Source organism: Paenibacillus ferrarius (genome assembly GCF_002027705.1).
In the GTDB taxonomy this organism is placed as follows: domain Bacteria; phylum Bacillota; class Bacilli; order Paenibacillales; family NBRC-103111; genus Paenibacillus_E; species Paenibacillus_E ferrarius.
The window spans coordinates 173,014-230,684 of sequence record NZ_MBTG01000073.1 but is presented as its reverse complement, the minus strand read 5'-3'; the positions used below and the strand labels follow the sequence as shown (position 1 = coordinate 230,684).

The 57,671-nt window shown below is 46.1% G+C and carries 43 protein-coding genes and 1 pseudogene (2 of these 44 only partly in view); 5 read left to right on the top strand and 39 right to left on the bottom strand.

From position 1 onward, the window contains the following. The 10 genes from BC351_RS41060 to BC351_RS41015 all read right to left on the bottom strand — a co-directional run. Positions 1–2,198: the 5' portion of an acetate and sugar kinases/Hsc70/actin family protein gene (locus BC351_RS41060; protein ID WP_079421460.1), read on the bottom strand. It extends 457 nt beyond the left edge of the window; only the first 2,198 of its 2,655 coding nucleotides appear in the window; the start codon lies at positions 2,196–2,198; its stop codon lies off the left edge, out of view. Between the two features lie 28 nt (positions 2,199–2,226). Beyond that, positions 2,227–2,922 (bottom strand): iron-dependent peroxidase, encoded by a 696-nt coding sequence (locus BC351_RS41055; protein ID WP_079421459.1) that lies wholly within the window; start codon positions 2,920–2,922, stop codon positions 2,227–2,229. Next, entirely contained in the window at positions 2,913–4,190 is a 1,278-nt protein-coding gene (locus tag BC351_RS41050) for a normocyte-binding protein (RefSeq protein ID WP_079421458.1), read from the bottom strand. Before BC351_RS41050 ends, BC351_RS41055 begins: the two co-directional genes overlap by 10 nt. Before the next feature lie 5 nt (positions 4,191–4,195). Then, positions 4,196–5,863, bottom strand: coding sequence for a PP2C family protein-serine/threonine phosphatase (locus BC351_RS41045; protein WP_144028708.1), 1,668 nt, complete (start codon positions 5,861–5,863; stop codon positions 4,196–4,198). 16 nt (positions 5,864–5,879) lie between these two features. Further along, positions 5,880–6,734: a PP2C family protein-serine/threonine phosphatase gene (locus tag BC351_RS41040; RefSeq protein WP_079421457.1), complete on the bottom strand. Its 855-nt coding sequence runs from the start codon at positions 6,732–6,734 to the stop codon at positions 5,880–5,882. Next, the gene (locus tag BC351_RS41035; protein WP_079421456.1) at positions 6,731–7,261 is read right to left on the bottom strand and encodes an FHA domain-containing protein; all 531 of its coding nucleotides are present in this window, start codon (positions 7,259–7,261) and stop codon (positions 6,731–6,733) included. The genes BC351_RS41040 and BC351_RS41035 overlap by 4 nt, the downstream gene beginning before the upstream one ends. 41 nt (positions 7,262–7,302) lie before the next feature. Next, the gene (locus tag BC351_RS41030; protein ID WP_244209357.1) at positions 7,303–7,893 is read right to left on the bottom strand and encodes an FHA domain-containing protein; all 591 of its coding nucleotides are present in this window, start codon (positions 7,891–7,893) and stop codon (positions 7,303–7,305) included. Between the two features lie 32 nt (positions 7,894–7,925). Continuing rightward, on the bottom strand, positions 7,926–8,267 hold the full coding sequence (locus BC351_RS41025; protein ID WP_079421455.1) for a J domain-containing protein: 342 nt from the start codon (positions 8,265–8,267) through the stop codon (positions 7,926–7,928). Positions 8,268–8,366: 99 nt separating this feature from the next. Continuing rightward, entirely contained in the window at positions 8,367–8,792 is a 426-nt protein-coding gene (locus BC351_RS41020) for a membrane-associated protease 1 (protein ID WP_079421454.1), read from the bottom strand. A gap of 96 nt (positions 8,793–8,888) precedes the next feature. Beyond that, positions 8,889–11,057 carry a transcriptional regulator gene (locus BC351_RS41015; RefSeq protein WP_079421453.1) on the bottom strand — a complete coding sequence of 723 codons (2,169 nt, stop codon included), beginning with the start codon at positions 11,055–11,057 and terminating at the stop codon, positions 8,889–8,891. Between the two features lie 378 nt (positions 11,058–11,435). Here BC351_RS41015 and BC351_RS41010 point away from each other — a divergent pair, with 378 nt between their 5' ends. After that, entirely contained in the window at positions 11,436–13,466 is a 2,031-nt protein-coding gene (locus tag BC351_RS41010) for a vWA domain-containing protein (RefSeq protein ID WP_244209356.1), read from the top strand. On the opposite strand, the gene BC351_RS41005 is transcribed toward BC351_RS41010, so the two are convergent. The 9 genes from BC351_RS41005 to BC351_RS40965 form a co-directional block, all read right to left on the bottom strand. Continuing rightward, complete coding sequence (locus BC351_RS41005; protein ID WP_079421451.1) at positions 13,461–14,411, bottom strand: serine/threonine protein kinase; 951 nt, start codon at positions 14,409–14,411, stop codon at positions 13,461–13,463. The genes BC351_RS41010 and BC351_RS41005 overlap by 6 nt on opposite strands. A gap of 212 nt (positions 14,412–14,623) precedes the next feature. Continuing rightward, a complete protein-coding gene (locus BC351_RS41000) occupies positions 14,624–19,885 on the bottom strand; it encodes a DUF2341 domain-containing protein (RefSeq protein ID WP_244209364.1) in 5,262 nt (1,753 codons plus the stop codon). Between the two features lie 53 nt (positions 19,886–19,938). Further along, entirely contained in the window at positions 19,939–25,068 is a 5,130-nt protein-coding gene (locus BC351_RS40995) for a LamG-like jellyroll fold domain-containing protein (protein ID WP_079421449.1), read from the bottom strand. A gap of 34 nt (positions 25,069–25,102) precedes the next feature. Continuing rightward, positions 25,103–26,809 (bottom strand): putative 2-aminoethylphosphonate ABC transporter permease subunit, encoded by a 1,707-nt coding sequence (locus BC351_RS40990; protein WP_144028707.1) that lies wholly within the window; start codon positions 26,807–26,809, stop codon positions 25,103–25,105. Between the two features lie 14 nt (positions 26,810–26,823). Continuing rightward, positions 26,824–27,870, bottom strand: coding sequence for an ABC transporter ATP-binding protein (locus BC351_RS40985; protein WP_079421447.1), 1,047 nt, complete (start codon positions 27,868–27,870; stop codon positions 26,824–26,826). A gap of 31 nt (positions 27,871–27,901) precedes the next feature. Next, the gene (locus BC351_RS40980) at positions 27,902–28,987 is read right to left on the bottom strand and encodes a putative 2-aminoethylphosphonate ABC transporter substrate-binding protein (protein ID WP_079421446.1); all 1,086 of its coding nucleotides are present in this window, start codon (positions 28,985–28,987) and stop codon (positions 27,902–27,904) included. Positions 28,988–29,357: 370 nt separating this feature from the next. Further along, positions 29,358–30,275 (bottom strand): aldo/keto reductase, encoded by a 918-nt coding sequence (locus tag BC351_RS40975; protein WP_079421445.1) that lies wholly within the window; start codon positions 30,273–30,275, stop codon positions 29,358–29,360. Positions 30,276–30,305: 30 nt separating this feature from the next. Then, positions 30,306–31,943, bottom strand: a complete 1,638-nt coding sequence (locus BC351_RS40970) for an AraC family transcriptional regulator (RefSeq protein ID WP_079421444.1) — start codon at positions 31,941–31,943, stop codon at positions 30,306–30,308. Further along, complete coding sequence (locus tag BC351_RS40965; RefSeq protein WP_079421443.1) at positions 31,915–33,702, bottom strand: sensor histidine kinase; 1,788 nt, start codon at positions 33,700–33,702, stop codon at positions 31,915–31,917. Before BC351_RS40965 ends, BC351_RS40970 begins: the two co-directional genes overlap by 29 nt. 205 nt (positions 33,703–33,907) lie before the next feature. Between BC351_RS40965 and BC351_RS40960 the strand changes: the two genes are divergently transcribed. From BC351_RS40960 to BC351_RS40945, 4 genes are all read left to right on the top strand, one after another. Beyond that, on the top strand, positions 33,908–35,335 hold the full coding sequence (locus tag BC351_RS40960; protein ID WP_079421442.1) for an ABC transporter substrate-binding protein: 1,428 nt from the start codon (positions 33,908–33,910) through the stop codon (positions 35,333–35,335). Positions 35,336–35,406: 71 nt separating this feature from the next. Beyond that, the gene (locus BC351_RS40955) at positions 35,407–36,348 is read left to right on the top strand and encodes a carbohydrate ABC transporter permease (protein ID WP_079421441.1); all 942 of its coding nucleotides are present in this window, start codon (positions 35,407–35,409) and stop codon (positions 36,346–36,348) included. Between the two features lie 14 nt (positions 36,349–36,362). Next, positions 36,363–37,205, top strand: a complete 843-nt coding sequence (locus BC351_RS40950; RefSeq protein ID WP_079421440.1) for a carbohydrate ABC transporter permease — start codon at positions 36,363–36,365, stop codon at positions 37,203–37,205. 58 nt (positions 37,206–37,263) lie between these two features. Then, positions 37,264–38,193 carry a dihydrodipicolinate synthase family protein gene (locus tag BC351_RS40945; RefSeq protein WP_079421439.1) on the top strand — a complete coding sequence of 310 codons (930 nt, stop codon included), beginning with the start codon at positions 37,264–37,266 and terminating at the stop codon, positions 38,191–38,193. Between the two features lie 80 nt (positions 38,194–38,273). Here the strand turns inward: BC351_RS40945 and BC351_RS40940 are convergent, their stop codons facing one another. From BC351_RS40940 to BC351_RS40845, 20 genes and pseudogenes are all read right to left on the bottom strand, one after another. After that, positions 38,274–38,870: a manganese efflux pump gene (locus tag BC351_RS40940; RefSeq protein ID WP_079421438.1), complete on the bottom strand. Its 597-nt coding sequence runs from the start codon at positions 38,868–38,870 to the stop codon at positions 38,274–38,276. Between the two features lie 27 nt (positions 38,871–38,897). Continuing rightward, on the bottom strand, positions 38,898–39,560 hold the full coding sequence (locus BC351_RS40935; RefSeq protein WP_079421437.1) for a bifunctional 2-keto-4-hydroxyglutarate aldolase/2-keto-3-deoxy-6-phosphogluconate aldolase: 663 nt from the start codon (positions 39,558–39,560) through the stop codon (positions 38,898–38,900). Positions 39,561–39,573: 13 nt separating this feature from the next. Continuing rightward, positions 39,574–40,548: a phosphotriesterase family protein gene (locus tag BC351_RS40930; protein ID WP_079421436.1), complete on the bottom strand. Its 975-nt coding sequence runs from the start codon at positions 40,546–40,548 to the stop codon at positions 39,574–39,576. Positions 40,549–40,671: 123 nt separating this feature from the next. After that, the gene (locus BC351_RS40925) at positions 40,672–41,517 is read right to left on the bottom strand and encodes a carbohydrate ABC transporter permease (protein ID WP_079421435.1); all 846 of its coding nucleotides are present in this window, start codon (positions 41,515–41,517) and stop codon (positions 40,672–40,674) included. Continuing rightward, the gene (locus BC351_RS40920) at positions 41,517–42,398 is read right to left on the bottom strand and encodes a carbohydrate ABC transporter permease (RefSeq protein ID WP_079421434.1); all 882 of its coding nucleotides are present in this window, start codon (positions 42,396–42,398) and stop codon (positions 41,517–41,519) included. The genes BC351_RS40925 and BC351_RS40920 overlap by 1 nt, the downstream gene beginning before the upstream one ends. 87 nt (positions 42,399–42,485) lie before the next feature. Beyond that, positions 42,486–43,868: an ABC transporter substrate-binding protein gene (locus tag BC351_RS40915; protein ID WP_079421433.1), complete on the bottom strand. Its 1,383-nt coding sequence runs from the start codon at positions 43,866–43,868 to the stop codon at positions 42,486–42,488. A gap of 106 nt (positions 43,869–43,974) precedes the next feature. Continuing rightward, positions 43,975–45,603: a response regulator gene (locus BC351_RS40910; protein WP_158082402.1), complete on the bottom strand. Its 1,629-nt coding sequence runs from the start codon at positions 45,601–45,603 to the stop codon at positions 43,975–43,977. 5 nt (positions 45,604–45,608) lie between these two features. Further along, positions 45,609–47,399 (bottom strand): sensor histidine kinase, encoded by a 1,791-nt coding sequence (locus tag BC351_RS40905; RefSeq protein ID WP_158082401.1) that lies wholly within the window; start codon positions 47,397–47,399, stop codon positions 45,609–45,611. A gap of 153 nt (positions 47,400–47,552) precedes the next feature. Continuing rightward, complete coding sequence (locus BC351_RS40900) at positions 47,553–48,533, bottom strand: aldo/keto reductase (protein WP_079421430.1); 981 nt, start codon at positions 48,531–48,533, stop codon at positions 47,553–47,555. A gap of 3 nt (positions 48,534–48,536) precedes the next feature. Continuing rightward, entirely contained in the window at positions 48,537–49,130 is a 594-nt protein-coding gene (locus BC351_RS40895; RefSeq protein ID WP_079421429.1) for a glucose-6-phosphate isomerase, read from the bottom strand. Positions 49,131–49,172: 42 nt separating this feature from the next. After that, positions 49,173–50,111 carry a shikimate dehydrogenase family protein gene (locus BC351_RS40890; protein ID WP_079421428.1) on the bottom strand — a complete coding sequence of 313 codons (939 nt, stop codon included), beginning with the start codon at positions 50,109–50,111 and terminating at the stop codon, positions 49,173–49,175. Beyond that, a complete protein-coding gene (locus tag BC351_RS40885; RefSeq protein ID WP_079421427.1) occupies positions 50,105–51,067 on the bottom strand; it encodes a phosphoglycerate dehydrogenase in 963 nt (320 codons plus the stop codon). The genes BC351_RS40890 and BC351_RS40885 overlap by 7 nt, the downstream gene beginning before the upstream one ends. A gap of 11 nt (positions 51,068–51,078) precedes the next feature. Further along, positions 51,079–52,065 (bottom strand): SMP-30/gluconolactonase/LRE family protein, encoded by a 987-nt coding sequence (locus BC351_RS40880; protein ID WP_079421426.1) that lies wholly within the window; start codon positions 52,063–52,065, stop codon positions 51,079–51,081. A gap of 40 nt (positions 52,066–52,105) precedes the next feature. Beyond that, a complete protein-coding gene (locus BC351_RS40875; protein WP_079421425.1) occupies positions 52,106–53,149 on the bottom strand; it encodes a zinc-dependent alcohol dehydrogenase in 1,044 nt (347 codons plus the stop codon). A 29-nt stretch (positions 53,150–53,178) separates the two neighbouring features. Continuing rightward, positions 53,179–54,138 (bottom strand): PfkB family carbohydrate kinase, encoded by a 960-nt coding sequence (locus BC351_RS40870; RefSeq protein ID WP_079421424.1) that lies wholly within the window; start codon positions 54,136–54,138, stop codon positions 53,179–53,181. Beyond that, on the bottom strand, positions 54,135–55,178 hold the full coding sequence (locus tag BC351_RS40865; RefSeq protein WP_208629928.1) for a glycoside hydrolase family 88 protein: 1,044 nt from the start codon (positions 55,176–55,178) through the stop codon (positions 54,135–54,137). Before BC351_RS40865 ends, BC351_RS40870 begins: the two co-directional genes overlap by 4 nt. Beyond that, the gene (locus BC351_RS40860) at positions 55,175–55,855 is read right to left on the bottom strand and encodes a ThuA domain-containing protein (protein WP_079421423.1); all 681 of its coding nucleotides are present in this window, start codon (positions 55,853–55,855) and stop codon (positions 55,175–55,177) included. Before BC351_RS40860 ends, BC351_RS40865 begins: the two co-directional genes overlap by 4 nt. Before the next feature lie 214 nt (positions 55,856–56,069). After that, positions 56,070–56,576: pseudogene (locus BC351_RS41955) on the bottom strand (glycoside hydrolase family 95-like protein); the annotation flags it as partial. Beyond that, positions 56,476–56,883, bottom strand: coding sequence for a glycoside hydrolase family 95 protein (locus tag BC351_RS40850; protein ID WP_158082400.1), 408 nt, complete (start codon positions 56,881–56,883; stop codon positions 56,476–56,478). The pseudogene BC351_RS41955 and the gene BC351_RS40850, both read right to left, overlap by 101 nt. Positions 56,884–56,897: 14 nt before the next feature. Next, positions 56,898–57,671, bottom strand: partial view of a right-handed parallel beta-helix repeat-containing protein gene (locus tag BC351_RS40845; RefSeq protein ID WP_079421420.1) — the 3' portion only. 1,011 nt of this gene lie beyond the right edge of the window; the window shows 774 of its 1,785 coding nt (coding positions 1,012–1,785); its start codon lies beyond the right edge, outside the window; its stop codon occupies positions 56,898–56,900.

Here is a 57,671-nt window from a genome sequence, read left to right as displayed (position 1 = left end):
TCAATGACGCCTGCCTTGCGGTCGTGCAAATAACGGATGGCGCCTCGCAGGCAAGCGAGCTTTAAGTCAGGGACTTGTCCCGCATGCTCCGTCTTTTGGCGGAATTCAATACTGCGTCCGGCTACGAACTCCTTTAGAGCCTCCCGAAAAACATCGATGGTACAGGATTGCCCCGTCAGCTTAATAATGTCATAATCCTGGAGCTTCCCTTCCTGGTAATAATCTTCCAAAAACTTACGCACGATGTCATAAATATCCGCTTTAATCAGTTGATTGATTTCTTTGATGTTGAACACGACATTCGGAAAATCATATACATCCTTCATGACATCATGATCCGTAAGCGACAAGCACCAGCGATCTACAGCCGTAATTTTCAGATCATTTTCCTGCAGACCACCGCTGGCTGAATCAAACCGATTACGGACAATGCCCGTTTTACGGAAAAATTCCTTTTTCATATTGTCCGCGATTTCCCAGAGGAAATAGAAATTGCTGCGCACGCGCAAATACTCTTCGCGTGTCCGATTTTCATACGCTTTGAACCGGGTCGGGATCAGCTTTTCGGCCTCTCGATAAGCGGCTTCGAAGCCCTCGTACACCGAGCTTACGCCGTATTCATCCACATGCCGATACAAATCCGTTCCTGGAATATCAATCAATTGATCAATATCCGTCATGCGCCTGCGAGTGCTGTAATAATCAGCGAACACTATTTTCATAAATTGCATAATGCGGTAAGTAATATTATTGCCGCCATAATTGGTATCGCCGTTCTCATAGGCAGTATGAATCGTGAGCTTATACGAAAGGTGTCCGTCTTCGATCCGAAATCTGCAAGAGGATAGGTCCGTTGTACCCCCGCCGCAATCGATGACAAGCGCCTGATACAGCTCTCCATCCATAAAGCTGCGTTTTTCAATCTGATCAGCAATCGTGTTGTAAAGCACAGCCATGCCTTCATCTAATCCATGTTCCGTCCCCAGCCCATATTCCGGCAAAATGTCGGCAAACATGTCACTGAACTGCATTTTCAGCTTCACCGGACTGGAGATATGTAAATTTTTGAAACGACATTTGAACTGATGCTCCGCCATCTCCACCACATGAGTCAGATAAGCCCGCAGAATATCGCTTCTTTGGACAGTTGCCACATTGCCTTGCGGGTCCATCAGCTCTTCGGTCTGCTTATAGTTGTTGACCCAGCGCTTAATGCTGTGAAACACAGTGGCATGGCCTGTATAGCCATTCTTCTTCATCGCGTTCAACGCTTCATAGCCGTAATGGTACCGAATCCTGGAAGCATTCGAACAATCCGCCACGCTGATCACCGTCGGCAGCGCCTCAATCCATTCCTCTGCCTGACGAGTCGCGCGGGGAAAGGACACATAATTAATGCGTCCCAACTGGGTTATGCCGTTTAACTGATCTTGAGCAGAGGGCGCAGAAATATACGAACGATCCAGAAAAGCACCCGCTGTCGTATTCGAAGTACCAAAATCGATGGCCAGCACAACTTCCGTTTCTTCTAAGTCCCTAATCTCCAGATCGGCTATTGGCATGCGGCAGTAGTGAAGATTAACCGGAGGGAGCGGCTTGTCCTGCTGATATGACTTGTATATATATTCAGAATCCTGCTTGCGCAAAAAGAGGAAGCTATAATTTTGATTGGCCGTTTTACGGAAAGGAATCTCTTTGGACGCACCCAGGAAGTAAACACCAGGCTCCGCTCCATCCTTAATGAGATAGACAATTCCGCACAACTCTTGATGATCATTCACGATCAGGACATTCGACTCGGTGAATGTGCTGGGAACTTCAATCCGGTACCTGTCCCTGCTGTCTACCTGAAGTCCCGCATAAAGCGCTAGCTTCGCAGGCACCTTGAGGCTGCCATCGTCCCTCAGCGGCGTATTCAGGTAGCGCTTTAACACAGCTTCCACCCGCTCATGTCCGCCGCTTTTAAAGCTTTGGATCAGCAAGCTTTGCTCCGCGTTGCGATATTTCAGTACCGTTCGTATGAGCGCTTCTCTGTCCAGCGAGCCCGATAGCCCTTCCACGAGCTTCTCCTTATGACAAATACTTCGCAATTGCAAAGTCGTCATCTCTGATAACTCTTCTCGTTTGTAGGTGGTCTGGCTGCGCTCTTCCCGTTCCATGGGCCGTGACGAATTCAGCTTATAGGTATACCCCTTCATGTCACTTTCATCCTCTCTTGCTCCCCGTTCAATGTATGGCAATACGGTCAACCCGCATCGTTTCTTCGACATCGATAATGCCAAAATGATGTTCCCAATAGGTTAGTGTGTGGAAACGAACGGGCAGGAAAATTGTTTTAATCAACTCCAGCTTAGCGAGTGACGTGGCCGTCTTCTCCTGACCAACATAGAACAAGAGCTCGTCCCTTTCTTCGCAATTTGCGTAAATCGTGGAATGCTTGAACAGCTTCCGCATCGTATCTTTCAACAGATAGACGGCTTCACCTGTCTCATACAGACTGAGGATATTGCCCGCCACGACCTCCTGCTCTTCTTGGCTCAGCAGCTTCATCTTCTCCCAGACGCTGCTTCCGAATATCCCTGACTCCAAATCCCGCAGCACGAATTTAATATAAAACTCGCGTTTATTCATGCCCATCTGTAAATCCATATCAGCCAAAAAATGAATGAAAATATCGAACAACGTTTGCCGAAGCTCCGTTTCTTCCTTATTGTTAATGTCAAATAAATCCCGAAAAATATCATAGAAACGATAGTATGGATTGACTTCCACCTTAGCATCTACCGTTGTGGCGTTCAGGGTTTCATGGCTGAGCTCCATGTAGGGCGAGTAAACCTGGGCTGGAGAAAAATACAGATCACTCTTGGCCAGATTATTTTGTCTAGCCTTAATAACCAGATCCCAAATATAATTCACGCCCATTCTCCTTCGCATTTATATTCGGGGAAATAGATTTGAACCTCAGACACAAGAAAACTCATCAAATCATCGATAATAAAGCTATCACTCCCGCGATTGCGAAATCGTAACCGCATGATCTTCTTATCGCTCTCTACACGAACGTGATCGCTGATGAATGAATTCATTTCATAAGTCGCTTGTTTTCCATCTGCTTTGTCTAGAATGTCCACCTGCTCCAAATCCAGCAGCTCACAAGCCTCAAAGGAATTAACGATTCGGTTAATCTCCCCTGTAGCCCGCACGGTTAGTGCTTGTTTGCGGGCAAATCCGCCCGTAAAGCTATCTTTTCGCTTATTGGAAACGAGTCCATAAGGCAGTCTGCCGATCTTAGTTGCGATCGGCCTTGTAATTTTGAACACCTGCCATATCCCGGACTTCTCCTGCGGAGAGACCACAGTCAGTTCCTCTGGCATGCGCTTGATATATCGGATCAGCTCCGCATCCCCGTCAACGAGATAGCCGTGCTCCGCTCCCGTTTTCCGTAAAGACAACACATGTTCAAAATTCACCCGATCTGTCGCAGGAATGGGAAAGCCGACATTTTTGAGCGCCAGCCTTTCTATGTTCCATAGAGGCACCATATCCAACTTCTTAAAAGCGTCAAACTCCTCCAAATGAACACGGATTTCGAGAAGATCCTCATCTGCGCCAATCGTCCCTGAATCCCCTGTCCACACCAGATCAAAAAACTTATTAGCATAAGGGTGATTCATCGTTTTCCACGGTATATTATTTTTTTGGAATACATGATAAAGCTTTTCCAGTTCACCCATATAGGTCAAATTCTGCTGTAAGCGAACTTGTATCGCATGCTTCCCGCGAGAAGTAACAAGCTCTCCGCGAAACACTCGGCTTCCTCGCAGCAGCTCCTGAATTTTGCGGTATTCGCATTGAAAAAACGCCGTCATCAGCAGCGCCTCTCCTTCCGAGCTCTTCTGAGCCAGCACATGCTTCATATCAAAGACAGGCTTCTCGTGATCTCCCTCTACCATCGGATACAGAAACTCATGGATAGGATCAATCTCTTCCCTTGGGCAGATGGTGACATATATGTCCTGTCCTTCTTCACTCGCTTCCACTTCCTTGAACACCCGCTCTTCCAGCTTGCGGTTTACTTCTTCCTGATAGTCCACCAAGTTTAAAAATACGCCCGTCATGATGTTCTTTAGAAGCTTGCGCTGCTCCAGATCATCCATTCGGCTTAATCGATCCAGAATAATATCTTTCATGAGAATTACTTCCTCCCTGCCTCCTGGTTGTTGCCCTTGTCAGGCGAAGCATCTTGACTCGCCGCTGCGTTAGGTAATTTGGGCGCTGCTGCTGTCCCCTCGGCGGCGGCACTCGAAGCAGGGAGCGCAGGTGTCGGCGGGTTTAATTTCTCTTGAGCTTTCGTTATTTTCCGTTCGACGCCGAGCACTTTTTCCAACATGCCGATTTCCTGGTACACCTCTTGGGCCATGGCATAGGCATCAACAGATTGCTGAAAGTCTTGGGCGGCATAGCTCTGGTCGCCTTTCTTCTCCAGCTTGTCAGCGTCCAGCTGCCTCTTTTCCTTTTGTACGCCAGCCATCTTGGCATCTACGTTATCGATCTTCCCTGCAAGTTCTTTTTCCCCATTGCTAAAAGCGGCCTCTGCGGCTTTCTTTTTCGCCTTCACATACAATTCTTTTGCTCCTTCGTAATCTTGACCTTGAAACTTCTGGTCACCTTGCTTGATTAAATTCGCAACTTCCAGAAATGATGTCGTTTTGCTAATCTGCGCTTCCAAATCTTTTACATTGTAATCTCCCTGTGAACGCGCTTCCTTCTGAGCCTTCTCATAACTGGCAAGAGCCTTCGTATAATCGCCCTCTTTGAAAGCGGCATCTCCGTCCACGACAAGCTGCGCCGTTCTTTGCTTTTTCGTCAGCAATTGCATGTGCAGCTTATCATTCACTTTAATGGAAGCATTCCGCGCTTCACTGTACTCCTTAATCGCATTCGGATAGTTGCCATCCTGCACAGCGACGTCCCCATCCTTCTCATGTTCAAAGATAGCAGCCACCGCCTCCGCCTTAGCCTTAACCGCGCGCGCTTTATAATAGAGGGCTCCCCCCCCAAGCAATATCAAGGGAATGAGCACCATTGCAATCGTTTTTACAAGCTTCCATCTGTTCTTCGGAGGCTCTTGATAGACTTTATCCGCATAAATTGCCGCAACCGTATAATTCGGAATCACCTTCGTCTGCTTGCTCAGCAAAACATCCTCAATCGTATCGACGAGATCGGACGGATCCTTGGCTTCTTCCAGCGCATCCAGCATCTCTGCTCCGTCCACGCGCTCCCATATTCCTCGGGTACAGAGCAGAAGCACATCTCCATCGGATAACTTCACCTTCCGGGATATACTGGGATTAAATTCCCCACGTTTGCCCAAGTACCATAGCAAATTCGTTCTTTCCTCGTGCCGGTCCAGCGCATCCTGCGGAAGCTTCTCTGCATTAATCATCGTTTGCGTTAAGCTCTGGTCCTTGCTTTTTTCCAACAATCTTCCATTTCGAAAATGATACAGTCGCGTATTTCCAGCAACTGCCCCAATCATCGTTGTATAATTCGTCACGATCATGGTCAGGCTTGCCTTGCGCCGAACTCTCCTGCTTTCCACTTGCAATAAATCGTGGGCCTCCCGCAAATAGCTTTTCATCGCCCTTGAAGAAAGTTTTGGTTTTTGTATAAATTTACCAATTACAGCTTTAACAGCCATTTCGGCGCTTTCCATCTCTGTATCGGAGTCCAGCCCTTGAGCGATAACCCAACAAGCCAAATCGTCATGCTCTGTGAAAGCAAAATACTCCTTGTTTCGAACAAATGTCCCTTCTTCCGATATAAAGCTGGTCTTGAATTTGCTGTTATCCTTTCTCATCGCTGCCTCCCTGCTTTTACCAGCCTTTTTCCAGGATAATAATAGTCGCATTGTCTTGATGCTTGATCTCTTTTTGTTCAATTGCTTCTATGATGGCCTGGGCAGCATCGTAAGCGTTAAGTGGGAGTGACAGCAGCTGCTCCAACTCCACTTCTGTGAGCGTATTCGTTACACCATCACTGCACAGCAGCACGCGATCCAGCTTCTGTAAGTGGATGGGTTTCTGGCAAATTTCTATATTTTTGAAAGCTTCATAGCCCAAATAATTAACGAGCTGGTTCTTCATTGGACTGTCCAAAGCCTCATCCTTCGTAATTTCTCTCGACACATAGCGCTCCTCTAGCACGGCTTCCAAGATGTGCTTATGGTTGACGTCGATAAACTCTCCGTTTCGGAAAATCTTGATTAGACTATCCCCCACAGCACCCCAGTACAGCAGCCCTTCGCTAATAATGACAGCAACCAATGTCGTACCGCCTTGAACCCCTTTGAGGCTTCGTATAATTTCCGTATTACTAACACGTGCCGCTTTGGTAAAATAGCCTGAGATATCTGTCAAATTCTCCAGCTTTAGAAACTCTTTGACAAACGTGGTTACGGCTTGCGTGCTCGCGACTCGACCACCGGACAATCCGCTGATGCCATCGGCAAGTACAGAAATTGTGCCATGCGAATTCATGATGGTCGCAAAGTAATCATCTTGTTCCACACGTTGACCAATCGTTTGCCCATTGCCAATTTCCATACTAGGTTTCATCTTTGACTGAGTGCCCTTCAGACAAGCCCGTATAATCAATAAAACGAAGATAAGAAACGTAAGACCCAATACAATTTTGTAAGGCGTCAGCCCTTGCTGCGTCAAAATGCTCATGCTTTTTCACTCGCTTCGTTATCCCACTCAAAGTGAACGCCACACAGCGGAATAAATAAAAACTTGCTCTTGCCGAGCTGAATCACGTCATAGGCTGTCATCTCTACAGGCGTATATACCGCTTCATTGTTGTGATAAGCGAGTCCGGAAGCATCGCCAGGGAGAAGATAAAAGTTTCTTTTCTTCGGATCATAAACAATCACAGCATGATTACGGCGGGAAATGGTATTATCCCCAATGATTCGAATATGCATGTCCTCTGAACGGCCGATAAAGTTTTTCTCCGCCATAATGCGGTAATCTTGCCCGAGCTGCGCGCCTTCGATGCAAACCAACCAACCGGTAACCGCCTCGACCCCTTGAGATTCTCCTAAATACGGCATCGTTTTATCATTCTCAAGAGCTCTTGCTGCTTTGGAGTTGTCTGATTGAGACGCCTGCTCCACCACCAAGCTGCAGTAGGGACATACGCTGCCATGCTTTCTCATACTGAACATGTGTCCGTTGGCACACCGTGTCAAACTCATTGTCGTCATTCCCCCGTATTGGTCTTCGCCAATTCACTTGATTACTGTACGAGTAATCTCGTATTCGCAATATAAATCATGTCTCCGCTATCAATCTTGTAGGGTGCTTCGTTCTCCAGCACCTGCTTAGTGCTTGCACCTTTCCGCTTAATCCCAACGCCGTTGCGGGAATCGAGATCTTCCAGGTACCAGATACCCGAGGCATAATTCAGCACAGCATGCTGCTTGCTGATTAATGACGCATACTCCGCATCCGCCAAATCCACTTCCACCTCGTTGTCCGTCGAGCTTTTCCCAATTAACAAAGCGGTTTCCCCCTGAATGTACCATTCCTTCATTTTCTCCCCGTCCTCACTGAGCATAGCCAGCTTCGAAATACTGGAAGACGATGCTTGCACGCTTAGAACCTGCGCCTGCGGACCATTCTGAGGCGTCTCGCTCTTTTTCAATGCGTACATATAGAAGCAGAACAAAGCAGTGATCCCTACAATACATTTCAACAGGTAAAAGGGATTCCATATAAACGTGTACATCAGGACTGAAACTGTCAAAATAACGATCGCAACGTCAATGCCTCTTATCCAAGCATTTTTCTTGTCTTTCGCGATCAAGGATTCGGCTGCGTCCTGCATATCCAATTCCCCCGTTTCCTCAAATTACGTCCTCACTTTCTCTTTATGCCAAAATAAGCTTCAAAAACCTTCGCCGCATCTCTGTTCGTTTGTGGCTGCCTCGACATGACGCCGCCCATCGGAGAAACAGAAGCTGGTTGGGATCGAACTTGCTCTTCTCGTTTAGCCTTCAGCCCCGCATCATAAGAAGCTCTCGCCGCAGCATTGGAGAGCGTCTGGTAAGCTTCATTCACCAGCTTGAACATCATCTCTGATTGCTTGCTGCCTGCATTCGCATCTGGGTGATGCCGCTTCGCCAATCGTTTGTAGGCCAGCTTAATTTCATCCACAGTCGCTTGCGGCTTAATCTCCAACAATTCATAATACGTTTTCATGCCAACCTCCCTTACTAAGCATAATTACAAAAAATAGGTAAGGGGCTAATGCCCCTTAACCTACTTTTCCCTTTTTCATTCTAGGCTGCAAGGCACATCCTAAACAGCGTAACCGCCTTCGATTGTTGTGAATTCGGTTTTGTCTTTCTTTTGCTTAATGAAAAGCGTGAAAGAACCAACACCTTCTGTATCTCCGAAACGCTCGCCATAATCAACAACAAATGCGTTAGGGAAATGGATTTTTCTAATCACTTGATCAGCAGCGATAACTTCCAAGGTTACTTTTCTGTAGCAATCCGCTTTCTCAGCCGGTACCAAGGACCATAAAGCCAGCTTCATCGTATCGTCGGCACTCTCGCCATCTGTAGCTGTGATGATCTTCCCAGTAATTTTCATGAAAGCTCCTACATCAGTCGATCTTGCGTTGGAATCGTCGGGCGTATCTGTTTCATAAACTACGGTTTGAATGTTGTCCATGCCCAGTTCAATTGTTTCTGCGCCTTCTACTTTAAGTCTGAATCCCATTGTTAAATCCTCCTAAGTAAATTAAATAAATTTTATGTGAAAGGATGAGGCTTAGAAGCCCACCATTGACACCTGAATGGGTGTAGCTATGGATTATTATGCTTTGACAGGGGTTGTTCCTTTGGTGATCATGACTTCTAGATTTTTCACATTGCCATTGAACACCAAGTCGATTTGACACAAATTGCTCTTATCATCAATCATGAAGCTCATATCATCCCCATCTTGAATGATGGAGTTCGTAAATCCACGTGTGCTTAGCCACTTGCTCTTCTGACTATTCGGATTATTACTGAAAAACTTCACAATGTTATCATGCTTGAAATCTCCCGTTTGGAAGCGCAAAATACGTTCGATGTAGGTGCTGACCAATGTTTTATACAGGGGATCAAAACCTTCGTCTGCCGAAGCCAAGCTTCTTGCTTTGTACACCGTAATTCGCTTAATATCTTTGCCCTGCAGTTGAGCATTCTCCGAAGAGAACACGAAACCGAAGTTTTTACGATTAATCGCATCTTTAATATTGTTCGTGAATCCGGAGATTTCCTTCGCCATCGTTGTAACCATGCGAAGCCCGTTATCGCCGGCTTCGATATCGAAGCGAACGCCCGGAAACTCTCTGCTTACACTCTTGAACGATTCTTTTAAATATTCGCTGCATTGGTAGGCAGCAACGATACCTGCTGCCACATAAGCAGCGCCAATGTAAACACCCTCAATCCACAGCTTGAGAATATCTTCCTTCTCTTTGGAAAGCGTAACCCCGTCTTCGGTTTGCAGCATTTTGGTATCAATAACCACACCGGACTTATCCTTCGGAATGACCGTAAAATTAGGAATGCAGGGCACTGCATATTCACTGTACTCTTTTCTGACCAATACACCGCATTTGTCCATATATTTATCGATCCCAGAGGTCGCCATGCTGTTGAAAGTAGTTTCCTCTCCTGTTTCAAAACTAAAGAAAATTTGCAGTTTATAATCCTTAACGACTTGCAGCAGCATGGATAGCGATTCCATCGTGTTGCCGTCCTGCTTGGCTACCTTCTCATTTCCTCTGAAGCGTTCACGGCTAACCGTAGACGAACCGGAAGATTCCAGCTGTACGGAAGGCACGATCCCGAACCAAATCGTATCTGAGAAATCATTTTTGGCATTAACCGTGTTCAAGAAAGTTTCCAATCTTGGAATATTGCTGCTTTTCACCATCATATCCAGCTTGGCATTCGTAACGATAAGCGACGGCTGCATACCTTTGTTTTTCGTGGCATATTGGTCAAAATACATTTTCACGCCTAATATTTTTTCCACCAAGGGCTTAACTGTTTTAACAAATTCATCCTTGGCGTTTTTGTAAAATTCAAGATATGTGTTGTAATTTTGAACCTCTATTTCAGTATTAATATTGCTTTGCAGCGCAGGCAGTGGGCAGAACGTCCGAACAACTAGATCTTTTACGTAGGATGAAGGCGTATCGGATACGGAGTCGTAATCGTCCTCAAATACACTGATCAACCCGTTTCCGACGCTATCTTCCATGACTAGAAGCTGTGTGCTGTCGCTTTTGGGAGCTTCGATAATTTTCAGCTCACCTGTTTCACCAATGGTCAACTGACCGATTTGAATGGCCTCGGAGTGACTTTCTTCTTGCGAGCTCCCCAGGAGAAGTCTGGTTTTGATATCCTCAATGGCCAACGGCAGCATCGCCATCACATTGTTGTAGTTTTTACTAGCGTCCTCGAACATGAAGTTCAGCTTATCGCCGAGATCCAGCTTCTTCGGATCGCCATCGTCCAGTTTGTCGTGTTGAGCATACAGATAATGTATCTCTTTGCGCACTTGACGAATATCATCCATAACTTTCTTCGGTGATATCATATCAAGCAAATTTTCAAACTTAAAATCCACATTGGTAATGCCCTGGCTGCGTTTTGTGTCAATCAGTGTAAACAGCATCTTCAAAAAGTCGTTACTCTGGTCAATCTTAATTTCAGATACGCTGTCATCAGATATTCCCTCTGGCTTTTTGAGTGTATACATGACCTTTTGATTGGCCGCATTAAAAAATGAGTATACGCTTGGGGAAAATTTATCTAAAAACTCATCAAAACTTTTTACAAGCAAATGCTGATTGATTTCCTTGATCTTGTCATCGCTTAGACTGTCAATACCTCTGACGTCGCCAACGATTGTCATAATATCCAGCTTTTCTGGATTCATTTCCTCAAAGAGAATCGTTCGATTAGTCTGATTTATAATGTCCATAGTTTCACCTATCAGCTAGTAAGACTAGATTATCTTATGAGTCCTACAGCTACTCCCTTCCAAAATGTGTGTAGATGTAAAGTAAGTTTGATAAATCATAGTATATATTGGTTTGTTTTAGCAAATATAAAATATTATAACTAAAAAGGTACTTTATACCTATTTTCACTTTGTATTTTTATGTTATATTTTGTAAAAACATGGTATGAAGCAACCTGCACACGGGCCAATCCTCCCTTCATTTTCTCAAGAAAAAGAAAGATTTGTATGAAATTGTATTATTTTGTATGTTTGATCATAATAGAGTATTTCTATAATTATTTCTGTGTGTTTTCACACACTTTAACAAAATTTGAGAATAAAAGGAGAATATTTACTTTGAAATACAACAAAAACCATTCCATACAGATAGCACCTATTTTCGCATCTTTCGTCATCTTCTTCGTCATTTTCTTTTACTTACTGGCAGAGATCACTCCCGCCAAAGAGGAAGCAGAGTCAGGCATCGATGCCGTTTTCGTGATAGATAACAGCTATTCAATGAACGCTACCGACCCGAATCGAGTAGCTGCAGAAGTCATTAAAATGTTTATGGATATGAGTCAAGCGGCTCACACCCGAATTGGCTTTGTTGCCTATAACCATAAAATTGTTGAATCGCAAGAATTAACTTCGCTAGCTGCAGAAGAACAAAAGAACAAGCTGAAGGCAAAAATTGAGAATTTGAAATTTTCCGGGTATACGGATCTTGGTTTGGGGTTAAGCAAGGGAGCTGATCTCATTCACAGCGGGAAAAATAGCACCTCCCGCCCGATGATGATTCTATTGTCTGATGGAGGAACCGATTTTGGACCTATTTCCACAGGCAGAGAAGTCGAGGATTCTAACAAGGATGTCGAACGTATAATCAGCGAAGCACAAAAAGAGGGTTACCCGATTTTTACGGTCGGATTGAATCATGATGGCTCCGTCAACGCCGCCCAGCTCGAAAAAATTGCCGCTCAAACCGGAGGCGTTTCATTCATCACGGAAAGCGCTGCGGATTTACCCGACATTTTCAATCGCATATTTGCTAAACAAATCCGTTCCGTGCTCGTGCCAGTAGCCACGATTACGGCAACTGGAGACTTGCAAGAAGTAACCGTTACAATACCTAATGAGAACATCGATGAAGCCAACATTATTTTATTGTCTCCGCATCCAATAACAGAGACACATCTGTACAGCAACGCCAATCATGTACAATTTTATAAATCCCAAAAGTACTCCCTGATGAAGATGCCGCAACCGCAAAAAGGAAGCTATCTACTGAAATTCAAGGGAAGCCCCGGCGATCTTGTGAAAATTAATGCCTTGCACAACTATAATATACGCGCAGGTTTTGAAATGCCTCAGGTTGTTAAAGGCGTTCCGGCCACCATATCTGCCTTTCTCCTTAACGAAACCGACGGAAAAAAGCTGACAAATCCTGATATTTACCAAACCTTAAAAGCTGAGCTCACCATCACAGATGTAAGCACGAAGCAAGAGCAGAAGCTGCCGATGACCCTTGCCGGCAATGGCATGTCGGTCGAAACAACCTTTGCGCATTCCGGCAAATATCAGACCAGCCTCTTGCTCCAAGGGCCCGACTTCTATCGGGAAGCAACCGGTCAGGGGCTGGAGATAACCAATGCCTCACCGGAGGCTATCAGCGATGGGAACATCTTGTTAAGCAAGGAGGATGGGCCAGCTTCTATCGATCTTTCGACACATTTTCGCGATGTGAATCATGACAAGCTTAGCTATACCATTGATACCATCAGCAATGACAAATTGGCGGACTATTCCCTCGAGAACAACGGGATTATGCTCATCTCTCCGCATCGCACCGGAGAGTCCGTAATCAAACTAACCGTGAAGGATTCTGAGGGAGGCTCCGTAACTTCAAACCTCAACCTTACCGTTCGTTCCATTTGGACTCGGTACATCATGATCGGAAGCTTTGTGCTAGGCCTATTCCTTGTGACGCTGATTATCTGGTTCGTGCTTCGCCCTAAGCCCAAATTTGTCGGACGGCTTGAAGGCTACTTCTTGAATACAGCTAGCGGGAACGATATTCCCGTTAAATATTGGCCTCTCCCTTCCTTTGGCAAGCAGCAGACAATCCGGCTAAGCGATTTATTTGCCAGTCTAGCTATTAATGAACCGCTGCCGGAGACAGAACGCATAACGTTCCAAGCAGGTAAACAGGGAACTCTCTTAATCAAGCACAACACCAAATGCTCCATTGAAAAAGGAAAAACCCCCATTCCTAAGAACAAAAAAGAAATGATTCATTACAACGATAAAATCTACATTACCTTTGAGGACCACATCACAGAAATTGAACTACGCTATAAAGAAATAAAACCCAGCACCCTGTCATAGACGGGGTGTGGGTTTTTCTGTTTTTTTGAGCTTGCCAATCGATAAGTCCAGGCCTTTCAAACGGTAGTATTCCATATGAAGCGCAGCCTTCATAACCCGAAGGGAAGGACATCTTTTGGCGAATTTCACAGCCATTCCCCACATAATGATGAACGACAATAAAGCGCCAACTCTGTTATTAAGTTTCCTAGCCGATGGGAGGTTATCTTGAATCAACCTTTGAGATATATCCATAGGCACTTGACCCGTCAGAACATAATAAATGATTGCGGCCAAGCTAAACATGTCCGAATATGTTCCTTGCGTCGATTTATCTGAATATAATTCCAGCGGTGAAAATCCCTCTGATGTCATAATCGGATAGCTGGAAGCCGTATCCAAGTGAATAGCGGAACCGAAATCAATGACTTGCGGACTGCCGTCTTCACCTATCATGACATTCCCCGGCTTGAGGTCACGATGGATAATTCCTTGGTCATGCATGTATTGAATCCCTTCGAGTAAAGGGATTAGCGTCTTTCTTACCCAGTCAGCCCTTGTCATCGGATGATTTTGGTGAATACAGCTCTCTAACGTTTGCCCCTTGCAATAGGCCGTGACCAGGTAGCTGGTTCCATTTTGCTCAAAATCGTTCATAAATTCCACGATATTCTTATGCCGAAGCCGCTTCAGAATCGCAGCCTCCCGGCGGAAAGCTTCTCGCAGCATATCAATATGGGGTTGTGCCGATGGCTTGCGAGCAATAACGGTCGTGTTGTCCAGATCCCTCATTACAAGGGATTTGGGATAGTACTCCTTGATGACAACGCTCTCTGAGCTCTCAACGTGATAACCGAGATAAACGATGGACAGCTCGCTTGACGCTATGTAGCCGGTCAACTTATAGGTCTCGTTCAGCAAACTACCCAGCTGTAAATAGCAGCCATGCTCGTTTTTTTGATTCATGAAGATGACTCCCGTCCATATGGTTATTACTACCAATATAACGCGTTACCCCATACTTTGTAAAAGATGAATGCTGTCATGAAGCTCGTCGGGAGAGTTTGGAAATTGAAAACCGTCAGGGAAAACACACAAAAGCGCGCCCTCTAAAGCGACGCGCTTTCTCTCAATGTATTTATGATTCAGCTACAGCCAGCCAATGTCCGGGCTGCACTTCAACGAAACAAAACACGATGAATCACTTGTGCCGCTTCTGCCCTTGTTGTCGTTCCTTCAGGTACAAAAATGCCATCCGCCCGTCCGTTCAGTAAATGCAGACCCGCTGCAGACAATACAGCTTGTTTGGCCCATTCACTAATCTGCCCTTGATCGGAGAACGTAACATCATTTGAGGATACCTCTTTGTTTCCGAATTTCACATGCCAAGCCCGCATCAGCATCGTGGCCATTTGTTCGCGTGTGATAGCCGAATCCGGAATAAACTCATGATCGCTGACTCCTTCAACGATTCCCGCATTTGCAGCAGCATTGACTTCGTTCGTATACCAAGCCGTATTCGGAATGTCTACATATTGGCTCGCACCGTTCAAAGGAAGCTCTAACATGCGTGCAAGAAGTGCAGCAAACTCTGCTCTTGTAATTTGTTTATCCGGATAGAAGCCTTGTGAACCTACAGAAGAAGCCATCATCGGCTCGACCACCATGGATTGAAACATTTCTCTCGCCGCGAGGTCGCCGATAACTTGAGCCGCCCAATGCTCCTTCACATCAAAATAATTCACGTTGTATTCAAGAATGACGAAGTCTCCGCCACCCGACATGGTAAACACAGCTTCGGTGGAATCCGAAGAACGATTTGGCGAGTGAAATCTCAATTGTCCGTCTTCATTTACATGGTACAATCCGAGACGCTTGCCATTAGCCTTTGGCGGCAATGGCAAATGAACTTCAGCCCTTTGGCCGCTCGTACCGATACCCACAGCGGAAGTATTCGAGTTCCAATCCATATGAATCATCTTTGCTGCAGGAGTAATTTGGACAGACTGGCGGTTCTGCAGCTCCGTCAGCACGTCCAGCAGCTCGTCATCCCAGATTCGATAAGATAAAGAAAGTGAAGCTTGGCGTATCTGCTCGTCCGTCATAGCCGAAGCCGTTGCACGGAGAGACTCATACGGAACCACAATAGCGCCCCAGTCGAATTCGAGTGAAATTCTCGGCACGGTCATCGATTTAACCGCAGAGTAAGGGACATCTACTTGAGCCTTCCCTTCCTCCACTTTAATAATAGCTGACTCTTGACCGTTTGTTGGCATCAATTGCTCAGGACTCACTTTCAAGATAAACGCTTGATCGGCTCCTCCAGGTACAGTTGGAGGTACATAGCCTCCTCCGCCATTGCTGCTTCCAGCATTTCCGTTGTCGCCATTATTGCCACCATTATTCCCGCCAGTGTTTCCGTTACCGCCATCATTGCCGGTATGGCCATCTGCAATAACAACAAGCTCCGTACTAGCTTCCAGCCCATTATAGGTTGCGGTGATTGCAGCATGACCAGGGCTCAGTGCTGTCACTATGCCATCGTTATTAATTGTTGCTACCTGCTCATAGCTGCTATAGAATTTTAGACCGTCTTGTATTGGAACTAATTTGTTATCAGGGCTATACAACCCGAACACATTGGCCTGACCTTTCTCACCGACGGTTAACTGATGCAGCCCATCTATGGTGAGAGACTTAAGCTTAGGAGTAACATCGACTTCCTCTTGCTTGGCTTGAACCAATAGCGTATAGCTGCTGTGAAGAGCTTGATAGGTGGCAGAAATAACCGTTTCGCCCGCTTTAAGTGCCTTCACTTTTCCAGTAGCTACATCCAACGACGCCACTTCCGGATTAGAATTGGAAAGTTGGAGTCCTTGAGCTGCTATTTTTCCACCGTCTAAAAGTAGGATAGAACTGCTATCACTATATGTAGCTCTTACAACCGTCTGCCGTTCATCATCCACAATGGAAGGTTTCAAACCCTCCAACTGAATAGACTGAAGGACTGGGGACGTCACCGGAACCGTTTGAACCAATAACTTGTAGGACGTAATCAGAGAACCAAGAGACGCTGTAATAATCGTTTCGCCTTCTCCATGCGCTGTAATATTCCCATTTGCGTCTACGGAGGCAACTTCAGGCTTGCTGCTGCTTACTAGGAATCCGTTCACGATTTCCTTTCTGCCATCCGTATAAGTCGCTTCTACGACTGAATTCCGTCGTTCTCCCACCTTCATTGGCGCTAGTCCCTGCAAGCGGATCGATTCAATAACAGGTTTCGCGATAGAGAACGTACGTTCCTCTGACTTTGTTTGATTGCCGTAGGAATCCTTGGCCACTGCATACCAAGTGTAAGGCTGGTTATAAGCCCGCTGATTCCATGTGTGTTCAGCCACTCCCGTATCCGAGGCAGCCTGTTTAGTCTGGATAAGGTTAGGCGAGCTTCCTATTATTCCGATATAGCCTGTAGCTAGTTCGATAGGCTCGTTGTTGACATTTAACGGCATGGTGTAAAATTCGTGCTTCTCCTGGAAAAACCCGTAGTTATCCTTCGTAATAGGAGAATAAGGCACCATAGAGATCATCTGCTTTTTCAGATCGAAATACATCATACGAATGTACCCCGCTCCACCCAATGCAGCATCTTGATAGTCGTGCAGCAGCTCATATACGACTTTACCGCCAATTCGTTTTACATTGTAATAGGCCGATTGGTTGTGGCCGCACAATACCATAAAAATGTTACTGTTAGGCTGTACGATCTGCTCCATAATTTTTTTGCCGCCGTAATCATCTGTGCCATATGTTCCGGAATACAATAAGTATTCGTGCACGGCTAAAATGGCTTTGCGATCCTTGTATTGCTGCAAGACTTGGTTGGCCCAATTAATCGAAGATTGATTAAAGCCCCCCCACCCTATATACATGATGATGAAATCGACGCCGCCAGCGGAAATGAGGTCATAATGGTTCTGATTCCAGCTGTTATATTCGTTATAGTAAGGCTTCCCTTGAAACAGCTTTCCAGCAAATCGGAACGCACCAAAATATTTCCCGTACAAGGCGTTGTTCATATCGTGATTTCCTTGAATCACACCATAAGGGATACCCGCATTGTCCAAAATTTTCATGCTGTGATCAGCATTTTGCCATTGAGATTCCTGGTTTGCACTGTTCACAATATCCCCGGTATGAATCACATACTGGATTTTTTGTGCATCCTTATTGTCGGCAATCCACTGCGTACTGGCATCGTATGCGCCTGGGAATGATTCGGCCTCAAGCTGGGTATCCGTCATCCAAACGAAGGAAAAATCATACTGGCTTGGATCCGGTTTTTGTCCCGGAAGCATGGTGTCCTTCTGCGTTGCAGCTACGTACAGCTTGGCTACTTTGGTTGTGCTGTTCACCATCGTAGTCTTATTCAACGTACCGATCAGCTTGAAATCGCTATTGTCGCTATTTCCGTTACGAGAAGCGAGAAGCTCCCATTTACTAGTCGAATAGTTCCAAGCGTATAACATGACTTTCTCTTTGGAGTGTCCTTCCCATGACACTTCCAAATCTTTGACGTTGGATAGATCGCTATTCATTGTTAGATCAAAACGTTGATACGGATAATTAGACAGCGACTTGCTGCTGTAATAGTTTCCGTCTGATGCTTTGATTCGATCATACGCCTCAACAGGCAGCGCTGTTTCTGAAGTAATTGACGCACTGCTCGGCGGATCCATCGAATCCGTTCGCTCATAGGCAGCATCCGTCGTCAATTTGCTGCCAAAGTCTTTCACAACCTGCACATTTTTCTCATAAAAGCTGACATCCATTGGCTCTCCCGTAGGCGACTTCGCCTTTACCCGAAGCGTTACATCACTGGTTTGCTGAGCCTGCTCCCCGCTAGCACTTTCAGGAACAACGGATGGATTCAATTTTCGGCCATCAATTGTAAAAGTGACCGTTTTGCTCTCGATGACCGAAGGGTTGGCATTGGAAGCCGCCTCGACATAAAGCGTATGAGCACCACTTTTGAGCTCTTTCAACATGGATTGAAAGGTCTTGTCGTCCGGATTGGCGTTCAATGCCACATAATCATTGGCGTCAAGCTTATAACGAATATTGGCCTTTTCGCTTGCCAGTCCGCTTAAGCTTAAGTCCGGAGTAAAGTAGGTTTCACCTTGCTTTGGTTGAAGTAGCGTCAGTTGAAGCGCATTTTTCTTTTCTGGTTGGCCAAATACGATAAAATTGCTGTTTTTTCTCATACTTTTATACTCAGCCTTCACCCACGCCTCACTGCGAGCTACCTTGGAAACCCGGACCTCATCGACACCACCGCGATAACCGCCACCGGCAGCGCCAGCATCGGAAGATTTACTGATCGTCAATGGCGCGGTTGACGTGCCGCTTGTTGTGATCAATGAACCTGTGCGGGCTGCAGAATCTACCAGAACTCCGTCCCGGTAAAGCTTGAGGTTATTTCCCGCTGTGTTTTTATCATAGGTTAGTGTGAAATAAGTCCAATCTTCCGTTACGTTCCCTCCGTTAAGAGCGGCTGCGCTGCTTCCGTTTTTGAGAGGATCGACATCGTTAGTGAACAAATTCGCACTCCATTTTCCACCGGACAGCTTCATAAAATAGGCCTGGTTCAAGCTATCTGCGCTCCGCTGTCTAGCGATAAGGTAATACGAAAGTTTGGTTAATTCGTAATCGTTCGCACGTGCCCATAAGGAAACGGTAAGCTGTTGTTCTCCATCTCCGACAAGCCCGTTTTTCGCTCTTACATAACCTCGATGGCTCTCATAATAACGGCCTACCATGTTATATCTCGGATCATCTTTTGCGTATAACGTGTACGAAGGTCCACTGGAGCTTGCTCCTACAGCCTGCCGCAAGCCCATATTGTTATTGGCTGTCGAGTCCTGATATTGTTTGACGGCAGTAGGCTGTTCGAAATAATCTTGAATTCGTTCACCGAAATGGTAGACGAGCAAAAAGTTCGGGTCCCACACCGCTTTTTGCTGGGGGGCACTTAATGTGCTGCCGCCGTAATACAACCAAATGCGGTCTGATCTGGAAAGGCCATGGATCAGCGGAACTTTGACCCAAACGATGCTTTCATCGTTTGGATCCCATTTTTCCACCTCATAGCTCAGTTCTTTCGTTTGATCATCATTGTAAAATTTCAGATCGCTCTCCGAGGTTACGGCGTAGTCGATCGTTGTTTTGTTCAATTTAATAGGAACAGGAAAATCGCTTAAATCCTCCGAACCGTCGGAATTGTCAATCGTCAGCATGACTCGGTTATTCCGGTCCGAATCCTTCCATGGAGCAGGCTCAGGTGCCGTGCTCGCATAAGCACTGGATGGAGAAAATGACCCTGTTATCTGACATATGATCATGAAGGCCACGATAACCGCACACCACTTTTTTATACGCAGCATTGTTCGCAAGAAAGTCTCCTCCTACTTCGAGATGGTTTTATGTACTCTTCCGCCTATTTGTTCAACAATCTCAACAGGACTTGTACCGCTTCCGCACGCGTAGCGGGATCGTTCGGGTAGAACATTCCGTCTTCTCTTCCTTCCATCAATCCCAACTGTGCAGAACGATTCACGGAAGCTTGAGACCATGGAGCAAACCGATCAGAGTCGGTGAATGTGAATTCCTGGCCCGACACTTGTTTGCCGGCTGTGTGTTTGTACGCACGAACCAGCAATACAGCCATTTCCTCTCTATTGATTGTCGCTTCCGGATCAAAGCGATTGCCCTCTTTTCCTTCGACTAGCCCTAATGCTGCGGCTCCGCCAATATACGGCGAATACCAGGCATCTGTTGGCACATCATGGAATTGTCCGCTCCCCTCCAGATGGAGATTTAATGATCGCATCAACAATGCGACGAATTCAGCTCGAGTTACTGCCTGATTCGGGTAAAAATAATGGTTGTTGGCTCCCTCGGCGTTATGCATGGCACTCATAATCTGAATCGAACGAGAAGCCCAGTGAGCGGACGGAACATCTTTATACACTTTCCGATACTCCAACACCGCATATTTACCGCTTCCACGCAGTTCAGCCTGGATGCCTGCATCGGTCCATTGTCCTCTGATGTACTTCATACTGCCGTCAGCGAACAATTGGTAAACGCCAAGCAGTTGTTTATCTGCATTTGCAGGCACTGGGAATATGACCTGCACCGGCTCAGTCCAATTAGCAATCAGTCTGTCCTGCCCATTAGCCGATTGAACAGCGATCTTGAAATCGTAAACTGGCGATACTGGATTGAGTTTTGTATTGGAGAATGCTTCAGCATTGCCGATCAGAGCATTTACCAAAGAGCCCGAAATGACTGGCAATGATATCGCAATTCGCATTTGATTTTTATCGGCTACACCTTCAACCATCGCAGTTTGCAGCAGTTTGCCCGGAACTTGCAGTACCAGACCATTTTGTTCAAAGCGGATCATGTGGTTCCCCAGAAGCTCTCCAGCGTTAATCGGTAAGGTCACTTTGGAGACATCCGTTCCGAATGATACAGCAGTATTTCCTACTGCCTGTTTGACACCCGTTTCACTCATATCCAACACGCCGTTGCTCACATTTGCATCCGGTACGTTTGAACCACTACCGCTGCCACCTCCATAGCCGCCTGAACCACCGCTGTTGCCATTGCCGGCTCCTTGCTCCAATCGCACTGTAAGTAAGGTTGGTACCTTCTTGTTCCCATAAGTGGCCGTTAGCACGGTATCGCCTTGCTTCAAGCCGGTCAGTTTGCCTGGTCCATCCAGACGCAGCAATGAAAGATCAGCTACAATCCATTGCGCCGAATCTGTAACGGACACCGTGGTGGCATCATCATACACTGCTTCCAAAGCATATACGACCTGCTCTCCTACCTTCACACTCTTCGGTCCTATTAAACGAAGCGATTGCAGCTGCTTATCCGGTTGCGTCGGAGTCACCGGGTCCTTCTGACTTTTCACAACCGTGGAGAACTGCGCATTAAAGCCTTGATAGGATACCTTAAATGTAACAAGCCCCGTCTTTGCTCCGTAAATGGCTCCCGTTACTGAATCGATTAACGCTATGTCAGTGTTGTCGCTGACGTATATAACATCCCGATTCAGAACGATGGACGATTGATCGCTATAAATCGCTCGGACAACCGTATTCGCCGTTTCACCAATTAACAATTCGGACGGTCCTTTAAATAGCAATGATTCCATCTGAGGCTGACCCGGATTAACAACTGGCTTGTCAGGCACGATCTTGACGAACCAATCGGCTTGCAGACCGTTCCACGCTGCATGCAGATTAGCCTCACCCGGCTCTAAAGCCTGTACAACACCTTGATTGTCAACGGCTGCCACATTGGGTTGATCTGACGTGTAGGCTACATCAGAAGTTAGTACTTCATTAGTTCCCTCTTTATAAAAGACTTTTGTCAGCAGAACACCCGTTGTCCCTGCTTTCATTTCAACAGGTCCAGCAAGTTCGATATATTGCGGTACAGGCGCTTTGACCGTAATTGTAACTTCCGCTTTATACATGCCGTATTGCGCTGTTAATTTCGCCGTCCCTTTACTCAGTGGCGTAATCAGACCGGAGTTAGAAATGGAAGCCGCTGCAGGATTCAAGCTTTTATAGATGACACCCTGTTGAAGCTCGCTTTCTACGCCGGAGGCATTTTTCTTCTTAATGATGGCTTGTCCAGTCTGACCGATGGTCCATTCGGCTGGAATGTCCCACCGTATTGCTGAAACATCTTCGGGATTGCTGCCCGCCAAATACGTGTTGTACAAGGTTAGAACATCAGCTGCCGCAAATACTTTGCTGTACAGTTGAATAAATCCGATTTTACCTTTCAAAAAACCGGACGCTCTTCCCGCATCATCAACGGAAGCTCCAATACCCAAATCCGTCTTGGTCGACCCGCCAATCGCACCGACTCTAGACTGGCTGCCCACTTCCAATCCGTTAAGATACAGCTTTGCCGTCAATCCATCGTATGTTGCTGCTGCATGATAGATCTTATTAGCCGCAAGTGTCGGGGTACTTTCGACGATGACATATGCCCCTGCTTTGCCGAGCATATCCCAAACATAAAACCAAGCTTCCAGTTTCCTCGTAATCGGATTATATTGCAGAACATAATCGGACTGACTGTTCTTAGCAACGATCGTCTGTGCACTGTACAAGTCTTCCAATGAAAACGAAGTGACAATGGACATATATTCCGGACTTAGTGTGGAATGATGTGGAACTCGGACATAAGAACTGCTGCCATCCAGCGACAAAACGTTCTTGCCAAAGCTCGGATCGTAACCTACTGCGGCTGAACCGATTGAATATCCATCATGATGCGCGGAGCTGCTGTCTTCCGTAGCCGATTGTTCAAAACGGTAGTCCAGCAAATCCGCCTTTTCATCTGCGCCAGCCATTATATTCCCAGGCACAAGGTATGTTTTGGAAAGAATCGGCGCCGCCCAACGTCCTGTCGTTACACCCGCTTCGATATTCAGCGTATAGGTACTGCCCGGGCGCAATGCTTTCAGACTGAACTGCCGGTCTGTTGCCGGAACGGTCGCTATGACTTTACCGTCCATGGAAATCCGGTATTTATCTACGCCCAGAACGTCAACCGCCTCTGGCCACGAAAGCAGTACTCCGCCATCAGCATGACTTTGAACGTTGATTTGATCCCCATTCGGCCACAGTGTGTCAATCGGCCTTTTCAATTTGGTTGTTACTTCCAAATATGACGCATAGGCGCCTGCCGAATTCTCCTTACTGTACACGTTCACCGTATAATCACTGGCTATTTCTTTCAGTGCCACGCTGACCTGCTTATTTACGGACAAACGAGCTTTAGCATACGATGTGATGTCGTACTCTCGCCATTCCAGCTTATTATTAAATGAGATGGTCTGAATACTATTGCCGATAGCCGGCATGTTGTTATAGGTGATTGTGCCTTCATTCCAGCTATCATCGGAAATCCCAAAGGCAGCTATATCCTGAAGTGTAGCATCCGAGGCTCGCGAATCACTGATAGCTCCGTACAACTTAAGCTTCACCGATTCAATATCGTCCGCATCTTCCCTTTTGATACCGCTCAAATTATATTTAAAAAGACCATAGCGCAGATAGTTGTCGACTGTTGTGCTGTTTTTGATGTTAATGATCGATTGACTGCCATAATTACTGGTTCCCGGATTGCCTTGCACAAAAGTGTCATCCGTAGTATAAGCATAGATCTTGCCGCTTATATCCGGTATGGATTGTGCCGTTACTGTGATTTTAGATGTGGCGGTAACTCCGCCTCCCGTTACCGTTACATTCGCAGTACCAACCGCTAATCCAGTAATGACGGCTTTGTTTCCGGTGGATTCTATCCGCCCGATGCTTGCATTGTCAATAGACCAGTGCAATAACGTATTTGGCGAATCGACTGATGCCTCAAGATCAGCCGTTTCTCCGATGGTCAGATTCGCTTGATCGAAGTTTAATCCGATGCCCGGTACTCTGTAGCTGACCAAGGGTCCGTTAGCCGTCAAGTTGCCCAGCCGATCCATAGCCTCCACCCGAAAAGTGGCCGACTCGCCCGTCACGAAACCATAGGTGGTATAAGTATTTGTTGAACCATTTACTGAAGCCAGCAAATTATTGTTTTTGTATATCATGTATTGTGTTGCGCCTACACCGTCAACTGCAGCATTGGCAGCTGCCGACGGCCATGTCAATTGATAACCGTTAGGATCGACGGGGGTTCCCGTCAGTGTGCTGTTCGATGGCCAGATGGGAGCATCGTCCGTATTCCGGGTCGACTTGATGTTGTACAATAACTGAACTTCATCGTTATTTAGTGCTTTCGTGAAGATGCGGAAATCGTCAAGCTGCCCTTTGAATGGAATCTTCTCCGTACCATCCACACCGATATTCAGCTTTAATATCGCTGCCGGATCGATCGTGCCTGCACCAATGATGCTGATCGTTTTCTTCAGGACATTGTCCATGTAAAACGCAGCATTCCCGGTACGATTATGGGCGACGACGATATGATGCCATTGGTTATCGTCCACGATAAGCTGAACGGGACTGCTGTTGTTCAGGCTGGACTTGTGCAAATCCATCCGCGCCAAGCTAGCCCCCTTGTAATTCCACGTCAAATAGTGATTGTATACCCCTATTTCCCAACCTTGATTAGCACCGCCTGACCAATCTTTGTTGGAGACTATGGTAGAGTCTGCGGTGCCGATGACCGAGCTGTTGGCTTTCATCCAGAAGGAGACCGTGAAATCTTGGGCGGCACCGAACCTGAATTTACTGTTGCTATTGTTGTAATTAGCAATGTTCAAATATCCGCCCAGCGTCGTATCAATGGCCTGGTCTCCGACTGTACCGGCCGTATAAGTCAATGTGTTTTTAACCGTACCGTTATTCCCATTGCCTGAGGCATCAAGCGCACTGCTCTCAAATGGCAAATATAAGATTTGCTTATCGAATAAATCCGTATCGCTTGAAACAGCGTACGCCTGAGGTACCCGGTCATCATACATATACAATAGGAACATAGCGACGAAACAAAAAATGGATGCCAATAGCGTCATTTTGATACGTGGCATTAAGATAAGGCCTCCTTATATGATGTGGTAGTTGCTACGTTCTTCTCTGCCAAGCATCCGTCCTTTTCAACAAACGCCGGGACAAGTTCTCGTAGCCTAATCTGACAATGATATTCGCCAGCATGATCAGACTGGACATAGCTGCGGCAGCCGCCACGTCACCCGCATCGTCCATATTAACTATGGAAACGGAAGCAAGCTTGAAATCCGGCGAATATAGAAATACGACAGCCGAAATGGTTACCATCGCGTTGACAAAATAATACACAGCTATTTCCAATAAAGCCGGAAGCGATATCGGTACCGCAACACGGAAAAACAGGCGATATACCGGCGCCCCCATCGATTCCGAAACGATTTCGTATTCTTTATCCAACTGCTTCAGCGATGTTGTTGCGGTAACGAACGACACCGAATAGAAATGAATGATATTCGCCAGCACAATAATCCAGATCGTTCCGTATAGCCCATGCAAAGGGTTCTCCGGACGGTTGAAGAAAAATATATATCCAAGTCCGATCACCAACCCAGGCAAAGCTAACGGAAGTAAAGAAATAAAATAACCGATTTGCCGAACGGCTTTCCAGATCCTTAGCCTCTCAATAAGATAAGAATGTACAAACGCAATGACCGTACCGATGATAGCTGTTAGCAGCGCAACAAGCAGACTGTTCCAGAATGGCGTCAACCCGCCGGCAGATACGTTGGAGAAATCGTAATGTTTCAAAGTAACGCTCAAGTCATACGGCCACACCTTCACTAGTGAGGCGAAGAGTATTGTAAGCAGCAATACCACGATGCCTGAAACGATAATCGTACAGTAGGCCGTATACGCTAAATCACGCAGCCGACTAGGCTTGATTTGATATGGCGTCGATTTCACGGATACCATGGTCTTCTGCTTGCGTTCCACAAACCTGTCGATGAAAAATGCCGCTATTGCGGGAATCGTCAATAGGATGCCGATCACCGCACCCATAGACATGTTTTGCTGTCCTATGACCTGTTTATAGATGTCCGTCGGCAGCACGTTGTATTGGCCTCCTACTACCTTGGGAGCACCAAAGTCGGTAAAGCTGAGGGTAAAACAAACGAACAGCGAACCGATCAACCCGTATTTCATTTGAGGAAGTGTTATGGTAAGGAATTGTTTCCATTTCCCAGCTCCAAGCGTTTCCGCTGCTTCGTATAAGCGATAATCCGCAATGGAGAACGATACCATGAGAATTAAAAATGCCTGCGGAAACGTATAAATAACTTCAGATATAATAATTCCCGTGCTTCCATACAACTGAATATTCCATCCTGGCAGCAGTCCGAACAATCCTGTAGTCACTAGACCTTGGTTGCCGAATAAATAGGTCAATGCAATCCCATGCATCATCGTCGGTGCAAACAAAGGCAGCAGCGCGATGTAACGGAACCATCTAACGCCTGGGATTCTCGTGCGCTTCAATCCGTAAGCATAAAAAAACGCGCCCCCAACGGAAATCAATGTAGTAATGAGAGAAACATAAATCGAATGCCCTGCCGATCTTGACAATGCAGGAGTTGATAAATATTTGGAAAAATGGGCTAGACCTACCCATTCCTCCTGTTGATTGTGGAATGCTTTAACAAACAAATCGCCCAGAGGCAGCAGGATGGATATCGTCATTATGGCCAGCATACAGATCAACAACAAACGAATAAGCCATCCTTCTACTCCCGCTTTTTGCCTTGTCTTTGCTTTAAATAACATACTTCGCTTACTCCTCATTTACTTACCGCCATTTCAAGCGATTCCTCGGCCAACTCATCGTGATCTTCGAAAAAAATCATTCTCTCTTCAGGAATAACGACAGTACATTTGTCACCTTTATCCAACTTCAAATGGTGAAATTCTTCAGCCGATACATCGATGTTCAAAGGTTGTCCCGCTTCGATTCGCGGGCCTTTCAGCATAGTCTGCACCGTAAGCCGGTAGAAGGAGCCTCGAAATTCAATCGATCTTAGAATAACGTGAATTCCTCCTTCCATAGGACGCGATACGATCCGGATATGCTCAGGACGAACAGATAACAAATAATTATCCTTTCGCATAAAATTCATAGTTCCGATAAAGTCAGCGACGAAAGGTGTCTTTGGCCGATCATAGATGTCCTTCGGCGTTCCGATCTGAATGACTTCCGCATGATTCATCACAATGATGCGGTCGGCCATGGTCAGAGCTTCTTCTTGGTCATGCGTCACCATGACCGTCGTAATGCCAAGCCTTTTCTGCAGGTCACATATCTCCTGCCGCAGCCTGTGGCGTACCTTGGCATCAAGGGCCGACAAAGGTTCATCCAATAGTAGAACATCGGGCGATAACGCGATCGCCCTCGCCAATGCAACACGCTGCTGCTGTCCGCCGGAAAGCTGTGCGGGATAACGATCCCGCGCCTGGCTTAGTCCGACCATCTCCAGCATTTCTTCCACTTTTCTATGAATTTCCTGTTTTGTCATGCCTCTTCCCTTTAAACCGTAAGCAATATTCTCAAACGCCGACAGATTGGGAAACAAAGCATACGATTGAAATACAATGCCAAAATTGCGGTTTGCAGGGGGGACGTATGTCAAATCCTTCCCATTCATAACGACAGAACCGGAATCAGACAATTCTAGCCCAGCAAGTATGCGAAGCAGCGTCGTCTTACCGCAGCCGCTTGGTCCCAACAGGCATACGAATTCACCTTTTTGGATGCCTACTTGGACTTCTTTCAAAGCATGAAACTTGCCGAACGATTTACTTATCTTGTTTATCATCAAGTAGTCTGTCATAATGTCCTACCCTTCATTTAAGGAAACCTGATTACTTCTTACTTTCGCTCTTAGAATCGAAGCGTTTTTGCCACTCGGCAAGAATGCCGTCACGTTCTTTGGCCATCGTATTCAAGTCGTTTTTAATCAACTGTTTCACAGGATCTTTTTCATAGCCTTCTGGAATTTTATTGCCTTCAGTTTTCACGCTGATAATCGCATAATTTTTGTTATATTCCTTCATTGCATCTTCGCTTATCGCCCAATCAAGGAATTCTTTGGCGATTGGTTTGAGCGCTTTTTTCTTAATGAGTCCGTTGGCCTCAACATCCCAACCAGATCCTTCTTTCGGGAATACGACTTGAACGGGAGCTCCGCCTTTCTTCTCGGTAATACCACGATAGCCGAAAGAAATTCCTATCGGGTATTCACCGGTACCTGCCATTTTGGAAGGCTTGGAACCGGATTGCGTATACATGCCGATATTGTCGTGCAGTTTGTCCATGAACGTCCAAGCTTTATCTTTGCCCATTAATTGCACTAGCGCACTGACTGTCAGGAAGCCAGTACCCGAGGCAGCTGGATTTGGCATCGTAATTAAACCTTTATATTCTGGCTTCACCAAATCCTCATACGATTGGGGGATCGACAAATTGCGTTTTTCCATCTCTTTGGTATTCACAACGAAAGCAGTCTCCCAAGCATCGATCCCAACCCAAGTCGGCGGATTGGCTGTATCTTTAAACTCTGGAACGACACGCTCCACGCCTTTTGGCGCATAAGGTTCCAACATACGATTTTGATTCAGCACAAGCAAACTGGTAGCAGCCGTACCCCAGACGACATCAGCCTGTGGATTATCTTTTTCAGCCAACAATTTAGCCGTTATAACACCAGTGGAATCGCGAACGATATTAATTTTGAGATCAGAGTGAGCTTTTTTGAACGTTTCCAAGTACGATTTGATCTGATCATCCTCGAGCGCCGTATAGATCGTCAGCTCTTTGTTGTTGACTTCAGCTTGTCCGGCGTCAGCCCCTCCCGGTTTGCCCGATGTTGTGGTTTTGTTCGTCCCACATCCCACAAGAAGTGATGCCAACAACGTTACTGCAACAGAAAGCTTAAGTACTTTTTTCATTTACTATCTCTCCCTTTTTTTGCTAAATGTCAATTTCTTTTCAGTTTAAATGTACCTTAGTTTTGTTAACGGATCGTCATTTCTGTGTAAACAATTGATTAATTTTGTTGTTTTTTCTTTTTAAATGTTGTTAATTGTTGAATTTAACCCTGTAGAACACAGAACAAACGGTAGCAGAAACCAACGCAAACCAACGCCATTATCACAACCATCACTGTTACCAATGGAACCAAAAAAAGATGACCCCTGTCCAATACCAGGAATCATCTTCTTAGTTTAATATAGGAATACTGCCCTTTAGCTAAGCACATATAGGAATCTGCTGACTGCGCGGCAGCTCCTATTTTGACAAATGATCAATCTCCTTATTTCAGGGAAGTTTATTTCCAGCTGCTAAATAAAGTTCATACCATTCTTGCTTGCTTAGCGTAATTTCACTCGCTTTTGCCATTTCTGCTACTCGCTTTGCATTGGTAGTTCCCAAAACCGGCTGCATCCGTGCCGGATGCCGGAGCACCCATGCGATTGCAACCGCTGCGCTCGTCACTGATTTCTCTTCGGCTAGCCGACTTAAGATCTTGTTCAACTCCGGATAAAGATCGCTATTCAAGAACGTTCCTTCAAAAAAACCATATTGCAGCGAAGACCACGTTTGAATCGTCATGTCTTTCACTCTGCAATACTCCAGAATGCTGCCGTCACGATTCATGGAGGCATCATTACTCATATTGACATTAAGCCCCGCATCGACCATGCCACTGAATGCCAAACCAAATTGCAACTGGTTGACTATCAGCTTCTGATTCAAGTAGCGGTTTAGCAATTCAATCTGCATAGAATGATGGTTGCTGACCCCGAAATGACGGACTTTCCCACTATGATGCAACTGATCGAAAGCTTCGGCGACTTCCTCAGGTTCCATGAGCGTATCAGGCCGATGCAGAATAAGCACATCCAGATAATCTGTATTCAAGCGATGCAAGATCCCCTCTACGGAAGATACAATATATTCTTTCGAAAAATCGTAATAGCCTTTCCGTATCCCACATTTCGATTGAATTACTATTTCCTCGCGAGCAATGGGCAGCTTACCAACAGCCTTCGCAAAAACTTCTTCTGACCTGCCATTTCCATAAATATCGGCATGATCAAACAAGTTAATTCCTGCGTCAAGTGCAGCGCCGATTAATTGAGCAACCTCTGAGGGTTCCATTTCCGCAATTCGCATACAGCCAAGGGATATCTCCGATGTTGTTAAATCACTTTTTCCAAGAGCCAATTGTTTCATACGAGTCTACTCCATTTCATGATTAAGATTTTATACTTTCTGAGCAAAACTGTTCCTATATTGTTGCGGCGTTTCTCCTAAATATTTTTTGAAGGAATAGCTGAAATACTGAGAATTTTCATATCCCAAATCTTCGGAAATATCCATAATCTTCATTTTGGTGCTTTCCAACATTTTTTTAGCATGATTCATCTTCATTTCTATGATAAATTCATTTATTGTTTGTCCAGTCTCCCGTTTGAAGACCGCACAAATATAGGTAGGAGACATAAATACCTCGCTCGCAATCTCTGTGAGGGAAATATTATCTTTAAAATGCTGGTTCACATAGCGTTTAATACGTTCAACTAAGGTATTATGCTTTTTGTTGTATTTAGCGCTATAGTAGTCGGCAATGCAGATTAACATCTTGCTGACATGCGGCTTGATTTCTGAAATGGACTCAACCCTCATGATCGATTGCAAAGAAACCATGTAGTTTGCATTCACTTCCTCCACTTCATCTTCGGTTTCACAGATTTCGCGGTGAGCATCAATCACTAATTCCAGAAAGCGGCCTCGGATATATTCCTGAGAAAATTGATTTACTTTTGAAAGCAGTGAGTAATATTCTTCAAACAATTTTATTACTTTGGGACATTCGCCCAGTTTAATTTCAACTAGCAGAAGCTTCTGCAACTCATTCAATCTGGCACTATGATTCAAATCGCTTATTTTATCAATCGTGTTGGAGTCGATAATATCATTAATATGAATAATGGAATTATTGCCGGTATAAAACTTGTAGCTTACAGCATTGCAAGCGCAACGATAGGATAGATTAGCCGTTTTGACGCTCACACAATTTCCAATGCCAATAGAAAGCGAAATATCCTCGAAATCAATCAGCAGTTGTTCAACTCCCTCAAAGATTTGATTCATTTTCTCTTCATAACCGTACTCCTCACTAAAAATAATGACAAATTCATTATCTTTTGTTGAAAAGCAAATGCCTGCTTGAAAGTTATTTAATGTTTGTTCAATGATATTTTTAATGGAAAAGTTAAAAAACTGTATGCGCTCAACGCCTTCTCTTCTCACCCGATGTTCGTACTCATCCATTTTAGCAACAGCGACGGTGATGTCGTGCGTAATTTTAAACGGCAGATTGAAATACACTAAACGTTCTTGAAGATCGTCGTCGCTTTCCATCCCCTCCAAAATAAGATTGGTTAGAAATTTATCCCGCATTAAAGACATGTTCTCTGAAAGCTGCGACGTGAGCCGCTGAATGACCTGTTCGCGTTGAAACTCCATCTCAATGGTATCCCGTGCTTTTTTCAAGACAGAGATCACTTCTTTAAGCTGAATGGGCTTAAGAATATAACCAGCTGCTTTCACATTTAGCGCCAGCCTGGCATAGTCAAAATCTTGTACACCGCTGATTAAAATGATTTTCGTTGGAATGTCCTGTTCCACAAGCTCCAACGCCACGTCCAACCCGCTGCAAAATGGCATCTGTATATCCGTTACCAGAATATCCGGTCGGTGTTCTAGGCATAAGTCCAGTGCCTTCCTGCCATGATCGGCAATTCCAACTACTTGCATGCCCAAATCGGCCCAAGGAATGGAATCATTCAAAATTTCGGTGACTAGGCAATCATCGTCTGCTAGAACTACTGTTAACATCGTTGTCCTCCGAGGTATAATTCTTAGGAATCAGAACTTCGACCGTGATTCCTTCGGTCCTATTTCGCGTGTATCTAATCCCATAGGATTCTCCGAAAGTGCTTTGGAGACGCCGATGGACGTTTCGAATCGCAAATGAATTTTCTCTGGATTCCGTGGATTCCAGCAGCTGATTAAGCTCTTCTACGTCAGCGCCGACGCCGTTATCCGTAATGAGAATGACAATCTTGTCATCCACTTGCTTGGCGGATATCCTAATCTCCAATTGACCCTTATCAGGATGAAAACCGTGAATGATTGAATTCTCAACTAAAGGCTGAATGATTAATTTCACGATTCTGCTTCTCCGGAACTCGCGTGGTATATCGATACCATAACGCAACTTCGAACCGAACCACATGGATTGGATTTCTAAATAGCTATGGGTATGGTTGATTTCCTCTTCAAGCGTTATGATAGCACGTCCTTTGCTCAGCGAGTAGCGATAGAAATTCGCAAGCGATTTGATCATATTGCTAATGACCGGCGTATTATATTTGATGGCATACATATTAATCGAATCTAGCGTATTGTATAAAAAATGCGGATTGATTTGAGCTTGCAGAAATCGGAGCTGGGCATCCTTGGCAAGCAGCTCGGCGTTTTGCTTTTTCAAATCGCTAATCGTTAATTTCTCGATTAAATCTTTGATCTGACCGATCATTTGCTTATATTGCCGTATCAAATACCCGAATTCATCTTTTTTATTATATTTAAGGTTAATATCAAAATTATTCCCTTTTACCGTGCGCATAGAGGCAACCAGCTTCGTAATCGGACTGGAGATATAACGCGAGAGAAAGAAAGCCGCTAGAAGCGCCGTCGTCATACAAATCACGAGGATAACTACAACGATTCGCGTCAATCGAATCTGATCTGAATTAATTTCTCTTAAATTCGTAATATTCAATATTCTCCAGTCGATATTATCCATCATCTTGGAGGTTACGAGCACTTTGCCCCCATCCGAATCCATAATTTGCGATTGACCATAATTCAAATTTAGTTTCTGAATAAAGCTTTCTTCAACCTTAGATAACGGGTCGCTGCTCAAAATAATTTGATTGTTAGGGTCCAAAATATATAGTTTACTCTCTGGTGAGGGCTTGTAGTTTGAAAGCACACTATTGATTGACTTATTTTCCAGCTCAATTTTAACCAAAGCCGCATATTCATATTTATCCGCATTCTTTAAACTGAATATTCGCCTTGCCACTATGATATGATCGTGATCAGGACGAGCTTCTATCACAAAATTTTTACTTTTGCTGTTCACATACCACGGTTCATTCTCAACCTTAGAAATATCTTGAACCTTAGAAGAAATATCATACTTTTGGTATTCCGGCCTGTTGATTAAATAGATCGTAGGGACGATCGCTGAAATCGGGGAGGCATAATAGTTGGACAAATAGTAACTGTCTAATGCGCGATCCAACTTAATAATCTGTTTGACATTATCGGATAAATCCTGTGTCGGGCTTTCGCCTACCACCTCTTGAATCATCGGATTTAACGAGATTAAAGTGGTCATCTCATTGATGAATTCCAGCCTCTCTTGCACAATTAATCGCGCGGAATCCAAATTTTTCTCAATGAGCTCATTCATCTTCTTATTAATAATTCCGGTTGACCCCATATATACAATGACCGTGATAATAACAGAAGGCACTAAAATAGATGCAAGGAAATACAACACCAAACGATTACGAATATTCATACGTGTTTTCCACTGGCGCTGGCCCCTTTCCAATTAATCGCCGTGCAAGTTCAGTATAACAACAATACTAAAATAGCCACAAGATAGCGCATACAACTGCATAACATTTTTAACTTTTTCCCTCAAGTTTTTATATTTTATTGCGTTTATAAACTTGCTAACATAAATACGAAAGCGCTTCACAATACTAAAAGGGGGCTACAATTTGAGAACGAACTTTACTAAATCGCAATACCGTCTTAGTCTTGCATGCCTGTGCGGTGTATTGGTTACCACTGTTTTAGCTGGCTGTACCAACAGTTCGTCTAACACAAGCAATTCTCCAAGCAGCAGTGCAGGAGCTGCATCCGGGACAAAAATGGAAACCGTTAGGGTGTGGACGAATGATGCTTCGTACAAACCCGTTATGGATCCCATTGTTGATAACTACAACAAAGGCCAAGGCTTAAAAGACGGAATCAATATCGAATACAAAGTATATGGAAGCAACTATGATGACGTGTTAAAGGTTGCACTTGCAGCCGATCAAGCTCCTGAGCTTTATAAATTTGTCGGCACAGTCAAAGAGCCATTTATTAAATCAGGCTGGATGCTCCCGATTGACGATCTGCCAGGAGGCAAAGAATTCCTAGGTACTTATAAGGACATTTTGATTAAAGGATATACCACGTTTAACGATAAATCCTACAGCGTTCCTTATAAAGTATTGACCACGAAGTTTATGTACAACAAAGATTTGCTGAAGAAGTCAGGATTTACCACCCCGCCTGCAACATGGGATGATGTCGTTGCCTATGCAAAGAAAATTACACAAGACAATAAAGGCAGCGCTTACGGATACGGCGTACATTTGAAAGATTCTGCTTCATCAGGAAAATGGTACTTTGCTACTCAGTTTGCAAGTTCAGTTGGAAATATGGGCTTCGACTTTGCTACCGGTAAATTCACCTTTACAAACTTTACAGATAATATCCAGAAAATACTCCAAATGAAGGCAGATGGAAGTATATTCCCCGGCGGGGAAGGCATGGATAACGATTCGCTTATGGCGCAATTCGCTGCGGGAAGAATCGGGATGCTGCCAGGGGTGAATTGGGATGTCACTGCACTCGATAAGTTTTGGAAAGAAACCGGAACGAAATTCGAGCTTGGTGTCACTGATACCCCCGTTCTGAACCCAGCAGATAAGCATAAAAACTATGCTCAGATCGCAGATGTACTCTGTGTGGGACCTAGCGCCAAAAAAATGCCTGAGAAAGCGATGAAGGTGTATGCCTTGTTCCATAGCGATGAGGTTCTGAAAGCGATTCAAAATAACGAAATCGATTTCGTCGCAAGACAAGATATTCAAGCTCAGGCGCCTTCAAGCTTCAAAAAGGCGGGAACTGCAGAATTCGGGAATACGTCTAATTCCTATTTTGCTCCCACTCCACCCGACGGCGTCATAACCATTGAAGGGCAGCCATACCAAAATACAATTATCAATTTGATCGCTGGGCCGGCAAATGCAGATGTTTCGAAAGTGCTTACCGATTTGACCAATCGGTATAACACAGCGCTTAATAAGGCGGTTGCAGGCGGACTGGATCTTAACTTGTATGTGAACAAAGACTGGAACACCAAGTCAAAGTAACATTAGACTATACCAATTGAAAGTATGGCAAAGCCATACTTTCAATTCTCAAGAAAGGAGGCATCACACTTATGAATGGTATTTCACGTGGGAATGCAGCTCGGAAATATTTCACTTCAAATCGTAAAGATACCATGCAAGCCTATTTGATGCTGGCTCCAATGCTCATTGGATTTGCCTTATTTACGATCTACCCGATGCTATGGCTTATTCGATGGTCATGGTTTGACTACAACGGCATCTCAACGGCAAAGTTCATTGGGTTTGATAACTACGTTCGTGCCTTTATGCGGGACAGCCATTATTGGCAATCACTGCTGAATACATCGTTCATTGTTGTGGTCAAATTCGTACTTGAAATTCCCCTTGCCCTGTTTCTTGCTGTTGTATTGAACAGTAATAAAAAAATCAATTCCTTGTTTCGAACCATCTTCTTTTCTCCGACCATCGTCAGTACAGCCATTGTCGGCATTGTTTTCTTCTTAATGTTTGAGCCTTTTCAAGGCGCAGTTAATCAACTGCTGAAATCCGCTAACATTATCGATGCCCCCATTAATTGGTTTGGAGACAAATGGCTTGCTGATATTGTCATTGTTATCGCTAGTGTCTGGAAAGGTTTTGGTGTTAACATGATCTTCTTTATTATGGGTCTCCAAAACATTCCTCAAGATATTTACGAATGTGCGGATATTGACGGGGTAACCAAATGGAAAAAGTTTAGCCATATTACCCTGCCTATGCTTGCTTCTACAGGGAAAGTCGTGATGATGCTCTTCATCGTAAATAGTATAAAAATGTCTGATCTGGTCTTGGTCCTAACCAATGGACAGCCTGGCGGTTCAACAGAGGTTGTGATGTCGTATACCTTTAAGTTTTTCTTCTCCTATGGGGCAGCGGACATGGTTAGCCAATACGGATATTCTTCAGCGCTTGCCGTCATAACAGCCATCATACTGTCAATCGTGGTGGGTCTGTATATGACCCTTACCAAAAATGTCGGAGATCATTATTAAGGAGAATTGGAAGAATGAAAACTAGAAAAGCAATTGAAGCCATCCCCCTCTATTTCTTTCTGATTCTGCTCGCCATAGTCGTGATATTTCCGATCTTTTACGTTGTCATTAGTTCGATGAAAAACACGGCAAGCATATTAACGTCTACCTCGTTTTTTCCTGAAACGATTACATTTAAGAACTATGTAAAAGCTTGGAACTTGTCTAATTTCAAAGTTTACGTATGGAACAGCATCTATATGTGTGCGTTCATCGTCATCGGGACGATCTTCACTTCCATCTCTGCGGGCTATGTGTTCTCACGCGGCCATTTTATAGGCAAACGTCTGCTGCTTGCTCTAATTACGTTCTCCATGTTCATTTCTGCCGGCAGCTTATATCTCTATCCGCAGCTGAATATTGCCAAAATGCTGCATTTGAACAACTCGCTATGGGGCGTAATTATTATCTACATTTTCGGAATCAATGTTACGAATCTTTATCTAGCCAAAGGATTTATCGACGGGATTCCTAAGGAGATCGACGAAGCAGCCAAAATGGACGGCTGCAGCTTTTTTAGAATTTTCTACAACATCATTTTCCCACTGACCAAGCCTCTTATCGCAACCGTCGGCTTGTTGGCCTTTATGAATTCGTGGAACGATTACCTGCTGCCTATGGTCTTTACCTTGGGGAATCCAGACAAGCAGCCTCTCGTCGTTGGCATTGTGTCCATGAAGACCTCCGGAGAGTCCGTGACCTCCTGGGATCTGATGATGGCAGGCACCGTCATGTCGGTCTTGCCAATGTTAGTTGTATTCATTGCCTTAAATAAATATTTTGTCGCTGGACTGACTAGCGGAGCGCTTAAAGGCTAATTGTTCATTTGGTATGTTGCTTCCTAACATATAAAACTATAAGAATGGAGAGATTACGATGCAAAACAAATTGATGACAGGGGTTCTCCCTGCACTGGTCACACCTTTGGATCACGAAGGGAATGTCAAGACGGAGCTGGCTCCAGCTTTAATTGACATGTACGTCAACCAACAGGCGGATGGCTTGTACATGCTGGGGTGGACAGGTGAGGGGCAATATTTAAGTGTGGAAAAAAGAAAACAATGGGCCGAAGCGGTATTAAAAGCTGCCGAGCATAAACTGCCTATTTTCGTTCACGTCGGGTACAACGAGAATTTAGAAGATTCAATTGAACTCGCTGCACATGCCGCAGAGCATGGCGCGTATGCCGTAGCATCTGTTGGTATCTCTGAACAAGCCACATTGCAAGATAACGTCGATTACTTCAAACGTATTTCTACTGCCGCTCCAAACACCCCCTTCTATATTTACTGGGTATCTATGGGGAAAACACTGACTGGAGGGCAAAGCATCGATCCTTCGCTGCTCCTCGAGGCTATGGAAGAAGTTCCTACTTTTCGCGGCATTAAATTCACAGACAACAACTTTTATTTCTTAGAAAGATTCAAAAAATATCGTCCAGATCTTAACATTTTGACTGGAGCTGACGAACTAGCTATTTGTTCGCAGCTTATGGGAGCCGATGGCAATATCGGAGCTCTGCAAGCCGTTACTTGCTATCATCATAAAGTGATTATGGAAAAAATGAGCGCAGGCCTCTACGATGAAGCACGGGAACTTCAATATCGCGCCAATGAAGTCACGGAGGCGTATTCAAAGGCCGCAATCGGAAATTTACCAGGAATCAAATTGTTAATTGAAGAAATTTTCCACATTCCTGTTGGTTACTGTTCACCGACCGGCCCCTTTCATGGTGTCTATCATACCAACGAGACGGCGACTGAACTTATTGAAACTTATAGGAAAAATATCCTGGTTAGAGCCTAATCATGTTTTCTAAAAGAACATAAAACCAGCCCCAATACCTGTGAGGTACTGGGGCTACAATCCCTGGTTTGCTTTAAGCATTATACAAACACTTCATACAATCCAATCAGAACTAAAAGAATACCCCCTAATCGATTAAACCATTTGCCAAGCCATGTTCTAGCTATTTGCTGACCCGTTCGAACTCCAATATGTATGGTTAGTAGCGAGAATATACCTATGGATATCGTCGTCATGAATGGAGATAATCCGGTCACCCCAGCTCCAAACCCACCTACAGTACAATTTAGCGCAAGCGCAATTCCGAGAGTAATAGACTCCTTCCAAGAAATTACTTTATCTCCATCCCGATCCGCTATATTGGGACTATGAAGTAAAGAAGTGATTCCTTGATGACGATGCTGTACCGAGCTCATTTTCAAATCCGCCTTGATTGCAAAAAGTCCAATAATTACGAGTAGGACGCCCCCACTCCAGTTTGTAATATCGCTAGGAATGTATTGTGAAATTACATCGCCCAAGGTAGTAGAGATATAAGAAGCAATCATCGAAAGAATTGCAATAACCAAATTCGATATAAAAGGAACCCTGGTAGAGCGAGCACCAAATGAAAGACCAATCCCTAAATTATCCAGGTTGGCAGCGATACCAATTCCTATAATTGAAAACCAATGCATTTCCCTACCTCCATGCAAGCCCAATGATCAGATAGGCACTGCCAGTCCATTGGATTGAGCCTTCTTAATCAACGCCATATAGGCTAGAGCAGTATCCGTAATAGCCTGGTAATTACCCGTTTTGGCTCCCGCAGTCAAGCTTCCTCCAACGCCAACTGCGACAGCTCCCGCCTCCATCCATTGCGATACATTCTGGATAGTCACGCCGCCAGTTGGCATAAGCTGAGCATGAGGCAGCGGACCTTTGACTGCCTGAATAAAGGCTGGCCCGAACAACTCACCTGGGAACACCTTAATGATATCAGCCCCAGCTTCCAAACATTCGGCGACTTCTTTAATCGTCATTGCTCCTGGCATGATCGGCACTCGATAACGGTGGCAGAGCGTCACTGTGTCGATATTCAAATAAGGGCTCACGATGTACCGCGCTCCAGCCAGAATAGCGGTTCTGGCGGTTTCAGCATCCAGCACTGTGCCAGCTCCAATCAGGCATTCATGCGGATCAAACTTTCGGGCGAGCGAGGCGATAATTCTCTCCGCACCAGGTATAGTGAAGGTGATTTCAATGGCCTTAATACCGCCAGCCATGCATGCAATCGCAATCTGCTCAGCTTGCTTCTCATCCTCTGCCCTTACTACAGCGACTAGACCGCTTTGTTTGATTTTAGCTATAATCAGTTCTTTTTCCATGATGAAATGCCTCCTAATTAGCCGATATGGGTTTGCTTGCTTTCAAGGCAAACGCGTTTGCCGGGTTATCCGTCATCATTAAGCGAATTTGTTCATTGCTGACCCCGTTGTGTTTCAATAAAGGAATAAAGTGCCGGCTAATAAAATCCAAGCCTATTTTCCCACCGTAGCTTTTCATGCGTTCCCGGGTCGTATCAAGGCCCAGTAAAACTCGCTTCTCCAGCCCCCAGTCCATCATTTGATGAATAAGACGCGCTTCTTCCTCATCCGAGTGGTACTTGTAGCGAGCAATCGTATCATACTCCAGATAAACACCCATTTCCCCAAGTTTACGGTGCATGGCTAAATGGTCCAGCTTTCGATCTAAATGGCAGATGATGATTTGCCCGGCAGGAACTCCAAGCTCTAAGTACATATTCACCAAAGTTTCAGCCTGAGTATAGGATTCAATATGGCAAAGAATAGGTGCGCCTGTATGGATTGCGGCATAAGCAGCAGCGTGAAACCACCTTTTATCAGGATCGTTCATTCGCTCCTCATCCATGGCGGTTTTGATCACACCTGCTTTGGCCGTCATGCAGCTATTCGGTTCATCGAGGTCTGTGCGAAGGAACATGCCTTCTGTAAGCTCATGAACGAATAGGTCAAATAGTCGGTCCTGTTCATATTTTCGTATCCAATGGTCATCCCGGTAAAAGCTAAGTTTGTGAAAGCCCGTCGAAGCAACGATATGAGTGTCTGTGCGAATCGAGGCTTCCAGTAGCCACGATTCGATTCTCCCACAGCCTAAAGGCTGGGCATCAACAATAGCTCGGCCTCCGCAGCTTTGGAAGAGAAGCAGTTCCTCTACACTTTGGTGGTAATCGTCAAGGCACAGGGCCGGATTTAATGAAGAAGGCTGCCCGGGAGCGAGAAACAAATGTTCATGGCTGTGGCAGAAACCGAAGTCCTGCATGGCGACAGGGCCTCTTACTGTTTGAATAGGCATGCAAAGCTAAACCTCCCCGTCCATGGAATTTCTCTTTCTAATGAAAAAGCCGTCCTTTCGGCTGATAGCCTTATGGACAGCTTGGGCATTGAATGCTAGCGGTACCTTAATAGCACAAACCTTTCAGCCCTTAACGGCTCCAGCAGTCAAGCTGCTCGTAATTTGTTCTGTGAAAATCATGTATAGGAGAACAGAAGGGAGCGCGATCACAGTCATTACTGCGAATTGAGCAGCATAATTGGACGCATATTCACCAGTAAACTGAATTAACGAAAAGGGTAATGTTTTATACGTGTCTGTTCGTATGAAGGTAACCGCCATAATGAATTCGTTCCAAGTGTTTAGGAAGGCCAGAACGGCAACAGACGAAATCACGGGTTTGGATATTGGAATAATGATGCGAAAAACAACGCCCAGCAAGTTTAGCCCATCAATAACGGCAGCCTCCTCGATTGCCCGAGGTGTGGTTTCTAGAAATCCGATAAAGATAAACACACTTAAAGGGATTAGAAAAGCAATATTTGGTAAAATAAGGGCGAAATAGGTATCGATTAATTTGATTTTATTGAATATGAAGAAATTCGGCAAAAGCGTTGAATACAGCGGTACAATCATACAAATCATGACAAGGCCAGCCAAATATTTATTCCATTTCCAGTCGATTCTTGCGATCACATAGCTGAGCATCAGCGAAACGATGACGGTCACCGCGATAACGACAACAGCAACAATCGCACTGTTCAGCAGGTAAGCGGGCACGTGTCCGAGCTTAAACGCGTCGGCATAATTTTTCCATTGGAAAGGGCTCGGCCATTTTAAAATGTTGCTGCCGAAGAAATCACCGCTTTTTAGCAGCGAGAAGTTGATCATCCAAATTAATGGGAATATTTGTGCGATCGCTACTAGAGCCAAACTTATATAAAAGATTATCTGCACCAATTGTGTATAAGGCTTGGATAAGGTCCTCATTAGAATTCACCTACATCTTTCTTCAGCAAGCGATTCATCAACAGTGTCAGGAGCAGGCAGAAGAACACGAACAGAACGGAGATCGCACTTCCGTAACCGAATAGCCCGTCGCGGAACGCCTTGGAATATAAATACGTCGCCAGAAATTGTGTGCTGTTGGCAGGTCCGCCTCCAGTCATCAAGAAGACCGTCTCCATCTGTTTAAATCCAGCAACGACGGCGAGAACGAAGTTAATACGGATGACAGGTGACAACAGCGGAAGCACGACCCGCAAATTGTACTGCCATTTGTTGGCGCCATCAACGACTGCCGCCTCGTACAACTCTGACGGAATGCCTTTGATTCCTGCATAGTAGAGCAGATAAGCATAACCAAAACCTTGCCACATCGCCACGAAGATAATGGAGTAAATAGCGATATCCGGGTTCCCTAACCAGTCCTGCTTCCAAGAAGACAACCCGATGTCAGCCAGAACCCGATTAAGCAGCCCATATTGAACCGACAAAATGCTCACCCACATTTGCGAGGTCACGAACGTCGAGATAATGGACGGAATGAAAATGACTACACGCAGGAAACGTTCCCACCTGCCGGTATGAGGGGTAACAATCGCCATCAAGATGGCCAGGGGATGCTGCAGCAGGATGAACGCTATGCCCAGTAAGACTGCATTGCGAAGCGAACTCCAGAACACAGGATCATGGAAGAAAATTTCTTTGTAATTGTCCAAACCGAGGAAGAGATAGTCTACCCCGTCATAATTCGTGAAGCTTAGATAAAGCGCGACCAGAATAGGCAATAAAATCAATCCGAGAATGAATACCAGCCCCGGCATGATTAACACAGCAATATTCCGTTTCTCCATCCAAAGTTTGTTCATGTTCCTCCACCACTTCCAATTCTCTCTGTGAAAGGGAGCAAAACCCTCAACTATGCTTTGCTCCATGTTCCGTTTCCAACTATTGAATTATGGATTCAACTCTTTGTTTGATTTTTCGGCAATAACGTCGATGGATTCAGCAAACTTCTCAGGTGTTGACTTGAGCGCCAACAGCTCTGTAATGGCATCCAGGTAGCCCTTGGATGTGGAAGCAGAGAAACGATCCTGCGAGTTCGCTCCGCTGAACACTTTGGCCGACTTGAGAATATTCGTCAGATCCTTTTGAATTTGGGTTTCCTTGCCCGTGTTGAACTCATCATAGGATTGTGCCGGGAACGTAATGCCATTCTGCCAAACGGTTTTGGACCAATTCTCTTTTTTGAACATCCAGATGGCAAATTTCTTGGCTTCACCGGAATTTTTGGATTTGCTGGATACACTGTATCCGCCGCCAAACCAGGCCAGAAGATCGGTTGTCGGACTTTTGCCATCATCAGAAGCTGGGTACGGAATGGCGATCATGTTGCTGCGCACATCATCCGGGAAGTTCGTATCGGTCGAAACCCCCATTTCCCATTGGCCCATCAAGTACATGGCAGCTTTGCCTTGTCCGAACAAGTTTCTAGCTGCTCCGTAATCCAAGTTCAGGAAGCCTTCGCCGAATACGCCGCTTTTCACCATATCCTGCAATTTCTTCGCTGAGGTAATGACAGCTGGATCCTTGAAGGAGCCAGAGCGATCAATCGCTTTATGATACAAGTCGAAACCGCCGGATTGACGCGCTACAACAGCATCAAACAGTAAGCCCAACGGCCATGAATCTCTTCCATCCAGCGCTATCGGCACAACATTGGTGCCTTTCAATTTCTCAGCAATTTTGAAAAGATCGGCTTCTGTTTTAGGAGGCTCCAATCCATGGTCGGCAAGCACTTTTTTATTGACATACAGGACCAAAAAGTCCGTATTTTTAGGGATTCCATAAATCTTATTGTTCAACGTGAAAGAATCGAATGCCGCATCGATAAATCCTTGACCAGCGAAATCCTGCTTGGTGAAGCTGACAAGCGCATTGTTCTTAACCAAAGGTCCGAGATAGCGTGCGCCCCCCCACATCATCGTGACATCCGGGAGAGTATCCGAAACGTTATAAATTTTCAGCTTATCTTGGAACTGAGGATCTGGAGAAAGCGTTTCCACTGATATCTTAATAGAAGGATTTTCTTTCATATACTGGTCAATTAATAGCTGCTCCGCTTTCCCTTGACCACCTCCGCGATCCGGGTTGTTGCTGAAAAACTTAATTTCGACCTTCTGACCGCTCTCTGTCTTTTTATCTGCGTTAGGCGTGTTGGTCGCGCTTGGGGCTTTGTCTGTCGTGCTGCTTGACCCTGCTTGATCCGGTTTCCCGCAAGCCGTAACGAGGCTGGCAAACATCACAATGACCGTAACCGTATTAAGAAACTTTTTCAAAAGAACCCCTCCATATCATTTAATCTTGCATCAGCGCTGTAATTTCATTATAAAACAGGCTCATTGGGGGCATAACCTATGATTCTTCGGTAAAGCTGTATGTTTATTAGGAGCCATTTTGTTTTTTGTACTGGGAGGGCAGCATTCCCGTCCATTTTTTGAAAAAGCGGACAAAATGCGCTTCATCGTAATACCCGACCTCACGTGCTACCGTGTAGACTTTCCCATTATCTTGTTTGAGCAAAAGCTTCGCTTTATCTATTCTGAACTGGTGCAAATAGTCGAGAAAATTAATCCCCATTTCCTGGCGGAATAACGTTGACAAGTGAGATTGGGATATGAAAACTTCTTCGGCAATCGATTTCAGCGTCAAATTCGTCATATATTTGTCCTCTATCAGGGATAGCACATATTTAATAGTCTTATGAAGCGGTTTTTGTGTATTTCTAAGCTCAACGAATTTCTGAATAACAACCGTCAGCAGCGTTGACAGTTCCTCGAACGTTTCTTGGCACTGCACCTGCTCGGCATAGGCTTCGAACTGCTCTACATACAATTTGGCGGAGTCCCCGTTTGCAGCTTTAATTTCCTTAATCAGCGAGTCAATTAATGAGTAGGTATGCAAATGAATCCGTTGGATGGAAAGATCCTGCTCCCGGAACGTATTCAGCCATTCCTCCACCTCTATGACAAAATCCGAAAAATTGCTTGAAGCGATGTTCTCGCGAATACGCCGTTCAAAATCAGCGAAATCCTCCTGAAATTTAGAAGCATCCCCTGCAGATGACTCCAGCTCCTTGGCCTCCGATGCGATAAACAAGCCGTTTGCTCCATGGAAAAAACGACGCGACAGCGCTTCCTTTGCCTTCCGATAAGAGTGGCCAATCTCAGCCAGACTAGTCGCTGATCCCACACCAATGCTTACGCTCACTTTTAAAAATACGGCTAAATTGCGCTGTATCCCTTCAAGACTCATCTGAATTTCCGTATGAGTCATTGCTTGCGGCGCATTGGCAATCAAGATGAATTGATCCTCAAGCGTCAGCAGCTCGTGCTTGCCCGTGAAGAGGTCTCCAATACTTTCTTCCATGATGTTCGAAGCCGCGTAACGGATGAGTGCCAGGTCGGCATCCCGATAGGCTAGGGTCTTTAATTCCTTGGTATCGAACCGGAATACAATAACCAAAGCCGGATTGTTCACTAGCCTAATCCCGTATTCAGCGATTTCCTCCAGACAATTTCCCACGTTTTGCGGATCGGTGGATCGCAGCCACTTCATTAACCTATCTTCTTTGATCGTTTGGATATTGGCATTCCACTGCCTTTCCAATCGACCAAACTGGGAATCTTGGCTCCGCTTGCCAACTAATTTACCTTTGGCTCGCACAATAGCCTCTAAGACCTGCTTGGGGTTGCAAGGTTTAAGAATATAATCGAGCACGCCAAGTTTGACAGCCTGCTGGGCATATTCAAATTCGCTGTGTCCAGTTAAAAGCACTGGAATGAGATCCCAGCTTCGCTTGGATATTTCCTCAATGAGTTCCAGTCCGGACATGATCGGCATGCGGATATCCGTAAGAACAATATCCGGCCTATCAGCCTCCATCATCTCCAATGCTCTGAGGCCATTGGAGGCGGTCCCTGTAATGAGGATGTCCTCGGACTCCCAATCGATCATCGTGAGAATGCCTCCGCGAAATTCCGGCTCGTCTTCAACGATAAACAATTTATGCATGACCCTCATTCCTCTCTATAATGAGCATCGCTCATATCTACTTTTAATTTGACCGATGTGCCGAAGTGAAGCCGGCTATTGATTTCAATAGCGATCCCTTTTCCGAAATGATTCTGTAATCGCTCCCTCATGTTCAGCAAGGCAAAGCCGCCTTCAATGTCCGCAGAACCGGTTCGCTTCTCCATGAGAACCGCCATTCTTAGTCTCTCGAGTGTATCCGGCGCCATCCCCATGCCATTATCCGTAACTTCGAAAATGAGCTGCTGACCCTCTTCACGGATGGAGAGATGAATAAAGCCCTGCCCCTCCATCTGCTCGATCCCGTGGACCACAGCATTTTCGGCAAGCGGCTGCAGAAGCAGCTTAGGCACACGGAACTGCCGGAGATGCTCCTCCACTTCAATCGAATAAGTTAACTTATCGCTAAAGCGAATTTTGCTGAGAAAAAAATAATTTTCAACAATCATAAGCTCCTTCTCGATCGTTATGACATCCGCGCCCTGGCTCAAATTAAAGCGGAAAAATTCAGACAATCTTTGAATCATATCGGCCGTCTTTTCAGCACCTTCACGATATGACATCCAGGTAATCGAATTCAGCGTATTATAGAGAAAATGAGGATTGATCTGCGATTGCAGCATCCTGAGTTCAGCCTCTTTTTGCGATATTTCGGATTCATATACATCTTGAATCAATTCCTTGATTCTCATAACCATCGTATTGTACCCTTTGCCAAGCTGGCCAATCTCATCTCTTAGCTCAATCTCAACGTGCTGTTGGAAATCTCCGGCTTGAAATTCCCGCATCGATCTCAGAATCCGCATCAACGGATTGGAGAAGAGTCTGGAGAGAAGCCAGCTAAGCGGCACGTTAATAAGTAGAATCATCACAACAAAGCCAATAGTCAACCAACGAATTTGATTCAGCTGCTTAAGCTCCTCGATCTTAGGCTGGATCACAAGCACATGCCAACCCGTCGCTGCAGAAGCAGTATGTGTGATCAGCCATTGTTTCTCGTTCTTGTCCCAATCCACTTTGCTGAACGGCACATGATTATAATAAGGCAGCTCCGTAAACGCACGGCCGCTCCACTTGCCGTCGGAATCAGAGAGGATCGTTCCGTCCTCATTAATTACGATAATTTCAACGTTATCACGTGCGGGACCAAACGATTTGCGGAAGTCCTCTTCAGTCATGCCTATGAGCATCAACCCTTCCTTCTTGAGGCTTTCCGGATTCACGAGCACTTTGCTGTAGAATACCTTCCTGCGCTGGTCGCCGATAAACAGCTTCATCGGACCTTCCTCCACTCCCCAAGCGCCTTTGACAACCTGGGAAACCGTTTGAACATAAATCCCGCTCGTTTTGTATGCCTCATAGCTAATAATTTCGTTATTATTCAAGCTATTAAATTTAATCGTAGGATGATTGTCAGAAAAAATCAGGAGGGATTGGAAAAATTGCCGGGTGCTTAGCAGTCGGTTAATCATCGAGTTGACCACCTGAGCGGAATTGTAGCTGGCCTCTGGAGAGAGCAAGTCGTGCAGCTCTGACGAAAGCGACAAATAACTGTAAATATCATAAATATCTTTGGCCAAGTAATCCAAATGGGATACCGTTTGTGAGGAAATGTTGTTTTGCGCTTGAGCAATTTTATCCAGCACTTGGTTCGAAGCGGTCACATAAGAGATGAATCCGATGCTTCCAGCCGAGACAATTAATAATGGCATGAACCAGATTTGAAACTTTAAACGGATCGGGAGCTCTAGATATGCTTTCCTGATTCTCGCCAACATGATGTTCCCTCCCATTTTTACTGCGCGAAAGATAGTTCAATATCTATAGAGTACTAGAATTAGACCATCTTTTGAATAAAAAAGATTGAAAGCCCGATTCCTTGTAGGAAACGAGCTTTATCATGCTTGAGCGTATCTTCTATCATAACTTATTTACCAGGAATAGGATTCGGGAGCCGGACCACCCGGTCCAGGGAATAATTCGTCAAGTCTTTGCAGAACAGAAGCATCCAGCTTGATCTCAACAGCCCGGAGCACATCACGCAGCTGCTCAACTGTACGCGGTCCAATAATCGGTCCGGTAAGCGCGGGGTTCGCAAGCACCCAAGCCAGAGCGACGTTAGATTCCTTCTCCCCGAGCTCTCGACAAAGAGCGGAATACGCTTCGAGACTAGATCTGTTCTTCTCAATAACAGCCTTCTGTTGTGCGGTGCGGTTGCTTAAAGTCGAATTAAGCGCGCTGCCGCCTAGAACGCCCCCTGCCATCGGGCTCCATGCGACAACGCCAATTCCAAGATCATTCGCAGCTGGTAGAACCTCCAACTCGGGCGTCCGGTTGAGCAGGCTGTAAATATGCTGCTCAACGACCAGCCCCATGAACTTGCGATCTTTGGCAGCCGCCTGTGCTTTGACGAGATGCCAGCCGGCAAAGTTGCTCGAACCAATGTAATCGGCTTTCCCTTGGCGCACCACGCCTTCAAGAGCCTCCCACAGCTCATCCCATTGCGTTCGCCAGTCGATATGATGCATGAAGAATAGCTCGACATGCTCCGTCTGCAAGCGGCGAAGCGATCCTTCCAAATGTCGGCGAATTTTGTACAGTGACAATCCTTTCTCATCGTTAGGCCCATCGAGCGGATTGCATATTTTTTCGTAAGCCTTGGTAGCAAGGATCACTCGTTCGCGACGATTGCCCCCTTGGGCAAACCAACGGCCGATTATGGTTTCAGTAGCACCCGAGTTCTCGCCCCAACCATAAATATTCGCAGTATCGAAGAAGTTAATGCCTGCATCCAGCGCTTCATCCATTATACGGAATGCTTCCTTTTCATCGGTAGACACGCCGAAGTTCATAGTGCCAAGACAAAGCCGGCTAACCTTCATCCCAGTTCTTCCGAGATAGGTGTATTCCATCGGTTAACTCTCCTCTCCGTCACGCCATTTTGGATTATCGACAACGACAGGAGCGCCCTTCTCTTCAACAATCAGCTTGCGAAAACCTTTGGTTTCAATTGTGCCGTAATCATGACCTGAATCCGCGCGATACACGAAAAAAGTCACAAGTGATTCATTCCCTGTATTCACGCTTCGGTGGGCATAGCGAGGTGGGACGTATACGGCCTGTCCGGGGGTGAAACGCTCGGCTTGCCACTCTCCCTCTGGATTCTCCATCAGCATATACCCTTCACCGCTTAAGCAATAATACACTTCAGGAGTATCCAGAATGGTATGGAAATGACCCTTCGTCATGTAATATTCACGTCCAACTTTCCCAGGATGCACAATACTCGTACCAAACAACAGCTCGTTAGGGGCTTCTGGCATCGTCAGCTCATAAAACTCATAGACAAGCGGATCGCCTTCCGCTACCAAATTAGCGAATGCTTTATCATTCTCATACATCCCGGCCATTTTAGACAACATCCGTCTGGTGGAGGCATAATCTCTCGACAATCCGTTTGTCAAATCAAAATGAGCGGAAAAAGGGATCGTAGCAGCTTGTAAACTCATCTAGTTTCTCTCCAATCTATCGGTAAAGTCGGGCAAAAAGGGTTAACGCAGAGTGCCTGCGATGCTCTCCAGCTCTGCAAATGCAGCTGGATCTATGTCCAGATGGAAGACTTCCTGAATCACTTGCGTCCAGCCGTGAATAAAATAGATCCAGCCATCTTCGACGTGAAGCATGCTTCCTTCCTTCTGGCGGTTGGCTTGGTGCAAATAATCAAGAGCACCTCGATAGTTAAGCTCCCATACCAAACTTTGGGATGGAAAACATCCCTCATCGGTAATGGGTGAGCCGGGCTGATCTTTACCAAGCCCTGTGGCATTAACGACCAGTGAATGCGGCTTTAACCCGCTCAGAATTTCGTCGTTCTTAGCCGATTCTGGCGTTAAGTAATAGGCGGCGGCGGCATCGGGCGCAACCAGCTTCATGATCCGTTCTATTTCGTCCAGACGCTGCTTGCTCCTGTTGGACACGATTAGTTTGGTTGGCCGGTCCTTTTTGCGCGGATCAAGCAGATAAGCAGAGATTGCGATCGCGCTGCCGCCTGCCCCCATGACAAACAGCTCACCGCCATGCTCCTCCCAGTAGCCCTCGGGGACGAAAGCCTCCAGAGCCAACCCGCTGGAGATTGGGTCCTTGGCATAGCCTTCCAGCCGGCCGTCTTTCTTGGATATGGAGGAAAGCTCGCCGAACATCGTCGCATAGGGGTCCAGATAATCAAACAAATCTTTGGCTGCATGGTAAAGATCGATTTTATGAGTCGTTACCAATGCTCCAAGCGATAGTTCATCATTTTTAATAAATTCAACAGCTTCTCTGTACAGATCAGCATCAGCGTGAATGCCGATGTCGATCCCTTGAATGATGGCGTCCTTGAGCCCCAGTGCTTTCGCCCAGAGCGGGAATAATTTCATAATTGAAGATTGAGCCGTCGTCACGCCAATGAAATAAAGGGTTGGCCTTTCGGCTTTTTGCAGCTTTAGCATCTTGCTGCTCCTTTCGAATGTTCTTCCAGCATATTTAATAAATTGTATGTCGATATCGTCGCCATTCGCTCCACGGCTTCTTTGGTGAAAGCTCCTGTGTGTGAGGTTAGCAGAAACTGCTCCAAGCCTAACAATTTATGGCCCGCTTCCGGCGGCTCCATTGAGAATACATCCTGAGCGGCTCCAGCAATTACTCCTCCAGCAAGAGCGTCATACAAAGCTTCTTCGTCCACAAGTTCCCCTCTGGATGTATTGATAATCAGAGCTGAGCGCTTCATCTTGCCCAATGTTTGACTGTTGATCAGGTGCTTCGTCTCCTGCGTATAAGGAAGATGCAGCGATACGATATCGGACTGCTCCAGCAGCGTATCCAGATCATGTAAACGGCGGATACCGTTCGTCTCCAGGAAGGATTCATCGTGCATGTAAGGGTCGTACATGGCAACCTGCATGCGAAGACCTTTGGCTCGGAGCGCAACCTCTCTTCCGATCTGGCCTCCGCCAACCACACCGATGATCTTGGAGGTCAGCTCGACGCCTAAGACCCGCTCCCACCCGCCCTGCCTGACCGCAGTAACATTTTGCGGAATGTGTCTTGCCAAAGCAAACAGGAGACCGATCGCGTGCTCGGCTACCGAAATGTGATTCGTGCCCGCCGCATTTCTGACTTCGATGCCAAGCTCCTTGGCTTTCTCAAGATCAATATTGTCCAGGCCCATCCCGTATTTCGAGATGGCGCGCACATCTTTGCATCTCTCCAGCACAGCTGCCGGCAGCGGGTCAACCCCAATAATGATGCCGACGACGCCTTCACTGGCAAGCTCAATGATTTCCTGCTCCGTCATCGTTCGCCCGAATCGGTTCTCCACGATCTCGTAGCCCCGCTCGGCCATAAGCGGGTATACAATTTCCTTGTAATTATGAAATGATTTCGGAGTGATTAGTACTTTTTCCATACAGGACTCCTTTATAAATCGAGCTCTGACATCGTTGCCGGCAGTTCATGCTTGGTATTCACTTTGCCAGGGCCCGTTACCAGGTCGAAACAAGAAACGATCAGCTTCCCATTCCAGATAATCGGCTCACTAGGCTGATCGAGTTCACCATTGAAACCATTGGAATCCGGGCTTTGGGCGTACCGTTCGACTGTGCCATCCGGATATACCTTGGCAATTGCATTGGCTGAGAAATCGGCAATATACAAATGGCCACCTTCGTCCATCACCATGCCGTCGGTCGTCTGCAGTTGATCTGGGTTCTTCGCCCAAACGACGTTGTCCTTCACTGTACCATCCAAATTAAACGTAATCTTGTGGACGGCTCCATCGCCGAAATTGCCTACATACAAGTTGCCTTGCGGATCGAACTCAATGCCATCGGCACCATATTGATCGTTCTCATTGAGGGTCAGCAGCGTTGTCAGCATATGCGGATCATCCAGCGTATTGTTGATCTGAATGCCCTCCTCGTCGAGTCCGAACCGATACACACAGCTTCGCAGCAGTCCCGTAGGATCCTTTACCTTGGTCAACACACTTTGTGTGACATACATATGCGAGCCGCGAATGCGAATCCCGTTAGGATGCTCCATCCCTTGCGCAACAACAGTCGCTGCAACCACTCGGTCATCCACGATGCGAAGCCTCAGAATCCGGCCTTTGAAGCTGCCTGCCTCCGAGCCCGACCAGCCTTGATTGTCGCAAATATACACGTCACCGTCCGGTCCGAAAGCGATGCCCATCGGGCAAGCGATTCCTGTATCCGCATGAACCGGTACTTCGACCCATTTGCGCACTTGTCTGTGGGAATCGATTTTGACGAGGCAGCCTGGCCGGGAATGATCGGCGAAATTGGGACAGGATAGCACCAGTGTTCCATCCGATGCTACCGCCATACCATCGGGTGTCGTAACATACTCTTCCGGCAATAATGTGAACAATTTTGGTTCTTTCATTTTAAATTCCTCCTTCAATCTATGTGTTTCGTCCCTTCGTTCATTTGAACGTGATCACTGTTTTCTTCAGACCGCTGTTTGTTCCAACCAACTCGAATGCTTCCAAAATGTGATCAAAGTCGAATACTGTTGATACAAATGCCTCTGGTTTCAGAACACCGCACGCAATCCAATTCATCACCTGCAGGTGGCTCTCCGATTCTTCCAGCTTTGAGGGCCATTGAATGAAATCCAGATGCCAGTTATACGGCGCTTTGGTCCAATCCAGACGCATTTGGGTTTCGGGTGAAATCCCGTAGCAACAAATATGCCCGTAGGGTGCAAGCAGTTCCATACTCTGGTTAATAATTTCATTTTTACCGACAGCATCCACAGAAAAGTCCACACCGTTATGACAAATGTTTCTTACCGCTGCTGTCAAATCGCATTGCTTGCTATTAAAGGCGTAGTGCGCACCGGCCTGCAGCGCCTCTTCCACCTTCGCGTCACTCGTTACAGAAGCGATGATGGGTCCCATACCCAGCAGCTTGGCAAACGTGACGAAGGCAAGCCCGACAGGACCCGCTCCAAAAACGACCACACTCGCATTGGGGCGGAATCCGAAACGTTTGCAAGCGCTGAGCACCTCGCGAAAGGTAATGATCATGGGAGCAACCGTGATATCAATATCATGCGGCAGCCGCTGCTGGGCATAGTAAGCTTCGGAGAATTCCGGATATCCCGGCCCTTTGCCATCTTCGAGCAAAGATTTGCTGTCTCCTACAACCGCATATTCGGAGAAAGCCCCCCATCCGGAATGAACCCCGTCCGTCACGCCTTCGAGAAACGGCAGCAGCACTAAATCTCCAACTTGCAAATGCCGGACGCGTGCCCCCGTCTCCACCACACGACCTACCCCTTCATGCCCCAGCACCGCAGGATACGTATCAAATCCTTTGAATTCCCCATGAATCAGCTTCATATCCGTTCCACGGCAAATGCCGCAGCTAACCATCTTCACCAACGCCTGATATTCCCCATGCACGGGCTTCGCTATTTCACGGATAGCTAGCTGTCCGTCTTTGTCTACAACCAGACTTTTCATAGCCTCTGACTCCTCTCTGCACGAAGCGCTCAAACTATCAGCGCCTCTACCTCCTCTTTCGTCGGCAGCGAAGGAATCGCGCCGATGCGCGTAGTCGCTAGGGAACCAGCCGCATTAGCAAAAAGCAGCATCTGAGGCAGCCCTTGTTCCAGATGGGGTACGCCTGCTTTCATACAATGCGCAAAGTTATGCAGCATCGCTGCCACGAAAGCATCTCCGGCTCCCGTTGTATCCACAACCTGAGCAGCATATCCGGCTACATATCCACTTGATTGCCCCGTTGTGTAATAACACCCGTTTTTGCCCAATGTAACGACAACCAGTTTGGCTCCCCGGTCTAAAATGTACCGGCCGCAAGCCTCGACATCTTGACAGCCCGTTATGAACGGATACTCTTCCTCACTGATTTTGACAAAATCGGCATAGCCGAACCCTTCATTAATTTCCTTGTATGCCTGCTCCGAGTCTCGCCACAGATCCATTCGCAAATTGGGGTCATAGGAAATCAGCAGATTGTGGGCACGCGCATATCCAAGTGCACGAAAGGTAGCTGCTTTGCTGCTTTCACTGCCTAAGCTAATAGACCCGTAATGAAAAATTGTCGCATTGCAAATGTAGGATTCTACAATTTCTTCTGGCATGAGACGCATGTCCGCTCCAGGGTGACGATAAAACATGCATTCCCGATCTCCGTCCGGCTTTTGCGCCACGAAGGAGAGCGTAGTCCGGGCCTCCTCATCAAACGCCAAATAGGAGGTGTCCACCTTCAAATGCTGAAGCACGCTTTTCAAATAGTAGCCGAACGGATCGCGCCCGACCTTGCCGATGAATCCGGCAGTTCCGCCTAATCTTGCAATACCAGCTGCAACATTGGCCGGCGCTCCGCCTGGTGCTTTAAGGAAACCTGTACTCTCCGTCAAAGGTACATCTTTGTTCGTGGAAACGAAATCAATTAACAATTCTCCTAGACAAATGACATCCAGACTCATGACTCCCCTCCTTTACCGTTCTCCGTTGACGCTCCAGCTTCTCCAGCTCTATTTGCGCTTAGCAGGGCGAATGACCTAGCTGCGCTTTCCATTAGCATGAAGAATGCCTGACTTTCCGGAGCGGTCCCCGGCCGATCAAAAAATGGCGCCGCGCACGATCCTTGAACGAGTCCATCGCTGTCGACACGTCCGTGAACAGCTCTGCGCATACCATCCGCGTAGCGTGCATAGCCATTGCCCAGAAGTCCCATTCCAATAGCCCGATAAATGGTATAGCTTAGCATTTGCGCTGCATTGGTCTCGACAAATGTCTCTGCATCATCCATAACATCGTGGAACAATCCATCTTCGCGCATATGCAGCAAACAACCGTCAATCGTTTCCAGCAAATAGCCAGAAATGCGGTTTCGCTCCGCCTTCATCGAATCAGGGAGGCTGTCCAAAACCCTGACCATGCCGGCAGCTGCCCACCCGTTGCCTACACCCCAATGCGCTTTGCGAACGAATGATTTCGCCCCATCATCCCATATATGGGAAAACAACCTGGCCTCCGGGTCCCAGAGAAGCTTCCAGTAGCCATCAACTTGTCTTACTGCTTCTTGGTAATAACCGCATACCGCCAAAAAAGGCGGCGCCATATAGAACGAATCAATCCAAACCTGCGGCTTATCTACCACATGGTGCAAAATCCCCTCCTCTGTTCGGGGGGCTTGGTGCAGCAGCCATTCGAGCATGCTTGCCTCCGCCTGCACAAACATCGGGTCGCCCGTGTGCTTAGCTGCATAGGCAACGGCTTCGCCATTGGCCGCAGAGTCAGTAACTGAGTATCCGTCATTCATGACACCCAGTTTACCCGAAGCATCTTGCCGAACAACCGCATCTCTCGCTAACAAGATTGCCAGCTCTGAATCTCCGCTTTCTAACATTGCTTGAGCTGCAACCCCTTGTTCCCAGGAAAATCTTTGCATGCTGAGCAGTGCTCTTTTTACTCGTTCCACTCGCTGCTCATCTTCAATCAAGTTAGGCGCTCTATCTGTCACAGCTGCGTCTCCTCCTTTATTGCGATTGGCTTGCTCACCGAATTGCTCACGCCCGCACACCAAGCAAGCGCTTCTCCCAATAGTTGAATGACGCTCGCATGTTCTAATCCATCGGGAAGATGAGCCGGTGTGAGGCAGCTCACTCTGCCATCTCCAAAGGTATGTCTCCAAGCAGCGATGGAACTCCCATCTACGGAGGAAGAACGTAAATAGACTTCGGTCTGATCTTCCTGACAGCTTACAAAATAGTGTTCGTCCAGTATCGTAAACCTGATGCCCGCTCCTTCATAATCTACAGGCTGGTGCAGCGTCGGATGTGAGAGGAAATGACCTCTCAGCATCTGGACATACTCGCCATTTGCCGGGTAGGAGGCAAGGCCGGAGTGCCAGGCCAGCCAGCCGCCGCCACGCATGACATACTGTTGGATCGCATGACTTATTTCCTCCGTCATCCACATCCATTGCGAATCACCTTCGGGATCAAGCCGATTCTCCTTGAATAGAACGACAGCATCCGGCCGCTCGTCTAATGCACCGATCAAATCCTTTATTTCAATTATTCTCACTTCCGTAGAAGTCCGATCTCCGATAGCGGAAAGCACCGCTGACATCAAAGACTTTTCGAGTAATTCTCTGGGATGATAGTAGTCCCCCAGGACAGCAAGTATTTTATACATAGGTCCTCCTTACAAGCATCCAACTCATTTATTCAGATCCAGTGTACAGCCAACTTTCTTTCTCAAATTCATCATATAGGCATTAACATTCGGGCAGTACCCCACATCTTTCGCAAATCCTGTATATTTATTCGATGCTTAGTCCCTTTCCATTGCTCCTTATAACCTAAAAAGACCGGAACCCCATTCTGCCCTTGGAGTTCCGGTCTTGTAATCATGGAGTGGTGATGCTATACCCTCTGCCTTTCACCGTTGCAAAGCTGATTATCCCTGCCTCAGCCGTGTCTGTCTGAACGCGAACATCCGCATCCCATACCTCGCTATGTTCATCGATACGAAGCTTGCACTTCTCCCCGGCTTGGGACACTATTCGTACATGCCGAATGAAGCCCTCTTCCCAGTTGATGTCAACTTCAAATCCTCCACGCGCCCTCAAGCCTTTGACGGAACCCTCCGGCCAGCTGTCCGGCAAGGCGGGAAGCAGTTCTAGATACCCCTGATGTGATTGCAGCAGCATCTCGGCAATGCCAGCGGTTACTGCGAAATTGCCATCGATCTGAAACGGCGGATGCGCATCGAACAGGTTGGCATATACGCCTCTCTTGTTTTCATAAGATTGCTCACTTTTTACAAGCTGCAGCAAATTTCCAATCAGACGCAAAGCTCGATTGCCGTCTCGGAAGCGTGCCCATAAGGCTACTTTCCAGCCTAAACTCCATCCCATGATCGAATTGCAGATGCAGATCGCCAAGCGGCAAATAAGATTGCGTATTAGGCCCCAACATGCCTCTGCTCAATTGATCCGCTTCCAGAAACCGCCCCTCATATAAAAGCTGACGCACTTCCGGAAGCAGTTCCTTCGCTTGGGGATTGTTCCAGTCCTTTGGCGGACCGGACCATAACGTATCTTCATTTAATTGCAGAAGCTCCTTTTCCACGCCGCCGAAGATCATAGCGCCAAGCCGCCCATTGCCGACAGGCAATGCTTCCGTCCATTCTTTTGCAGCAGCCTTGTAGGTAAGATCCATATTATCCTCCGTTCTCATTCATAATGAATTTTCAAGCCCTGTTCCGACGAAATCACCACCGAATCCGGCTTCATATGTTTTATTTGGACATGGTTACAGGGTCCTAACTGTGTGAATGTATTATTATCGATAACCACTTCACTGCAAGCCTCCAAGTTGATTAAACTGGCTGCATCGGAATGGGCATTGAACGTCGACCCGACAACATCATTGTTCAGAACTTGCAGTCCCTGCGTGCTTTTGGCGTGTACGAGAGGATATCCATTGAGATGGAATTTATTGTCTACAACACGAATATGTCTGTGAACTGGGCTGCCCTCATGCATGTCCTCATTTTCCGGAGCAATGTGAATCACCGGTGTTCCGCAATTCACAAAACGATTACGACGAATCGTGACGTCGGTTACCATACCTGACTCATACCAGCTTTGCGCATCATCGCCTATCAAAACTCCGCTCATTCCCATTCCTTCGAACTGATTGTCCTCAATAACGACTTTTTTCCTTGTCGTAACCAAAATACCGCGGGTAGGAATCCGCAAGAAACGATTATTGCGAATATCGACTTCAGGTGTCCATGAAGCATTCTCGACGACATCTCCTGTTTCTATCTCTTCAGGAATGGATTGTTCGAGTGTTAGCAACATATCTCGCAAAGTAATTCGTTCTGCCTTCTTCACCGTGCATGAAGCATATACAGTAAGCGAAGCCGCTCGCACGAAATCAATCGTATCACCTGAGAAAAACCCATCAAAACCATACGTTTGCCCATGCATGTAGCGTACAAT

What these genes read in the sequence shown, in the direction of transcription:
- BC351_RS41025 (WP_079421455.1), bottom strand. Translation starts at nt 8,267, where the DNA reads ATGAAAACGTATTATGAATTGTTGGAGATTAAGCCGCAAGCGACTGTG.
- BC351_RS40875 (WP_079421425.1), bottom strand. Translation starts at nt 53,149, where the DNA reads ATGAAAAGTCTGGTTGTAGACAAAGACGGACAGCTAGCTATCCGTGAA.
- BC351_RS40925 (WP_079421435.1), bottom strand. Translation starts at nt 41,517, where the DNA reads ATGAGGACCTTATCCAAGCCTTATACACAATTGGTGCAGATAATCTTT.
- BC351_RS40995 (WP_079421449.1), bottom strand. Translation starts at nt 25,068, where the DNA reads ATGCCACGTATCAAAATGACGCTATTGGCATCCATTTTTTGTTTCGTC.
- BC351_RS40955 (WP_079421441.1), top strand. Translation starts at nt 35,407, where the DNA reads ATGAATGGTATTTCACGTGGGAATGCAGCTCGGAAATATTTCACTTCA.
- BC351_RS40895 (WP_079421429.1), bottom strand. Translation starts at nt 49,130, where the DNA reads ATGAGTTTACAAGCTGCTACGATCCCTTTTTCCGCTCATTTTGATTTG.
- BC351_RS41000 (WP_244209364.1), bottom strand. Translation starts at nt 19,885, where the DNA reads ATGCTGCGTATAAAAAAGTGGTGTGCGGTTATCGTGGCCTTCATGATC.
- BC351_RS40930 (WP_079421436.1), bottom strand. Translation starts at nt 40,548, where the DNA reads ATGCCTATTCAAACAGTAAGAGGCCCTGTCGCCATGCAGGACTTCGGT.
- BC351_RS41050 (WP_079421458.1), bottom strand. Translation starts at nt 4,190, where the DNA reads ATGAAAGATATTATTCTGGATCGATTAAGCCGAATGGATGATCTGGAG.
- BC351_RS41005 (WP_079421451.1), bottom strand. Translation starts at nt 14,411, where the DNA reads ATGAATCAAAAAAACGAGCATGGCTGCTATTTACAGCTGGGTAGTTTG.
- BC351_RS41020 (WP_079421454.1), bottom strand. Translation starts at nt 8,792, where the DNA reads ATGGGATTCAGACTTAAAGTAGAAGGCGCAGAAACAATTGAACTGGGC.
- BC351_RS40905 (WP_158082401.1), bottom strand. Translation starts at nt 47,399, where the DNA reads ATGTTGGCGAGAATCAGGAAAGCATATCTAGAGCTCCCGATCCGTTTA.
- BC351_RS41045 (WP_144028708.1), bottom strand. Translation starts at nt 5,863, where the DNA reads ATGAGAAAGGATAACAGCAAATTCAAGACCAGCTTTATATCGGAAGAA.
- BC351_RS40910 (WP_158082402.1), bottom strand. Translation starts at nt 45,603, where the DNA reads ATGCATAAATTGTTTATCGTTGAAGACGAGCCGGAATTTCGCGGAGGC.
- BC351_RS40990 (WP_144028707.1), bottom strand. Translation starts at nt 26,809, where the DNA reads ATGTTATTTAAAGCAAAGACAAGGCAAAAAGCGGGAGTAGAAGGATGG.
- BC351_RS41040 (WP_079421457.1), bottom strand. Translation starts at nt 6,734, where the DNA reads ATGAGCATTTTGACGCAGCAAGGGCTGACGCCTTACAAAATTGTATTG.
- BC351_RS40985 (WP_079421447.1), bottom strand. Translation starts at nt 27,870, where the DNA reads ATGACAGACTACTTGATGATAAACAAGATAAGTAAATCGTTCGGCAAG.
- BC351_RS40860 (WP_079421423.1), bottom strand. Translation starts at nt 55,855, where the DNA reads ATGTATAAAATACTTGCTGTCCTGGGGGACTACTATCATCCCAGAGAA.
- BC351_RS40980 (WP_079421446.1), bottom strand. Translation starts at nt 28,987, where the DNA reads ATGAAAAAAGTACTTAAGCTTTCTGTTGCAGTAACGTTGTTGGCATCA.
- BC351_RS40935 (WP_079421437.1), bottom strand. Translation starts at nt 39,560, where the DNA reads ATGGAAAAAGAACTGATTATAGCTAAAATCAAACAAAGCGGTCTAGTC.
- BC351_RS40950 (WP_079421440.1), top strand. Translation starts at nt 36,363, where the DNA reads ATGAAAACTAGAAAAGCAATTGAAGCCATCCCCCTCTATTTCTTTCTG.
- BC351_RS40885 (WP_079421427.1), bottom strand. Translation starts at nt 51,067, where the DNA reads ATGGAAAAAGTACTAATCACTCCGAAATCATTTCATAATTACAAGGAA.
- BC351_RS40945 (WP_079421439.1), top strand. Translation starts at nt 37,264, where the DNA reads ATGCAAAACAAATTGATGACAGGGGTTCTCCCTGCACTGGTCACACCT.
- BC351_RS40890 (WP_079421428.1), bottom strand. Translation starts at nt 50,111, where the DNA reads ATGCTAAAGCTGCAAAAAGCCGAAAGGCCAACCCTTTATTTCATTGGC.
- BC351_RS41055 (WP_079421459.1), bottom strand. Translation starts at nt 2,922, where the DNA reads ATGGGCGTGAATTATATTTGGGATCTGGTTATTAAGGCTAGACAAAAT.
- BC351_RS40870 (WP_079421424.1), bottom strand. Translation starts at nt 54,138, where the DNA reads ATGAGTCTGGATGTCATTTGTCTAGGAGAATTGTTAATTGATTTCGTT.
- BC351_RS41030 (WP_244209357.1), bottom strand. Translation starts at nt 7,893, where the DNA reads ATGCAGGACGCAGCCGAATCCTTGATCGCGAAAGACAAGAAAAATGCT.
- BC351_RS41015 (WP_079421453.1), bottom strand. Translation starts at nt 11,057, where the DNA reads ATGGACATTATAAATCAGACTAATCGAACGATTCTCTTTGAGGAAATG.
- BC351_RS40970 (WP_079421444.1), bottom strand. Translation starts at nt 31,943, where the DNA reads ATGTTAACAGTAGTTCTAGCAGACGATGATTGCCTAGTCACCGAAATT.
- BC351_RS40850 (WP_158082400.1), bottom strand. Translation starts at nt 56,883, where the DNA reads ATGGATCTTACCTACAAGGCTGCTGCAAAAGAATGGACGGAAGCATTG.
- BC351_RS40900 (WP_079421430.1), bottom strand. Translation starts at nt 48,533, where the DNA reads ATGGAATACACCTATCTCGGAAGAACTGGGATGAAGGTTAGCCGGCTT.
- BC351_RS40975 (WP_079421445.1), bottom strand. Translation starts at nt 30,275, where the DNA reads ATGAAACAATTGGCTCTTGGAAAAAGTGATTTAACAACATCGGAGATA.
- BC351_RS40940 (WP_079421438.1), bottom strand. Translation starts at nt 38,870, where the DNA reads ATGCATTGGTTTTCAATTATAGGAATTGGTATCGCTGCCAACCTGGAT.
- BC351_RS41035 (WP_079421456.1), bottom strand. Translation starts at nt 7,261, where the DNA reads ATGAGTTTGACACGGTGTGCCAACGGACACATGTTCAGTATGAGAAAG.
- BC351_RS40965 (WP_079421443.1), bottom strand. Translation starts at nt 33,702, where the DNA reads ATGAATATTCGTAATCGTTTGGTGTTGTATTTCCTTGCATCTATTTTA.
- BC351_RS40920 (WP_079421434.1), bottom strand. Translation starts at nt 42,398, where the DNA reads ATGAACAAACTTTGGATGGAGAAACGGAATATTGCTGTGTTAATCATG.
- BC351_RS40880 (WP_079421426.1), bottom strand. Translation starts at nt 52,065, where the DNA reads ATGAAAGAACCAAAATTGTTCACATTATTGCCGGAAGAGTATGTTACG.